The following is a 56249-nucleotide window of genomic DNA, read 5'->3' as shown; positions in this document are numbered from 1 at the left end:
TTCGCCGTGGCAGGGCACCGCAACACGCACGGCGAACCCTTCCGCTACATCAACCAGCTGGAGCCCGGCGACCCGATCGTCGTCGAGACCCAGGACGCGTACTACACGTACGAGATGGCGAGCATCCTGCCCCAGACCGCGCCGTCGAACGTGTCGGTCATCGAGCCGGTGCCGAGGCAGTCCGGCTTCAAGGAGCCGGGCCGGTACATCACGCTGACCACCTGCACGCCCGAGTTCACTAGTACGTACCGCATGATCGTGTGGGGCAAGATGGTCGAGGAACGCCCGCGCAGCAAGGGAAAGCCGGACGCGCTCGTAGGCTGAGACCCCACGAACCCACACCTCAGGACGGGACGACGCAGTGGCACGTGCGCGCAACCGGATCGCCGGAGTCATCAGTCTCTTCGGTGAACTCCTCATCACCGCGGGCCTGGTGCTCGGACTCTTCGTCGTCTACTCGCTGTGGTGGACCAACGTCCTCGCCGACCGCGCCGCCGACAAGGACGGCGACCAGGTCCGCGACCACTGGGCGGACAGCCCCGGGGCCCTGGACACCAAGGACGGCATCGGCTTCCTGCACGTCCCGGCCATGGGCGGCGACGAGATACTCGTCAAGAAGGGCACGGACACCGACACCCTCAACAACGGTGTCGCCGGCTACTACCTCGACCCGGTCAAGTCGGCCCTCCCGCAGGACAAGCAGGGCAACTTCACGCTGGCCGCGCACCGGGACGGGCACGGGGCGAAGTTCCACAACATCCACAAGTTGAAGAACGGCGACTCGATCGTCTTCGAGTCCAAGGACACCTGGTTCGTCTACAAGGTCTACAAGAGCCTGCCGGAGACGACGAAGTACAACGTGGACGTCCTCCAGCCGGTCCCGAAGGCGTCGGGGAAGACGAAGCCGGGCCGCTACATCACGCTGACGACCTGCACGCCGATGTACACGTCGGACTACCGGTACATCGTGTGGGGCGAGCTGGAGCGCACGGAGAAGGTGGACGCGGCGCGGACGCCGCCGGCGGAGCTGCGATAACGGCACCCCACCGGACCTCGTATGCGAGGAGCCCCGGCATCCTCCTGGATGCCGGGGCTCCTCGTGTCACGCGCGGGTGCGGCTAGTCGAAGAACCCGCCGCCGTTGCCGCCGTTTCCGCCCGTCGTGAAGACGGTGACCGTCTGACCGGTGGTGACGGGGCTTCCCTCAGGCGGGTTGGTGCCGATGACCATGGCGTCGTTCTTGTCCGAGCCCTGCTGCTGCACGCTCAGACCCAGGGCCTCGAGCTGCTGCTTCACTTCCTCGAACTTCTTGCCCGTGAGGCCCGTCGGGATCGCCGTCTGCGTCTGCTGCGGGCCCTTGGAGACCTTCAGCGTGATCTGGACGTCCTTGGGCTGGTCCGTGTTGCCGTTCGGGTTCATGCCGACGACCGTGTTCAGGGGCTGCTCCGAGTCCACGTCCTGGCGGGCGACGTTCTCGAAGCCGAGCAGCTTGAGGTCCTGGACGGCCTGGTCGTAGCTGCGGCCCGTGACGTCCGGAAGCTGTGACTTCTCCTTCTTCGCCACCGTGATCGTGACCTCGGAGTTCTGCTCCGCCTTGGAACCGCCCGTCGGGTTCTGCTTCAGGACCCGGCCGGCCTCCTCGTCGGACTCCTCGTAGTCGATCTTGACCTTGAAGCCCTTGTCCTTGAGCGCCGACTCAGCACTCTCCTGGGACTTCTCGGTGACGTCCGGAACCTCGACCTGCGGCGCGCCCTCGGAGATCACGACCGAGATCGTCGCGCCGACGTCCATCTTGGCCACGCCGTCGGACACGGGCGTCTGGCTGCAGATCTTGCCCTTGGGCTGGTCGCAGCGCTCGGCACCGGACTGGGCGACCTTCACCTGGGCGTTCTTCGCCAGGCCCTCGGCCTCCTGCAGCGTGTGGCCGACCAGCTGCGGCACGGACACCTGGTCCGTGCCCTTCTTGCCGTCGAAGATCGATTGGCCGATCAGGATCGCGCCCACCAGCACCAGGATGCCCGCCAGCACCAGCAGGATCGTCGAGGTGTTCGACTTCTTCTGGCGGCGGCGGTCCGGGCGGTCGTCGTAGCCGTAGCCGTCGTCCGGGTTCATCGGCGGAAGCATCGACGTCTGGCCGGCCGGGTCGGCCTGGCGCAGAGCCGTCGTCGGCTGGTCGTCCGGCGCGTAGCCGCCGTAACCGTTGCCGTAGCCGCCGCCGTATCCCGCCGCACCCATCGCCGCGGCCGCAGCGACCGGCTGCCCGTCGAGGCAGGCCTCGATGTCGGCACGCATCTCGTCCGCGGACTGGTAGCGGTAGTCGGGGTCCTTGACCAGCGCCTTCAGGACGATGGCGTCCATCGACGGCGTGATCTCGGGGTCGAAGTTGCTCGGCGGCTGCGGCTCCTCCCGCACGTGCTGGTACGCGACCGCGACCGGGGAGTCGCCCACGAAGGGCGGCCGGACGGTCAGCAGCTCGTACAGCAGACAGCCGGTCGAGTACAGGTCGGACCGGGCGTCGACCTGCTCGCCCTTGGCCTGCTCCGGGGAGAGGTACTGCGCCGTGCCGATGACCGCCGCGGTCTGCGTCATGGTCATGCCCGCGTCGCCCATGGCGCGCGCGATGCCGAAGTCCATGACCTTGACCTGACCGGTCCGCGTCAGCATGACGTTCGCCGGCTTGATGTCACGGTGCACGATGCCGGCGCGGTGCGAGTACTCCAGCGCCTGGAGGATGCCGACCGTCATCTCGAGCGTGCGCTCGGGCAGCAGCTTGCGCCCGGAGTGCAGCAGCTCACGCAGGGTCGAGCCGTCGACGTACTCCATCACGATGTACGGGATGGAGACCCCGTCGACGTAGTCCTCGCCGGTGTCGTAGACCGCGACGATCGCCGGGTGGTTGAGCGAGGCGGCCGACTGGGCCTCACGGCGGAACCGGGCCTGGAAGGACGGGTCGCGGGCGAGGTCGGCCCGCAGCGTCTTCACGGCGACGGTGCGGCCGAGCCGGGTGTCGTGGGCGAGGTAGACCTCCGCCATGCCACCACGGCCGAGCACCGAGCCCAGCTCGTACCGGCCGCCGAGGCGACGCGGCTCTTCCATAACTGATCCAGCCCTCTCCGTCTGTCCCGACCGCACCCGTGTGTGGTCCGGCGGTGTGCTGTTCGCGCATACGCTACCGGCCACGGGAAGGGGTTCCGCCCGCGACCGGCACCTGATACCTGACCGGTACCTGGCCGGTACTGGCCGGTGCCCGGCCGCCCGGTCAGCTCCTGCTCTTCAGTACCGCCTTCATCACAGCCTTGGCGATCGGGGCGGCGAGACCGCCACCGCTGATGTCCTCACGGTCCGTGCCCGCGGAGTCCTCGACGATCACGGCGACCGCGACCGGGGAGCCCTGGTCGGTCTTGGCGTAGGAGATGAACCACGCGTAGGGGCGCTTGGCGTTCTTCTCGCCGTGCTGGGCCGTACCCGTCTTGCCGCCGACCTTCACGCCCTCCATGTTCAGATCGGCCTTGGTGCCGGTGCCCTTCGAGACGACGTTCTCCATCATCTGCTGGAGCTTCTGCGCGGTCTCCTGCGAGACCGGGCGGCTCATCTCCTCCGGCTCGTTCCGCTTGATCACGTCGAGGTTCGGCGCCTCGAGCTTGTCGATCATGTACGGCTTCATCAGCTTGCCGTCATTGGCGATCGCGGCCGTGACCATGGCCATCTGGAGCGGGGTGGTCGCCGTGTTGAACTGGCCGATGGAGGACAGCGCGTTGCCGCCGCGGTCCATCTTCTTGTCGTAGACGGAGGCGGCCGAGCGGACCGGCGTGAACTGCTCCGCGTTGAAGCCGAACTTCTCCGCCATCTCGACCATCTTGTCGCGGCCGACATCGTCGCCGAGCTTGGCGAAGACGGAGTTGCAGGAGATCTCCAGCGCCTTGTTCAGGCTGGCGTTCTCGCACCCACTGGCGTGGTTGACCATGTTCCGCGTGGAGAGCGGGATCTTGTACGGCTCGGGGGTGTCCGTCGGCGCTTCGACGTCGGTGACCTTGCCGTTCTCCAGCGCCGCCGCCGCCGTGACGACCTTGAACACGGAGCCGGGCGGGTAGATCTCACGGATCGCCCGGTTGAGCTTCGGCTTGTTCTTGTCCTTCTCCAGCGCGACCCACGCCTTCTCGTCCTTCGACGAGTAGCCGGCGAAGGAGGAGGGGTCGTACGAGGGCGTGGACGCCATCGCCAGGATCTTGCCGGTCTTCGGCTCGATGGCCACGACCGCGCCGGTCTTGTCACCGAGACCCTCGAAAGCGGCCTTCTGGGCGGCGCCGCTCAGCGTCGTGACGACGTTGCCGCCCTTCTTCTTGTCGCCCGTGAACATCGACAGGGTGCGGTCGAAGAAGAGCCGGTCGTCGTTGCCGGTGAGGATGCCGTCCTCGATCTTCTCGATCTGGTTGGCGTCGTACGCCTGCGAGGCATAACCGGTGACCGGGGCCCACATGGGGCCGTCGGTGTAGGTGCGCTTGAAGCGGTAGTACGGGTCCTGGGAGTCGACCGAGCCGGTGATCGGCTTGCCGTCCACGATGATGTTGCCGCGCTCGTTCGCGTACCGCTCGATCGTGACGCGCCTGTTCTTCGGGTGGGCGTTCAGCTCGTCGGCGCGGACGTACTGGATCCAGTTGTCCCGGAGCAGCAGAGCGAGGACCAGCAGGCCGCAGAAGATCGCGACCCGGCGCAGGGGCTTGTTCACGGACGGACCACCTGGGTCATCTCGGCGTCGGGGGACGGGGCAGGGGCGGGCGCCGGGCGGCGCGCGGTGTCACTGATCCGGATCAGGATGCCGATCAGAGCCCAGTTGGCGATCACGGAGGAACCGCCGTACGCGAGGAACGGCATGGTCATACCGGTCAGCGGGATCAGGCCCATCACACCGCCGGCGACGACGAAGATCTGCAGCGCGAACGCGCCCGACAGGCCCATCGCGAGCAGCTTGCCGAACGGGTCGCGCGCGGCGAGGGCGGTGCGGACACCGCGCTCGATGATCAGGCCGTACAGGAGAAGGAAGACCATGACGCCGGCCAGGCCGAGCTCCTCGCCGACGGTGGCGAAGATGAAGTCGGAGTTGGCGGCGAAGCCGATCAGGTCGGAGTTGCCCTGGCCCAGGCCGGTGCCGAGGATGCCGCCGGAGCCGAAGGACATCAGCACCTGGGTCATCTGGTCGCAGGCGGCGGCCATGTTGGACCCCTCGGGAGCCGTCTTCAGGCACTCGAACGGGTCGAGCCAGGCGGCCACACGGGACTGGACGTGGGTGGCGGTGGAACCGACCACGACAGCACCGGCGGTGGACATCAGCAGACCCATGACGACCCAGCTGGTTCGCTCCGTCGCCACGTACAGCATGATCACGAACATGCCGAAGAACAGCAGCGACGTACCGAGGTCGTTCTCGAAGACCAGGATGAGAAGGCTGACGGCCCAGATCGTCAGGATCGGGCCGAGGTCACGGCCACGCGGCAGATAGAGGCCCATGAAGCGGCGGCTGGCCAGCGCCAGCGCGTCGCGTTTCACCATCAGATAGCCGGAGAAGAAGACCGCGAGGACCAGCTTGGCGAACTCACCGGGCTGAATGGAGAAACCGGCGACGCTGATCCAGATCTTGGCGCCGAAGACGTCGGCGCCGAGGCCCGGCACCAGCGGCAGCAGCAGCAGGACGAGCGCCGCCACCATCGAGATGTACGTGTAGCGCTGGAGGACCCGATGGTCCTTCAGGATCAGCAGCACGCCCACGAACATCGCGACGGCGATCGCCGAGTACAGCATCTGGCTGGGCGCGTCCGGGGTGAACGTCTTGTACCGGTTGATGATGCGCGGCGACTGGTCCAGGCGCCAGATCAGCACCAGGCCCATGCCGTTCAGCAGGGTCGCAAGCGGCAGCAGCAGCGGGTCCGCGTACGGGGCGAACTTGCGCACCACGAGGTGCGCGACGCCGGCGAGCAGGCCGAGGCCGAGGCCGTAGCCCGCCATCCCCGCGGGCACCTTGCCGTTGATCGCCAGACCGACGTTGAGGTACGCGAAGACGGGGATGGCGACGGCGAACGCGAGCAACGCCAGCTCGGTGTTCCGGCGGCTCGGCGCCTCGATCGCGCCGATCGTGGTCGTGTTGGTGACAACGCTCATGGTGGTGAAAGGCCCCCTACGGGTGCTTACTGCTTGCCGCAGTTCGAGGCCAGCTTCTGCTCGTCCTCCGTGAGGGTGGGGCCCGGGGAGGGAGCGGCTGTGGTGGGCTTGGAGTCGGGGGTGGAACCGTCGGCGGGCGGCTTGCTCGCCTGGTCCGCGGCCTTGTCGGCGGCCTCACGGCGCTGCTCGGCCTTCTTGCAGGCCGTGGCCTGCGCGGAAAGCTCCGCGATCTTCGTCTGCGCCTTGCCGAGGCTGCCGCCGGCGATCGTGTCCTCGACCTGCTTGCGCTGGTACGGCGGCAGGTACTTGAGTTCGATCTCGGGGTGGTCCTTCTCGACCTCCGAGAGCGAGACCCAGGCCAGGTCCTGACTGATGCCCCGGTACAGCGCCACGTGCTCGTCGTTGGAGCCGACGTAGTACTGCGTCTGCGTCCAGCGGTAGCCGCCGTACGCACCGCCGCCGAGCACCGCGAGCGCCAGGATCAGGAAGAAGCTGCGCTTCAGCCACTTCCGGCCGGTGCGCGGCTTGTCGTACTTGTCGAAGTCTCCATCGCTGTACGCGCCGAAGGAACCCTGCGGCGGCATCCCGCCGTAGCCGTGGTCGTCGCCGCTGCCGGGCGGACCGAAGCCGCCCGCCGGGGGCTGCTGGTGCGGCGCGGTGCGGCCCAGCCCGGAGGCCCGGCCGGCCGGCGTCTGCATCGCCCCGCCGTCGGAGGGCTGCACCTGGTTCTCGGCGACCGCGCCGACGATCACCGGGGTGTCGCTCAGCTGTCCCGCGAGGGTGTCGCCGCCGTCGACGTCGAGGACGTCGGCGACGATCACCGTGATGTTGTCGGGGCCGCCGCCGCGCAGCGCGAGCTGGATCAGCTCCTGCACGGTCTCCTGCGGGCCCTGGTAGCTGGCGAGGGTGTCCTCCATCGTCTGGTGCGAGACGACTCCGGACAGCCCGTCGGAACAGATCAGATAGCGGTCGCCCGCCCGGACCTCACGGATCGACAGATCAGGCTCGACATGGTCACCGCTGCCCAGCGCGCGCATCAGCAGCGAACGCTGCGGATGGGTCGTGGCCTCTTCCTCGGTGATCCGGCCCTCGTCGACGAGCCGCTGCACCCAGGTGTGGTCCTGCGTGATCTGCGTCAGCACACCGTCGCGCAGCAGGTACGCCCGCGAGTCGCCGACGTGCACCAGGCCGAGGCGCTGGCCCGTCCACAGCAGGGCGGTGAGCGTGGTGCCCATGCCCTCCAGCTGGGGGTCCTCCTCGACCATCATCCGCAGCTGGTCGTTCGCGCGCTGCACCGCGGCACCGAGCGAGGTGAGGATGTCCGAGCTGGGGACGTCGTCGTCGAGCGTGACCAGGGTGGAGATCACCTCGGAGGAGGCGACCTCACCGGCGGCCTGGCCGCCCATGCCGTCGGCGATGGCGAGCAGCCGGGGACCGGCGTAGCCGGAGTCCTCGTTGCCCTCGCGGATCATGCCCTTGTGCGACCCGGCGGCGAAGCGCAGTGACAGGCTCATGCGCACCTGCCCTGTCGACGCCGCCTCGGGGTACAGCCGGTCTCGAGCCACACTGCCCACCCTCCGGTCGGGAGCCCGTGCCGGGACGCGGCCGGGACCTGACGGTCCGCCGCGCGGCCCGTCGTGGGGACCGCCTCGGCCCGCTCGCTCCGCTCGCACTCATACATGACGTAGCACTACTTCCGCAGCTCGATGACGGTCTTGCCGATGCGGATCGGCGCGCCCAGCGGAATCGGCGTGGCAGTGGTGAGGCGGGTCCGGTCGAGATACGTGCCGTTGGTGGACCCGAGATCCTCGACGATCCACTGGCCGTCCCGGTCCGGGTAGATCCTGGCATGGCGGCTGGAGGCGTAGTCGTCGTCCAGCACGATCGTCGAGTCGTGGGCCCGGCCCAGCGTGATGGTCTGCCCCTGCAGGGCGACCGTCGTGCCGGTGAGGGTGCCCTCGGAGACGACCAGCTTGGTCGGGGCGCCGCGGCGCTGCCGCCCACCGCCCGCGTTCTGCTGTCCGCGCTGCTGAGGCGGCGCTGCGGCCGCCTGGCGTGCGTTCTGCTGCGGACGGGCGTCCTGGCGGCGCGAACCGCGCTGCGTGACACGCGTGCCGAACAGGTCGCTGCGGATGACCTGGACGGCCACGATCACGAACAGCCACAGAACGGCCAGGAAACCCAGCCGCATGACCGTCAGGGTCAGCTCTGACATTGCCCCCGCTTCACCCTTCGGCTTGCCGGTAAACGATGGTGGTGCTGCCCACGACGATCCGCGAGCCGTCGCGGAGCGTAGCGCGGGTGGTGTGCTGCCCGTCCACCACGATGCCGTTGGTGGATCCGAGATCCTGGATCGTCGAGGGCGTTCCGGTCCGGATCTCGCAGTGCCGGCGGGAGACGCCGGGATCGTCGATCCTCACGTCCGCGTCGGTGCTGCGGCCAAGGACCAGGGTCGGGCGTGAGATCTGATGGCGGGTGCCGTTGATCTCGATCCACCGGCGCACCTGGGCGCCGGAGGCAGGCATGGGGCCGGGGCCACCGGCCGTGGGACGGCCGGCGACGGGCGCCGGGCCGGGCCGCCCGGCACCGGCCACGCCCGGCGGCGGGGCCGCGGGCATCGGCGGAGCACCGGCCGGAGGGTAGCCGTAACCGCCCGGTGCGCGGCCCGGCTGGGGGCCGGCGGCCGGAGCCTGATGCGGCGAAGCGTGCTGTGACGAACTCGACGCGAGAGTGCGGCTGCGCACCCGGTACAGACCGGTGTCGAGGTCGTCGGCCTTCTCCAGGTGGACCTTGATGGGGCCCATGAAGGTGTAGCGCTGCTGCTTGGCGTAGTCCCTGACCAGGCCGGCGAGCTCGTCGCCGAGCTGGCCCGAGTACGGGCTGAGGCGCTCGTAGTCCGGCGCGCTCAGCTCCACGATGAAGTCGTTGGGGACGACGGTCCGCTCGCGGTTCCAGATCGTTGCGTTGTTGTCGCACTCGCGCTGGAGAGCACCCGCGATCTCGACGGGTTGGACCTCGGACTTGAAGACCTTGGCGAAGGTGCCGTTGACCAGACCTTCGAGCCGCTGTTCGAAACGCTTCAGGACTCCCATGGGGCACCTCCTCCGTCGTTGTCGTCCTGGTACTGCTTACTGATCGTATCCACGCGTCGGGAAATCGGCTGGTTCCCCTTCTCTGCCCTGTGGACGAGTGTCACCTCTCACAGACCTTCCCCATGGATCGTAGAGGCGGCCTGTGGACAGTGTCCCGCACCCGAGGAGCGAGCAGGAGGAGTGGGGCAGGACGGCGGGGGTGGTCCGTCCCGTTCCTCCCGTTACCCGGCTGGTTCTCGTTCACGCCGAGTGTCCCTCCCCTCTCTGTGTCTTCGTACACGCTCCTCGTGACTCCGCCCGGATCCCTCCGCACATCTCGCCCCACATCTCGTCGCACATCTCGCCGCACATCTCCCCGTACGTCGGTCCGTCCGGCTCTCCGTCTGTCCTTGTTCGCTCGGGGAGGGGGTCAAACAACGGATGTGAATCCACGGTCTGCGACGTGCTAATCTTCAGATGTCGCCAGGCGCTCGCACCGAAAGGTGAGGGAGCCCGGAGCACACCCAATGCGCGGGTGGCGGAATAGGCAGACGCGCTGGATTCAGGTTCCAGTGCCCGCAAGGGCGTGGGGGTTCAACTCCCCCCTCGCGCACCAGACGGAAGCCCCGTAGGTCATCGACCTACGGGGCTTCCGCGTTGTACGGCGGGTTGTCGTGTGAGGAGTTGCCGCGCCGTGCGACGTGTGAGGTGTGTCGTGTGGCCCGTGGGGTGTTGCCCGGCTCACACGTGAGACGTTCGTCGCGGTGGGGCGAGACGAAAGAGAGCCGCGGGCCGGGCCGGGCGCTGCCTAGGGTGCGAGCGTGGACGCGACTTCGAAGATCAGGGCCGGGATCGGCGCCGGATGGAAATGGTTCGCGGCGCCCGGCATGTGGTCGCGGCGCAGGACCGCCGGCGAGGTGGTGCTCGCCGTCGTCATGGCGCTGCTGGCCGCCGGCACCGAGGAACTGCTCGGCGGCGAAGGGTGGCGGCTCGCCCTGGTGGCGCCGGCCGCCGCCGTGCTGTCGCTGCTGCGCCGCCGACTGCCCTCGACCGTGCTCATCGTCACCGGCGGCCTCGCCCCCCTCGTCCCCGGCTTCCTGGTGCTGCTGATACTCGTCGGCTGGTCCGCCGGCCGGTACATCGCCGGCGCCGGGCGGGCGCTGATCGCGTTCACCGTCGCGTACGTACTGAACATCACGACGAGCGTGCTCGAGATCTGGGACCTGCAGCGGTCCCTCACCGTCGTGTTCATGTCGACGCTGTACTACCTGGCGACGACGCTGGCACCCGGCCTCGCCAACCGGTACTGGACCCAGCGCAGGACCCTCCTGCACGCCCTGCAGGAGCGCAACGCCCAACTGGTACGAGAACGCGTGATGGTGGCCTCGGCGGCCCGGCTGCGCGAGCGCCAGCGCATCGCCCAGGACATGCACGACAGCCTCGGGCACCAACTGGCGCTGATCTCCGTGCACACCGGAGCCCTGGAGGTCGACCGGGAGCTGACCGACCGGCAGCGCGAGGCGGTCGGGGTCCTGCGCAACGCGTCGGTGACCGCGATGCACGAGCTGCGCGAGGTCGTCGGCATCCTGCGCGACGGCGTCGAGGCACCGGTCGAGGTGCCCACCACACCCGCACGGGCCGGCGACGAATCGGGACGGGCGGCGCGGGGGACCGCCGGTATCGACGGACTCGTCGAGGCGGCGCGGGCCGCGGGGAACCGGGTGGAGCTCCGGCGGCGCGGGGAGTACCAGCCCCTGCCGCCGGCCGCCGACCACGCCGCGTACAGGATCGTCCAGGAGGCGCTCACCAACGCCTACAAGTACGCGCCGGGTGCGCCGATCGATGTCGAGGTGCGGTACGAACCCGACTCCCTCGTCGTCGAGATCGCCAACGAGGCGGTCGCGATCCCGCCCCAGGACGTGGTGAGCGGCGGGCAGGGGCTGACCGGGCTGTACGAGCGGGCCCGGCTCGTCGGCGGCATGGTCCACGCCGGCCCCGCCGACGGCGGCGGGTTCCGGGTGGCAGGCGTACTCCCGTACGGGGTGGTGGAAGCAGCGCCTTTGGTCGATGTGGCCGACGACTTCCGGCAGCAGTCGACGAGACCCCTGGTGGGCGACCTTGGTCCGGTCACGGTCGGACCGGCCGACTGGACGTTCACGGAACGGGAGCTGGCGATGGCGGTGCGCGGGGGCAGGAGCACGGGCGGCGGGATCGCGCTGGGATGCGGGATCGCCTTCGCGGCGCTGGTGCTGCTGTTGGTTGCGGGGGGCTTCGGCATCTACTTCCTGATGGGGTCGATGCGGGAGGGGATGATCGACCCCGTCGAGTACGAACGGGTCAAGGTCGGCTCCGCCGAGCAGGAGGTCCGCGACCAACTGCCCTCCGGCGACACGATCGCCACCACCGGGCTGCACGGCAAGGGGCCCAAGGAGCCCGAGGGTTCGAAGTGCCTGGTCCTCATGTCCTCGGAGGTCGGCAGCGACATGGAGACCGAGCCGGTTTTCCGGTTCTGCTTCAAGGACGGCAAGCTGATCGAGAAGAAGTCGTACGAGGTCAAGCGCTAGCGCTGGCCCGCCCGAATCGGTAGCCGTTGAGGAGTAGCAGTGGCAGGGCAGCGCATCAGGGTCGTGATCGCCGATGACGAGCCGCTGATCAGAGCCGGGATCCGGATGATCCTCACCTCGGACCAGGACATCGAGGTGGTGGCCGAGGCCGCGAATGGCCGGGAGGCGGTCGAGCAGGCGCGGGCGCACGCCGCCGACGTCGTGCTCCTCGACATCCAGATGCCGGTCCTCGACGGGCTCTCCGCGCTGCCCGAGCTGCGCCGGGCGGCGCCCGCGACGAAGGTGATCGTCCTCACCACCTTCGGCGAACGGGAGAACGTCCTGCGGGCCCTGGAACACGGGGGCGCGGGGTTCCTGCTCAAGGACACGGCGCCGGCCGAGCTGATCCGGGCGGTACGGGCCGCGGCGGCGGGAGACGCCTATCTCTCGCCGGCCGCCACCCGGCATGTGGTGGAGCAGCTGGCCTCGGGGCGGGAAGTCGCGCGCGCCGAGCGGGCGAGGGGGCGGGTGGCGGCGCTGAGCGAGAAGGAACGCGAGGTGCTCGCGCTGCTCGGGGAGGGGCTCTCCAACGCGGACGCGGGGCGACGCCTGCACATGAGCGAGGCCACCGTGAAGACGTACGTCAGTCGGATCCTGGCCAAGCTGGGGTGCGAGAACCGGGTGCAGGCGGCGCTGCTGGCGCGCGACGCCGGGCTCTAGCGGCCCGTCGCGGGGGTGTGGGGGCCGTCGGGGAAACCGGCGGTGCCGGCCGCGTTGTAGGGGAGCAGGTACTCGCCCTCTGGCTCCTCGCCGGAGTCGCCGTCATGGCCTTCGCGGGCGCGGCCGAAGCCCGCTGACGGCCCGCCGTCGAACCCTCAGCGCCCTCCGCGGCGGCGGCCGAGGCCTACGAGGAGATGGACGAGGCCGTCGGGGGCTGAGCATCCGGAAATCCCTTGTCCACAGGCCGTTGTCCACAGGGGAAGACGGGCCACCGAGCTCAGCTGTACCTTCATGCCCAGTTGATGTTGGACAGCGTCACACGAAGGCGGGGGAGGACGTCCCATGAGTGACATCGGGGCAGTGGTACCGGGACAGCGAGGCACGGACGGCGGACGGGTCCCGCACGTGCCCGGGTTCGCACAGCGGGCAGCCGCAGGGGCGACGGACACCCCCAAGCAACAGGGAAAATCCCTGCGCGAACGCGTCCCGCGCTCCACCCACAGCACGCTGGCACTCACCGCCGACCGGCCCGACGCCGTCCGCGCCGTCGAGGAGTCGAGCCGTGACCGCGTGCCGGAACTCGCCCCGATACGCGTCGGCAGAATGGCCGCCAGCCCCTTCGCGTTCCTGCGCGGCTCCGCCGGACTCATGGCCCACGACCTCGTCGGCTCACCCGTCACCGGCGTCGCCGCCCAGATATGCGGCGACGCGCACGCCGCCAACTTCGGCCTCTACGGCGACGCCCGCGGCCGCCTTGTCATCGACCTCAACGACTTCGACGAGACCGTCGTCGGCCCCTGGGAATGGGACCTCAAGCGACTCGCCACCTCCCTGGTGCTCGCAGGACGGGAAGCGGGAGCGAGCGAGGACACCTGTCGCGCCGCCGCCTTCGACACCGTAGGCGCCTACCGCCGCACGATGCGACTGCTCGCCAGACTCCCCGCCCTCGACGCCTGGAACGCCATCGCCGACGAAGAACTCGTCTCCCACACCGACGCCCGCGACCTGCTCGGCACCCTCGAACGCGTCTCGGAGAAAGCCAGGAACAACACCAGCGCCCGGTTCGCCGCCAAATCAACTGAGTCCGTCACCGACGCCGAGGGCATAGGCAGGCGCTTCGTGGACGCACCGCCGGTCCTGCGCCGCGTCCCCGACCAGGAAGCGGCGGCGGTCGCCGCCTCCCTCGGCGACTACCTGGCCACCGTGTCCGAGGACCGGCTGCCGCTCCTCGCCCGGTACGCCGTCCACGACGTCGCCTTCCGCGTCGTCGGAACCGGCAGCGTCGGCACCCGCTCGTACGTCGTGCTCCTCCTCGACCACCGCGGCGAGCCCCTCGTCCTCCAGGTGAAGGAGGCACGGCCCTCGGCCCTGCTCCCCCACCTTCCGGCCGTCGGCTTCACCGTCCCGGACCCGGGGCACGAGGGACGGCGCGTGGTCCTGGGACAGAAGCGGATGCAGGTCGTCAGCGACATCCTGCTCGGCTGGACCACGGTGCAGGGGCGCCCCTTCCAGGTGCGCCAGTTCCGCAACCGCAAGGGCAGCGTCGACCCGGCCGCCCTCACACCGGACCAGGTCGACGACTACGGCCGCATGACCGGCGCCCTGCTGGCACGCGCGCACGCCCACAGCGCCGACCCGCGCCTGATAGCCGGCTACTGCGGCAAGAACGAGGAGCTCGACGAGGCGATCGCGGCCTTCGCCGTCGCCTACGCCGACCGCACCACGGCGGACCACACCGACCTGGTCGCGGCGGTCAACAACGGCCGGATAGCGGCCGAGCTCGGAGTGTGACGGCCGAGGCCTGCCCGACACGGGGCGGCCACCGGCCACGGGGGGACGGGGTGGGGGAGGGAGGGGGGAGGGCCCCCGGGGATCGTAGGCTGGTGGGGTGACGGACCGGAGCGAGGACGTGGGCGTGGACCAGGACGTGGACCAGGGCGCGGGCGCGGGTGACGAGGCCGGTGCGGAGCGGCCCGAGGCGCGGCTGGAGAAGGCCGTGCGGGTGGCCGAGCAGGCGCTGATCGAGTTCGAGATCGCGGTGGAGACGTTCCGGGTCGAGGTGGACAACTTCTCCCGGCTGCACCACCAGAAGCTCGGCCCGATGTACGCCCGGCTCGATGAGCTGGACGCACAGATCGCCGAGGCGCGGGCGGCCAAGAGCGGGGATCCGGAGGATCTGCGGCGGGCGCAGGAGGCGCGGGCGGTCGTGATGCCGATGCCCGGCGTCGAGGAGCTCTTCCACGACTGGATCGACTCCGACGGGCTGTCCCCCGAGGCCGCCGCGATGCTGACCGAGCAGCCGGTGCAGCCCCCCAAGCGGGTCCGGCCCAGCGAGGAGGCCCGCAAGCTGTACCGCGAGCTGGCCCGGCAGGCCCACCCGGATCTGGCGCGCGACGAGGACGAGCGCAAGCGGCGCGACGCGTTCATCACGCGGGTGAACGCCGCGTACGCGCGGGGTGACGTCACGCTGCTGCGTGAGCTGTCCGCGGAGTGGGCCGCTGGTCCCGTGCCGGAGGAGGAGCGGCTGAGCGAGAGCGAGGAGCTGTACGCGCGCCTCGAGTGGCTGTCGCAGCGCAAGGAGCTGCTGACGCTGGTGGCGCGGGAGCTGGAGGAGAGCGCGATCGGCGCGATGCTGCGGATGGCGCCCGACGACCCGGATCATCTCCTTGAGGAGATCGCCGAGCAGCTTCTCGCGCAGGTCTCCGAGCGTGAGGCGGAGCTGGCCACGCTGGTGCAGTAGGTTTTTCTGAGACCTCGGTTCTGATGAGAGAAGGCCTGTCCCATGAATTTCGCCCCGCTGCCCTCGGTGGACGCGGCTTCCGTGCCGGCCGATGCCCTGGTGCTGGATGTCCGGGAGGACGACGAGTGGGCGGCCGGTCATGTCGTGGACGCGTTGCATGTGCCGATGAGTGATTTCGTGGCGCGTTTCGGTGAGGTGACCGAGGCGGTGGCCGAGGGGCGTCGCGCGTATGTGATGTGCCGGGTGGGTGGTCGTTCGGCGCAGGTCACGCAGTATCTGGTGCAGCAGGGCATCGACGCGGTGAACGTCGACGGCGGGATGCTCGCCTGGGACGGTGCCGGGCGGCCGGTCGTGGCGAACGACGGCAGCCCGGGCTTCGTCCTGTAGTCGGGCTGAGCCCGCGGGCTCAGCCGAGGGGGTGGGCGGCCAGCAGGTCGCCGAGGGCTTCCTCGTGGGCGGCGGCGGGGCCGAGGGCGAGTTCGAGCTGTTTGGCCCAGGCGTGGTAGCGGTGCAGGGGGTAGTCGGTGTCGGCGCCGAAGCCGCCGTGGAGGTGCTGGGCGGTCTGTACGACGCGGCGGACGCCTTCCGATGCCCAGATTTTGGCGACGGCGATGTCCGCGGCGGGGGGTAGTGGTCCGCCGGCTCCGGTGCTGATGCGCCAGGCGGCCTGCCAGAGGGTGACTTCCATGGCGCGCAGGTCGATGTAGCGGTCGGCGGCCTGGACGGCGACGGCCTGGAAGGTGGCCACGGGGTGGCCGAACTGTTCCCGTTTGCCGGTGTACTGGCTTGTCATGGTGAGGACGTTCTCGCCGAGGCCGAGGGCGAGGGCGCAGGTTCCGGTGGCGAGGACGCCGCGCAGCCATTCCCAGGCGCCGTCGGTGTCGATGACGTCGCGGTGGTCGAGGCGTACGGAGTCGAGGTGGAGTTCGGCGAGGAGTTCGCCGCTCGTGGAGTACTGCTCGGCCAGGGTGAGGCCGTGGTGGGTGCGGGGGAGCAGGGCGAGGACGGTGCGTCCGTCGGTGGTGTGGGCGGGGACGGCGATGCGGTCGGCGCCGTGGGCCCAGGGGACGGCGCTCTGGAGGCCGTCGAGGATCCAGTCGGTGCCATCGCGGTGGGCGGTGACGGCGAGTTCGGCGGGGTCGTGGCCGGTGCGCCCGTTGGAGGCGGCGGTGAGGACGAGTTCGCCGCGGCCGACGCGGGGGAGGAGGTCGGCTGCCGTGTCGTCGGTGGCGTAGCGCTGGATGGTCATGGCGACCGCGCTGGTCTCCAGGAGTGGTACGCGGGCGAGGACGCGGGCGGATTCGCGCAGGACGAGGCAGAGGGCGATGGTGTCGAGGCCGGCGCCGCCGTGTTCGGGGGCGAGGACGAGGCTGAGCAGGTCGGCCGTGGCGAGGCGGGACCAGAGGGGTCGGTCGAAGTCGTCGGCGACGGCGTGGGGGGTGAGCGCGGGGCTCGGTACGCCGTCGGGTGTGACGCCGGAGAAGACCGCTTTGGCTGCCTCGACGGCCGCCTGCTGTTCCTCGGTGAAGGTGAAGTCCACGGCCATGCCCTCCCGTTGCCGATCTGACGGATCGTCAAGATAGAACAGGTTCTAGGGGAAGGGAATGGCCGCGGGGCTGTCAGCGGTCGAAGTCGAGCTCCACTTCCGGGGTGGCCGGGTGGGACTGGCAGGCCAGGACGTATCCGGCCTCGGTCTCTTCCGGTTCCAGGGCGAAGTTCCGGTTCATCCGTACCTCGCCGTCGACCAGGAAGGCGCGGCAGGTGCCGCACACGCCGCCCTTGCAGGCGTAGGGGGCGTCGGCGCGGGCGCGGAGGACGGTGTCGAGGAGCGTCTCGCCTTCCTGGACGGGCCAGTTGCCGGAGCGGCCGTGCAGGGTCGCGGTCAGGGTGGCGTGGACGGGGGCGCCGGCGCGGGGTGCCGGGGCGGGCGCGGAGCCGTCGTCGACGTGGAAGATCTCTTGGTGGATCCGGGTGCGTTCGACGCCGAGTCCGCGCAGGGCGCGTTCGGCGCTCTGCACGAGGCCGAAGGGGCCGCACAGGAACCAGCCGTCGATGTCGGCGACCGGCAGGAGCGCGGGGAGCAGGCCGGCGAGCCGTTCCTGGTCGAGGCGTCCGGACGGGAGGCCCGCCTGCTGCTCCTCGCGGGAGAGCACGGTGATGAGCTGGAAGCGGTCGGGGTAGCGGTCCTTGAGGTCGGCGACGTCGTCGAGGAACATCGTGGAGGACGCGGTGCGGTCGCTCCGTACGAGGCAGAACCGGGCGTCGGGTTCCTGGGCGAGGAGGGTCGCCGCCATCGACAGGACCGGTGTGATGCCGCTGCCGCCGACGACGGCGGCGAAGTGTCCGGGGCGGGGGGTGAGGGTGAAGCGGCCCATCGGTTCCATGACGTCGACGGTGTCGCCGACGGCCAGTTCCTTGAGGGCGTACGTGGAGAACTCGCCGCCGTCGACCAGCCGGATGCCGACGCGCAGGACGGGGTCCTGGCCCGCGGGGGCGGCCGCGGCGCAGATCGAGTAGGTGCGGCGGATCTCGTCGCCGCTCTGTGCGGTGCGGCGCAGGGCGAGGTGCTGGCCCGGGGTGTGGCGGTAGGCCTCGCGCAGCTCGGGCGGGACGGCGAAGGTGACGGCCACCGAGTCGTCCGTGAGCTGCTCGACCTCGCTCACCCGGAGCGGGTGGAACCCGGCCCGTCCGGCGTTTGAGGACAGCATCTACAACTCCTTGAAGTGGTCGAACGGTTCGCGGCAGGCCGTGCAGCGGCGCAGCGCCTTGCATGCGGTGGAGGAGAACCGGCTGAGCAGTTCGGTGTCGGTGGAGCCGCAGTTCGGGCAGCGGATCGCCAGGGTGAGGGGGACGGGTCCACCGGCGGGGCCTTGGGGGCGGGGCGGGGCGATGCCGAACTCGGCGAGCTTGCGCCGCCCTTCGTCGCTGATGTCGTCCGTCGACCAAGCGGGTGCGAGGACGGTGACGACGGTGACCTCGGGCACGCCGTGCTCGTGCAGGGCGCGCTCGATGTCGCCGGCCATCGCCTCGATGGCCGGGCAGCCGGTGTACGTGGGGGTCAGTTCGACCTCGACGCGGCCCGGGGCGAGGACCTGGACGCCGCGCAGGACGCCGAGCTCTTCGAGGGTGAGGACGGGCAGCTCCGGGTCGGGGACGGCGCCGGCGATCCGGCTCAGTTCCCGCTCCAGGTCCGTCATGGTCACCATGTCGCCCCCGGGTGGCTGCGGTGCAGGTGCTGCATCTCGGCGAGCATGCGTCCGAAGGGTTCGGTGTGCAGGCCCTGTCGGCCGGCTCCGGCGGCCCAGGCGCCGGTGCGCGGCCCGCTCGGAACGGTGAGCGTGGCCTTTTCGAGGACGGCGGTGACGGATTCGAGCCAGGCGCTCTGCAGGGCTTCGTGGTCCACGTCGAGGCCGTCGACGGGCTGGAACAGCTCGCCGGTGTAGCGCCAGAGCGCGTCGCAGGCCCGCTGCATCCGGTCGTGGCTCTCGGGGGTGCCGTCGCCGAGGCGCAGGGTCCAGTGCTCGGCGTGGTCCTGGTGGTAGGCGACTTCCTTGACGGCCTTCGCGGCGAGTCCGGTCAGCGGTCCGTCTGCGGTGGCCAGCTGCCCGTAGAGGAGGTGCTGGTAGGTGGAGAAGTAGAGCTGGCGGGCGATGGTGTGGGCGAAGTCGCCGTTGGGCTGCTCGACGAGCTGGGTGTTGCGGAAGGCCCGTTCCTCGCGGAGGTAGGCGAGTTCGTCCTCGTCGCCGACGAGGGAGAGCAGGACGCGTGCCTGTCCGAGCAGGTCGAGCGCGATGTTGGCGAGGGCGACCTCCTCCTCCAGGACGGGGGCGTTGCCGGCCCACTCCCCCAGTCGGTGGGAGAGGACGAGGGCGTCGTCTCCGAGGGCGAGGGCGGCGGCCGCGGTCGCGGTGGTCTGCGCGGTCACAGGTGCTTCACTCCCTCGGGGATCTCGTAGAAGGTCGGGTGGCGGTAGGGCTTGTCCGCCGAGGGCTCGAAGAAGGGGTCCTTCTCGTCGGGCGAGGAGGCGGTGATCGCGGCGGAGGGGACCACCCAGATCGAGACGCCTTCGTTGCGACGGGTGTACAGGTCGCGGGCGTTGCGCAGGGCCATCTCGGCGTCCGGCGCGTGGAGGCTGCCCGCGTGGGTGTGGGACAGTCCGCGGCGCGAGCGCACGAACACCTCCCACAGGGGCCATCCGTCGGTGGTCATGCCTGTGCCTCCCCGTGCTTCTGCTGCTGTGCGTGCTTGTCGGCGTATGCCGCGGCGGCTTCCCTGACCCAGGCGCCGTCCTCGTGGGCCTGGCGCCGTCGGCTGAGCCGCTGCTCGTTGCAGGGGCCGTTGCCCTTGAGGACGTCCCAGAACTCGGTCCAGTCGATGGGCCCGAAGTCGTAGTGCCCGCGCTCCTCGTTCCACCGCAGGTCCGGGTCGGGGAGGGTGAGTCCGAGGGCTTCGGCCTGGGGGACGGCGATGTCGACGAAGCGCTGGCGCAGCTCGTCGTTGGAGTGCCGCTTGATCTTCCAGGCCATGGACTGGGCGGAGTGCGCCGACTCGTCGTCCGGGGGGCCGAACATCATCAGGGAGGGCCACCACCAGCGGTCCACCGCGTCCTGGGCCATGGCGTGCTGGGCCTCGGTGCCGCGGGAGAGGGCGAGCAGGGCTTCGTAGCCCTGGCGCTGGTGGAAGGACTCCTCCTTGCAGATGCGGACCATCGCGCGGGCGTACGGGCCGTAGGAGCAGCGGCAGAGCGGCACCTGGTTCGTGATGGCGGCGCCGTCCACGAGCCAGCCGATCGCGCCGACGTCGGCCCAGGTCAGCGTGGGGTAGTTGAAGATCGAGGAGTACTTCTGGCGGCCGGAGTGGAGCTTGTCGAGGAGCTCGTCGCGGCCGGTGCCGAGGGTCTCCGCGGCGCTGTACAGGTACAGGCCGTGGCCGGCCTCGTCCTGGACCTTGGCCATGAGGATCGCCTTGCGGCGCAGTGAGGGCGCGCGGGTGATCCAGTTGGCCTCGGGCTGCATGCCGATGATCTCGGAGTGGGCATGTTGCGCGATCTGGCGGACGAGGGACGCCCGATAGGCGTCGGGCATCCAGTCGCGTGGCTCGATGCGCTCGTCGGCGGCGACGGCGGCGTCGAACACCGCCTCGTAGGCGGCCTGGGTCGCCGCCGTGGCCGCGTCCGGCGTGGACTGTGCGTCCTGTGCGCCCGCGGTCACCGCTGTCGCTGACGTCCCTGTGGTCATCGGACCCCCTACCGACCGATCGTTCGGTTGAATGACTTCAATGGTCGGTCGACGGCCCGTATGGTGTCAACCCTGTGGATAACTGCGGTGGACCGATCGGGATCGGGGCGGGATGGACGCGTACGACGACGCGGGCGCGCGTGAGGGTCGCCCGGCCACTGGACCGGAGGCCCCCGCAGGCGCCGGGATCGCCTCGCTCTCGCTCCCGTACCAGGTGGTCGCGGCCGTCGCGCTCGCCGTCGTCGGGGTCTTCGCCTGCGTCCACCTGGCGATGGTGTTTCTGCACGTCGCGCCGTCGAACACGCTGACCAAGCAGCATGGAGCGGCCGTCGACGACTGGATCTATCCCGAGTTCGAGCAGAACTGGAAGCTCTTCGCGCCCAACCCGCTGCAGCAGAACGTCGCCGTCCAGGTCCGCGCGCAGGTCGCCGGCGGCGACGGCGGCCGGCGCACCACCGACTGGATCGATCTGACGGCGCAGGACGCCGAGGCCATCCGCGGCAGCCTCCTTCCCAGCCATACGGAACAGAACGAACTCCGCCGGGCGTGGGACTTCTATCTGAACTCCCACACCGAGGATCATCGGCCCGACGGCCTGCGCGGGCGGCTCTCCGAGAGCTACGTCCGCCGGATCGTCATGCTCCGCCTCGACGAGCGGCGCCTCGGCGGCACGGTGGAGCGGATCCAGCTCCGCTCCGAGGTCCGCGCCGTCCCGGCACCCTCGTGGAGCACCGAGAAGACCGACACGGAGCCCGTCCACCGGGAGTACCCGTGGTGGAAGGTGACCGCCGCCGACATGCCGGGCGGGGCTCAGGACGACCGTACGGAGGCGCGCCGGTGAACCAGCCATCCGCGAACCAGCCGCCCGCGAACCAGCCACCCGTGAATCAGCTGCCCGCTGATCCGGCCCCCGGCCAGGCCGCCCCGCGCGACCTCGCCGCCCCCGGCATCCCCGCGGGTCCCGGCCCCGGCCGTCCCCGCGAGCCCTTCGACCGGAGGCTCGCGCGGGCCGTGCAGCGGGTCACGGCATCCGCCCTCGGCCCGTACCAGAGCGCCATCATCCGGATCGGCTTCTCCCTCACCTGGCTGCTCTTCCTGCTCCGCGAGCTGCCCCACCGGCACGAGCTGTACGGCCCCGACAGCCCCTGGTCGTGGGAGATGGGCCGGCAGCTGATCGCCGACAACAGCGCCTTCACGGCGCTGATGTGGTCGGACGGGCATCTGTGGTTCGAGATCGTCTACGCGCTCGCCGTGGTCTCCGCCGCCCTGCTGCTGGTGGGCTGGCGCACCCGTGCCATGTCGGTGTTCTTCATGGTCGGGGTGCTGTCCCTGCAGAATCGCTCCGTCTTCGTGGGCGACGGCGGCGACAACGTCATCCACCTCGCCGCGATCTACCTCGTCCTGACCCGCTGCGGCCAGGTCTGGTCCCTGGACGCCCGCCGGACCGCCAGGGAGGCCAGGCGGGCGTCCGACGGCCTGCCGCCCCGCCGTGACGTCGTCGGACCGCTGCTGTGGGCCGTGGGCGGCGGCGGCCTGCTCGCCGCCACGTACTTCCTCGGCGTCAGCGGCTCGGTGTGGCTGCTGGTGCTGATGTGGGTGCTGTGGCTGGCGCACGCGCTGTGGTGGGTGGTGTGCCGCTACGCCCCGGGCGAGCCGCGCACGCTCCTCGACGTCCTCGCCAACCTCGCCCACAACGCCACACTCGTCGTGATCATGGCCGAGGTCTGTCTGATCTACGCCACGGCCGGCTGGTACAAGATCCAGGGTTCGCGCTGGCAGGACGGCACCGCGCTGTACTACCCGCTCCAGCTGGACTACTTCGCGCCGTGGCCCGCCCTGTCCGATCTCCTCGGCTCCAACGGCGTGATGGTGATGGTGCTGACGTACGGCACCGTGCTGATCCAGGTCGCGTTCCCCTTCGCCCTGTTCAACCGCAAGGTCAAGAACGTCCTGCTGGTGGCGATGATCCTGGAGCACGCCGGGATCGCGGTGCTCCTCGGACTGCCCCTGTTCTCGCTCGCGATGATCTCCGCGGACGCGGTGTTCCTGCCGACGGCGTTCCTGCTCTGGCTGGGTGCGCGGGCGGGGCGCGGCAGGGACCGGCTGCTGTCCCGGGTGCGTGCCGATGTGCCCGACCAGCGCCGTGCGGGTGAGGAACCCGCTCCCCGTACCCTCGTGGGGTGAGCACCGCTGAACAGTCCGAGCCGATCCAGTACGACGAGGGGTACGCCCCCGAGGTCGGTGTCGGGCCGCATCCGCTGCCCTGGCCGGACGGAGAGCGCTACGACTCCGAGCTGTTGGCCGGCGGGGACCGGCGCAATGTCGTCGACCGGTACCGGTACTGGACGCGGGAGGCGATCGTCGCCGACCTGGACACCCGCCGCCATGACTTCCATGTCGCGGTGGAGAACTGGGGCCACGACTTCAACATCGGGTCGGTGGTGCGGACGGCCAACGCCTTCCTGGCGAAGGAGATCCACATCGTGGGCCGGCGGCGGTGGAACCGGCGCGGGGCGATGGTCACCGACCGCTACCAGCATGTGCGCCACCACCCGGACACCGAGTCCCTGACCGCGTGGGCCGCGGCCGAGGACCTGCCCATCATCGGGATCGACAATCTGCCGGGCGCGGTGCCGCTCGAGCGGACCGTGCTGCCCCGGCGGTGTGTGCTGCTCTTCGGCCAGGAGGGGCCGGGCCTCACCGAGGAGGCCCGGACGCACGCCGAGAGGGTGTGCTCGATCGCCCAGTTCGGTTCGACCCGGTCGATCAACGCGGGAGCCGCGGCCGCGATCGCGATGCACGCGTGGGTGCAGCGCTACGCGGAGATCGCGGAGGCCCCGTAGGGCCTCCGCGGACCGTGGCTCAGGCCTGGCGGCGGACCTCCACCACGCGGAAGCGGTTGGCGACGAACGCGCCGTCGCACAGCGCCGCGTTCGCGGCCGGGTTGCCGCCGGAGCCGTGGAAGTCGGAGAACGCCGCCGTCTGGTTGACGTAGACCCCGCCCGTCAGGTTCAGCGAGAGCTGGGCCGACTCCTCCAGGCAGACCTCCTCGACGGCGCGCTCGGTGTCGGCCGAGGTGGTGTACGCCCCGACCGTCATCGCGCCCTTCTCACGGACCGTGCGCCGCAGCAGCTCCAGGGCGTCGGCGGTCGAGTCGACCGAGACGGCGAAGGACACCGGGCCGAAGCACTCGGAGAAGTACGCGGCGTCCGCGTCGGGCTTGGAACCGTCCAGCTTGACGATGACCGGCGTACGGACGACGGCGTCCGGGAAGTCGGGGTTCGCCACCTCGCGGGAGGGGAGCGCCACCTCGCCCAGGCCGGCCGCGGCCTCCAGACGCGCCTTCACGTCCGGGTTGACCAGCGCGCCGAGCAGGGCGTTCGCGCGGGCGTCGTCACCCAGCAGCCCGCCCACCGCCGCCGCGAGATCGGCGACCACCTCGTCGTACGACTTGGTGCCCGCGTCGGTGGTGATGCCGTCGCGGGGGATCAGCAGGTTCTGCGGGGTCGTGCACATCTGGCCGCTGTAGAGGGACAGGGAGAAGGCCAGGTTGGAGAGCATCCCCTTGTAGTCGTCCGTGGAGTCGACGACGACCGTGTTGACGCCCGCCTTCTCCGTGTAGACCTGCGCCTGGCGGGCGTTGGCCTCCAGCCAGTCGCCGAAGGCGGTCGAACCGGTGTAGTCGATGATCCGGATCTCGGGACGGACAGCCAGGGTCTTGGCGATGCCCTCACCGGGCCGCTCGACGGCCAGCGCGACCAGGTTCGGGTCGAAGCCGGACTCGGCGAGGACCTCGCGGGCGACGCGGACCGTGAGCGCCAGCGGAAGGACGGCCCGCGGGTGCGGCTTGACCAGGACGGCGTTGCCGGTGGCCAGGGAGGCGAACAGACCGGGGTAGCCGTTCCAGGTCGGGAAGGTGTTGCAGCCGATCATCAGGGCGATGCCGCGGGCGACCGGGGTGAACTGCTTGGTCAGCTCCAGCGGGTCGCGCTTGCCCTGCGGCTTGGACCACGGGGCGGAGCCGCCGGGGGTGCGGGTCTGCTCCGCGTACGCGTACGCCACCGCTTCGAGGCCGCGGTCCTGCGCGTGCGGGCCGCCGGCCTGGAACGCCATCATGAAGGCCTGGCCGCTGGTGTGCATCACCGCGTGCGCGAACTCGTGGGTGCGGGCGGAGATCCGGGCGAGGATCTCCAGACAGACCAGGGCGCGGACCTCGGGGCCGGCCTCGCGCCAGGCGCCCATGCCGGCGCGCATCGCGGGCAGCAGGACGTCGATGTCGGCGTGCGGGTACTCCACGCCGAGCGCGGGGCCGTACGGCGAGATCTCGCCACCGGTCCAGCCGTCCGTGCCGGGCTGGTCCAGCTCGAAGCGGTTGTCGAGCAGTGCCTTGTACGCGTCGAGACCGGCGGCGGCGTCCAGCGAGCCGTTCTCGCCGTAGGCCTTCGGGTGCTCGGGGTGGGGCGACCAGTAGGCACGGGTGCGGATGGTGTCGAGAGCCTGGTCGAGTGTGGACCGGTGCTTCTCGGCCAGGGCGTCGGTGGTCAGCTGAGCGGTGGCCATTGCAGGACCAACTCCTCGTCGAGCTGGGCAGAGAGTGACTGACAGAGTTAGAGTAACCGAACGATCGGTCGGGACAAGGGGGTCTGTCGAAGCTGTGGACAACCCATCGGGGAGGATCAGTCGTATGACCGCCAATGTGAGCGACTCCGTGCCGGCCGCAGGGTCGGATTCCGCGCCGGAGAACGGCACCGACGCCATCGACCGGAGCCGGACCGTCGCCGTCGTCGGCACGGGGACCATGGGCCAGGGAATCGCGCAGGTCGCCCTGGTCGCGGGCCATCCCGTACGGCTCTACGACAGCGCCCCCGGCCGGGCCGAGGAGGCCGTGACCGCCCTCGCCGCCCGCCTGGGCCGCCTCGTCGAGAAGGGGCGGATGGACCGGGCCGAGCGCGACGGCGCCGTGGCCCGGCTGCACGCCGCGGCCGACCTGGCCGACCTGGCCGACGCCGCGCTCGTCGTCGAGGCGATCGTCGAGCTCCTCCCGGTCAAGCAGCAGCTCTTCGCCGAGCTGGAGAAGATCGTCGGCGACGACACCCTCCTCGCCACCAACACCTCCTCCCTCTCCGTCACCGCGATCGCGGGAGGGCTGCGGCTGCCCGGCCGGTTCGTCGGGCTGCACTTCTTCAACCCGGCCCCGCTGCTCCCGCTCGTGGAGGTCGTCAGCGGCTTCGCCACCGACGCCTCCGCCGCCACGCGCGCGTACGAGACCGCGAAGAGCTGGGGCAAGACGCCGGTGCGCTGCGCCGACACCCCCGGCTTCATCGTCAACCGGATAGCCAGGCCCTTCTACGCGGAGGCCCTGCGGGTGTACGAGGAGGGCGCGGCCGACCCCGCGACCATCGACGCCGCCCTGCGCGAGTGCGGCGGCTTCCGCATGGGCCCCTTCGAGCTCACCGACCTCATCGGCCAGGACGTGAACGAGGCCGTCACCCGGTCCGTGTGGGACTCCTTCTACCAGGACCCCAAGTTCACCCCGTCCCTCGCCCAGCGGCGCCTGGTCGAGTCGGCGCGGCTCGGCCGCAAGTCGGGACACGGCTGGTTCCCGTACGGGGAGGGCGCGGCGGCCCCCGCGCCGCACACCGCGCCGCCCGCCGAGCCGCCGGCCTCGGTCACGGTCCAGGGCGACCTGTACCAGGCGCGCGACCTGGTGGAGCGGATCCAGGAAGCCGCGATCCCGGTCGACTTCGGGGGCGACGCCGTGCCCGGCTACCCGGGCTGGATCGAGCTGCCGAGCGGCACCCGGCTCTTCCTCGCCGACGGGACCTCGGCCGACGACGCCGAGATGCCGGTCATCCACTTCGACCTGGCGCTGAACTTCTACACCTGCGAGCGGATCGTGCTCGCGCCCGCCGCGACGGTGGACGACCGGTCCCTCCAGGAGGCGATCGGCCTCTTCCAGGCGGCCGGCAAGAAGGTCAGCGTCATCCGCGACATCCCCGGCATGATCGTCGCCCGTACGGTCGCGATGCTCGCCGACTTCGCCTTCGACGCCGCCGCGCGCGCGGTGGCCGACGCCGACGACATCGACACCGCGATGCGGCTCGGCGTGAACTACCCCCGCGGGCCCCTCGCCTGGGGCGAGGAGCTGGGCGCCGGCTGGGTCTTCGAGACGCTCTCGAACCTCCACGAGGAGTACCCGACGGGCCGCTACGCACCCTCGCAGGCGCTGCGCCGCCGGGTCGCCGCCGAGCAGGCCGCGACCGGGGAGGAGGCGACGGCATGACCACCGCGAAGCGCGACACGTACACCCCCGAGACGCTGCTCTCCGTCGCCGTACGGGTCTTCAACGACCGCGGCTACGACGGCACGTCCATGGAGCACCTCTCCAAGGCCGCCGGGATCTCCAAGTCCTCGATCTACCACCACGTCGCGGGCAAGGAGGAGCTGCTGCGGCGGGCGGTGAGCCGGGCCATCGACGGGCTCTTCGGGATCCTCGACGAGCCGGGCGCGGGGCGCGGGCGGGCCATCGAGCGGGTCGAGTACGTCACCCGGCGCACCGTCGAGGTGCTGATGGCGGAGCTGCCGTACGTGACCCTGCTGCTGCGGGTCCGGGGCAACACCGACACCGAGCGGTGGGCGATGGAGCGGCGCCGGGAGTTCGACCACAAGGTGGCCGAGCTGCTGAAGGCGGCCGTGGCCGACGGGGACCTGCGGGCCGATGTGGACATCAAGCTGGCCACCCGGCTGCTCTTCGGCATGATCAACTCGCTGGTGGAGTGGTACCGGCCGCTCCCGGGGGCCGACGCGGTGCGCGAGCAGCTCGCCGACACGGTCGTGCACCTCGCGTTCGACGGGCTGCGTACGGCCCGCTGAGGCCGCCGCAGGCGGCTGCCCGGCGCCCCGCGGCCCTGGCCCCGCCTGGGCCCCCGGACCCGCTCAGTGGTCCGGGTCGAGGTCCGTCTCCTCGAAAACCAGAAGCGTGCGGGTGGAGAGCACCTCGGGGATCGACTGGAGCTTGGTGAGCACGAGCTCCCGCAGGGTCCGGTTGTCGGGGGTGTGGACCAGCAGCAGGACGTCGAAATCCCCGCTGACGAGGGCGATGTGCGCGGCTCCTGGCAGGGCCTGGAGCTGCTCGCGCACGGTGCGCCAGGAGTTCTGGACGATCTTGAGCGTGATGTAGGCCGAGGCGCCCTGGCCGGCGCGCTCGTGGTTGACCCGGGCGCTGAAGCCGCGGATCACCCCGTCGTCGATGAGCCGGTTGATCCGCGCGTAGGCGTTGGCCCGTGACACATGCACCCGCTCGGCCACGGAGCGTATCGAGGCGCGACCGTCCGTCTGGAGGATGCGCAGGATGTCGCGGTCGATGGCGTCCAGCGGGCGCGCCGGGGGCGCCTGGGGTCCCTGGGACGCCCCGCCGGGCGCCGTGACCGGGCCCTGGACGAGCGCCCGCTCCCAGTCCTCGGCCATTTGTTCATCCGCCATGTCCCCCCGCCTCTCTCCCATGGACGACATGCTCCTATCCCAGGCTGTGGAGAACCGATTGTCCACAGGCTGAGGGTGCCTGTAGCCAAAATGCCTCCACGACCGAACAATCGGTAGGTGAGGCGCGCCACACCCGCGCCACCCGCCTTCGGGTCTTATGCCCGCTCCCATGAGGAGGTGGACTCGTTGCAACAGCGCAGTTCGACAGTCCAAGAGCCCCCCGGTGCCGACGCTGCCTACCGGCCCACGCCGCCCCCGGCGTGGAAGCCGCGCACCGACGCCGCACCGCTGCTGCCCGACGCCGAGCCGTTCCGTGTCCTCGGCACGGACGCGGTGGCCGACGCCGACCCCGAGCTGCTGCGGCGGCTCTACGCGGAACTGGTGCGCGGCCGGCGGTACAACGCGCAGGCCACGGCCCTCACCAAGCAGGGGCGGCTGGCCGTCTACCCGTCGACGACCGGCCAGGAGGCCTGCGAGGTCGCGGCCGCGCTGGCCCTGGAGGAGCGGGACTGGCTGTTCCCCTCGTACCGCGACACCCTCGCGGCGGTCGCGCGCGGCCTGGACCCGGTCCAGGCGCTGACGCTGCTGCGCGGCGACTGGCACACCGGCTACGACCCGCGTGAGCACCGCATAGCGCCGCTGTCCACGCCGCTCGCCACCCAGCTCCCGCACGCGGTGGGCCTGGCCCACGCCGCCCGGCTCAAGGGCGACGACGTGGTCGCGCTCGCCATGGTCGGCGACGGCGGCACCAGCGAGGGCGACTTCCACGAGGCACTGAACTTCGCGGCCGTCTGGCAGGCCCCCGTGGTCTTCCTGGTCCAGAACAACGGCTTCGCGATCTCCGTTCCGCTCGCCAAGCAGACCGCGGCACCTTCCCTGGCCCACAAGGCCGTCGGGTACGGAATGCCGGGCCGGCTCGTCGACGGCAACGACGCCGTCGCCGTCCACCAGGTGCTGACCGAGGCCGTGGCACGCGCCCGTCGCGGCGGCGGACCGACGCTGATCGAGGCGGTGACCTACCGCATCGAGGCCCACACCAACGCCGACGACGCCACCCGCTACCGCGGCGACAGCGAGGTCGAGGCGTGGAAGGCACACGACCCGATCCTGCTCCTGGAGCGGGAACTGACGGAGCGCGGGATGCTCGACGAGGACGGCAGGCGGGCGGCGGCCGACGCCGCCGAGACGATGGCGGCGGCGCTGCGCGAGCGGATGAACGCCGAGCCGGTCCTCGACCCGATGGATCTGTTCGCGCACGTCTACGCCGAGCAGACCACACAGCTGCGTGAGCAGGCGGCGCAGCTGCGGGCCGAGCTCGACGCCGAGAGCGAGGCGTGATGACGACCCAGGTTGCGGCCAAGCCCGCGAAGCAGGCGAAGCCGGCCACGATGGCGCAGGCGCTGCAGCGGGCCATGCGCGACGCGATGGCCGAGGACCCGACCGTCCACGTCATGGGCGAGGACGTCGGCACGCTCGGCGGTGTCTTCCGGGTCACGGACGGCCTCGCCAAGGAGTTCGGCGAGGACCGCTGTACGGACACCCCGCTGGCCGAGGCCGGCATCCTGGGCACGGCCGTCGGCATGGCGATGTACGGGCTGCGGCCGGTCGTGGAGATGCAGTTCGACGCCTTCGCCTACCCGGCGTTCGAGCAGCTGATCAGCCATGTGTCGCGGATGCGGAACCGCACGCGCGGCGCGATGCCGATGCCGCTGGTGATCCGGGTGCCGTACGGCGGCGGGATCGGCGGCGTCGAGCACCACAGCGACTCCTCCGAGGCGTACTACATGGCGACCCCCGGTCTCCACGTCGTCACCCCGGCCACGGTCGAGGACGCGTACGGGCTGCTGCGGGCGGCGATCGCCTCCGACGACCCGGTCGTCTTCCTGGAGCCCAAGCGGCTGTACTGGTCGAAGTCCGACTGGTCGCCCGAGGCGCCGACGGCGGTGGAGCCGATCGGCAAGGCCGTGGTGCGGCGCCGTGGCAGCAGCGCCACGCTGATCACGTACGGACCGTCCGTGCCGGTCTGCCTGGAGGCCGCCGAGGCCGCCCAGGCGGAGGGCTGGGACCTTGAGGTGGTCGACCTGCGCTCGCTGGTGCCGTTCGACGACGAGACGGTCTGCGCGTCGGTGCGGCGCACCGGGCGGGCGATCGTCGTCCACGAGTCGGCCGGGTTCGGCGGACCGGGCGGGGAGATCGCCGCACGGGTGACCGAGCGCTGCTTCCACCACCTGGAGGCACCCGTGCTGCGGGTCGCCGGGTTCGACATCCCGTACCCGCCGCCGATGCTGGAGCGGCACCATCTGCCGGGCGTGGACCGGGTGCTCGACGCGGTGGCGCGGCTGCAGTGGGAGGCGGGGAGCTGATGGCCCAGGTGCTCGAGTTCAAGCTGCCGGACCTCGGCGAGGGGCTGACCGAGGCGGAGATCGTGCGCTGGCTGGTGAACGTCGGCGACGTCGTCGCCATCGACCAGCCGGTCGTCGAGGTCGAGACCGCCAAGGCGATGGTCGAGGTCCCGTGCCCCTACGGCGGCGTGGTGACCGCCCGCTTCGGCGAGGAGGGCACCGAACTGCCCGTCGGCGCACCGCTGCTGACAGTCGCGGTGGGGGGAGCGGACCCGTCCGCGGCGGTCCCCGCCGCCTCCGCCGCCGCGAACCCCGAGTCGGCCGAGTCGTCGGAATACTCGGGCAACGTGCTCGTCGGATACGGGACGGCCGGTCCGGCGGCGCGCCGCCGCCGGGTACGTCACGACAACCCCGCCGCGGCGGCGGGCCGTACGCCGGCCCCCGCGGCGCCTCCGGTGAAGGCCGTGGCCGCTCCGGTGGCGGCGGCGCCCGTGAAGCCGGCGGCTTCAGAGGGCCCCGTGCCGGTCATCTCGCCGCTCGTGCGGAAGCTCGCCCGGGACAAGGGGCTCGATCTGCGCGAGGTGCGCGGGTCCGGCCCCGAGGGACTGATTCTGCGCGCCGACGTGGAATCGGCCCTGGCCGCCGCCGAGTCGGCCGCCGCGCGCCCGGTTCCGGCCGCCGTGCCGGCGCCCGCGGCCGTCGCCGTCGGCGCCGAGCGGATTCCGCTGCGCGGGGTCCGTGGTGCCGTGGCCGACAAGCTGTCGCGCAGCCGTACGGAGATCCCGGACGCGACCTGCTGGGTCGACGCCGACGCGACCGAACTCATGGCGGCGCGGGCCGCGATGAACGCGGCCGGTGGTCCGAAGATCTCGCTGCTCGCGCTGCTCGCCCGGATCTGCACCCATGCGCTCGCCCGCTTCCCGGAGCTCAACTCCACCGTGGACACGGCGGCCCGGGAGATCGTCCGACTGCCGTCCGTGCACCTCGGGTTCGCGGCGCAGACCCCGCGCGGTCTGGTTGTCCCGGTGGTCCGCGACGCGGGCACGCGGACGGCGGAGTCCCTGACGGAGGAGTTCGCGCGGCTGACGGACTCCGCCCGGCAGGGGACGCTGACGCCGGCGGACCTGACCGGCGGGACGTTCACGCTGAACAACTACGGGGTGTTCGGGGTCGACGGCTCCACGCCGATCATCAACCACCCGGAGGCGGCGATGCTCGGGGTGGGCCGGATCATCCCCAAGCCGTGGGTGCACAACGGCGAACTGGCCGTCCGCCAGGTCGTCCAGCTGTCGCTCACGTTCGACCACCGGGTCTGCGACGGAGGCACGGCGGGCGGTTTCCTGCGCTACGTCGCGGACTGCGTCGAACACCCGGCGGTCCTGCTCCGCACCCTCTGACGGTCCCGGGCCCAGGCCCCGGGCCCAGGCCCCGGCCCGCGCCCAGGCCCCGGCCCGCGCCCAGGCCCCGGGCCCAGGCCCGTGACCCCGTCCCGCGGGCCGTCCCCCACGCCGCCTGTCTCCGTACGTGAGACAGGCGGCGATCTTTGGGGTCGTACCGGGTGGGCGCGGATCATACTGCTGGGATGACGACCGTGTATGACGCCATCGTGCTCGCCGGGGGCGCCGCGAAGCGGCTCGGCGGGGCCGACAAGCCCGCGGTCCGGGTCGGGGGCCGGGCCTTGCTCGACCGGGTCCTGGCCGGGTGCCGGGGAGCCGGCCGCACCGTGGTCGTCGGCGGACGGCGGGCCACCGCACGCCCCGTGGTGTGGGCCAGGGAAGAGCCGCCCGGTGGGGGCCCGCTGGCCGCGCTCGACGCCGGGCTGCGCGCGGTGGACGCCGACACGGTGCTCGTCCTCTCCGCCGACCTGCCGTTCCTCGACGAGCGGACCGGCCGGCAGCTTCTCGACGCCCTGTCCGCGGCGTCCGACGCCGAGGCCGCGCTGCTCGTCGACCCCGACGGCCGGGACCAGCCGCTCGTCGCCGCCTACCGCACCGAGGCGCTCCGGCGTGAAGTGGCTCTCATAGCCACCGCGCACGGCACCCTCGCCGGCCTCCCGCTGCGTCTGCTCACGCGGGAGCTCCGCATCGTCCGGGTCGCCGCGGACCCCCTCGCCTCCTTCGACTGCGACACCTGGGAGGACATTGCCGCGGCCCGGGCCCGTATCAGGGAGCATGGGAACGTGCTGGACGAATGGATCACCGCAGTCAAGGACGAGCTGGGCATCGAGCTGGACGTCGACACCGGCGTGCTGCTCGATCTGGCCCGGGACGCCGCCCACGGGGTCGCCCGCCCCGCCGCCCCGCTGACCACCTTCCTGGTCGGGTACGCGGCGGCGCAGGCGGCCGGTGCCGAGGGTGGCCCCAAGGCGGTCGCCGAGGCCGCCCGCAAGGCCGCCGCGCTCGCCAACCGCTGGGCCGCCGAAGCGGAGCAGGGCGAAGCCGGATGACCCCGCAGGAGCGCGCGGCCGAGCACGGGACGGGGACCGGGACCGGGCCGGACACCGAGCCCAAGGCTGCCCCCGCCCCCACGCCGGACACCGAGCCCGAGGTCGCCCACGCCCCCACGCCGACCCCCGCACCGGAGAGCGCCCCCGAGAGCGACGGCGTCGACGAGGCACTCGCCCTTGTCGCCCCGCCGCGCGCCGCCGAACCCCGGCCCGGCGAGCCGCGCCCTGGCGACCCACGATCCGGCGGCACCCACCCCGCCGGCGCGTCCCACCCTGCCGAAGCCCACCCCGCCGAGCCCCATCGCGCCACCGCCTGGCCCGCCGCCCGCGGGATCGCCGCCCGCGCCGGATCCACGGCCGGGGCCGCGCGCGGACCCCGTCGTACGCCCCTCGCGCAGGCACTCGGCCAGGTCCTCGCCGAGCCGCTCCGCGCGCTCACCGATCTGCCGTCCTTCGACACCTCCGCCATGGACGGCTGGGCGGTCGCCGGACCCGGCCCCTGGGAGATCCGCGGCGAGGGAGCGGTGCTCGCCGGACACGCCGCCGCCCCGGCCCTGGAGGACGGCACCGCGGTACGGATCGCCACCGGCGCCCGCGTTCCGCGCGAGACCACCGCGGTCATCCGCAGCGAGCACTCCCGCACCAACGCCGGCGGGCACCTGCACGCCCGGCGCGAGGTCGTGCCCGGCCAGGACATCCGTCCCCGGGGACAGGAGTGCCGCTCCGGCGACCGGCTGCTGCCTGCCGGTACGACGGTGACCCCCGCCGTCCTCGGCCTCGCCGCGGCGGCCGGGTACGACGAGCTGCCGACGCTGCCCCGCCCCCGCGTGGAGGTCCTCGTCCTCGGCGACGAGCTTCTGACGGCCGGACTCCCCCACGACGGTCTGATCCGCGACGCCCTCGGCCCCATGCTCGGCCCCTGGCTGAACGCCCTCGGCGCCGACGTGCTCGCCACCCGACGGATCGGCGACGACGCCGAGGCTCTGCACACCGCCGTCACCGGCTCCGTGGCCGATCTGGTGATCACCACGGGAGGCACGGCCGCGGGACCCGTCGACCACGTTCACCCCGTCCTCGCCAAGGCCGGGGCCGCGCTCCTGGTCGACGGTGTGAAGGTCCGCCCGGGCCACCCCATGCTGCTCGCACGGCTCGACGGCGACCGGCACCTGGTCGGCCTGCCCGGCAACCCGCTCGCGGCGGTCTCCGGACTGCTCACCCTGGCCGAGCCCCTGCTCCGTGCCCTGGCGGGGGCCCCGGTCCCGCCGCCGTACCACGTGCCCGTACGGGACGAGGTCCACGGCCATCCGCACGACACCCGGCTCGTCCCGGTCGTCCACCGGGGCGACGAGGTCGTGCCGCTGCACTACAACGGCCCGGCGATGCTCCGGGGTATCGCCGTCGCGGATGGCATGGCCGTGGTGCCGCCGGGAGGCGCGCGACCCGGCGACGCGCTGGAGATCCTCGACCTTCCCTGGTCCGGGTTCCCCGCTCACGGAGCGACGGACCAAGGAGCGTGTTTCACGTGAAACTTCCCAGTCGGGACGTCATGGCCCGGCAGGCCGACGAGAAGACGTCGCCCTCGCGGGTGCGGATGCCACGGCGGGTCGTCGAGAAGCCCCTGCGGCAGGTGGGTAAACGGCTGTTGATGGCGCTGGGCGTGCTGGCCCTCACGACCGTCATCGTCTACCTGGACCGCGACGGCTACCACGACAACGCCGACGAGACCCTCGACTTCCTCGACTGCGCCTACTACGCGACGGTGACCCTCTCCACCACGGGGTACGGCGACATCGTCCCGTACAGCGACTCGGCGCGGCTCGTCAACATCCTGCTGGTCACGCCGTTGCGCGTGCTGTTCCTGATCATCCTGGTCGGCACCACTCTCGAGGTCCTCACCGAAAGGACCCGGGAGGAGTGGCGGCTGAACCGCTGGAGGTCCACCTTGCGCGACCACACCGTCATCGTCGGCTTCGGCACCAAGGGCCGCTCCGCGATCCAGACGCTCTGTGCGACCGGGCTCCGCAAGGACCAGATCGTCATCGTCGACCCGTCCACGAAGGTCATCGAGACGGCGAACGCGGACGGGTTCGTCGGCGTGATCGGCGATGCCACCCGTAGCGATGTGCTCCTCCGCGCCGAGGTGCAGAAAGCCCGTCAGATCGTGATCGCCACCCAGCGGGACGACACGGCCGTGCTGGTCGCGCTGACCGCCCGGCAGCTCAACAGGGGCGCGAAGATCGTCGCCGCCGTGCGCGAGGAGGAGAACGCGCCGCTGCTGCGCCAGTCCGGTGCGGACGCCGTGATCACCAGCGCCAGCGCGGCCGGACGGCTGCTCGGGCTCTCGGTGCTCAGCCCCAGCGCCGGCACGGTGATGGAGGACCTGATCCAGCAGGGTTCGGGCCTCGACCTGGTGGAGCGGCCGGTCATAAAGGCCGAGGTGGGCAAGAACGTGCGGGAGACCGACGACCTGGTGGTCAGCGTGTTGCGTGGGCACCGGCTGCTCGGATACGACGATCCGGCGGCCAGCCCCCTGCAGTTGACGGACCGTGTGATCACGATCGTGCGGGCGGCGCCCATCACCCCGCTGACGACACCGCCCGAGTAGCCTCGCCGCCATGCATGCGATCACGATTCCGGAACCCGGTGGTCCCGAAGCCCTCGTCTGGGCCGAGGTGCCCGATCCCGTGCCCGCTGAGGGCGAGGTCCTCGTCGAGGTGGTGGCGAGCGCCGTCAACCGTGCCGATCTGCTCCAGCGACAGGGCTTCTACAACCCGCCGCCGGGCTCGTCCCCGTACCCCGGTCTCGAATGCTCGGGCCGGATCGCCGCGCTCGGCCCGGGGGTGTCCGGCTGGTCCGTCGGCGACGAGGTGTGCGCGCTGCTCGTGGGCGGCGGGTACGCGGAGAAGGTCGCCGTACCGGTCGGCCAGCTGCTGCCGGTTCCGGACGGAGTGGACCTGGTCACGGCTGCGGCGCTGCCCGAGGTGACCAGCACCGTCTGGTCGAACGTCTTCATGGTCGCCCATCTGCGGCCCGGCGAGACGCTGCTGGTGCAGGGCGGTGCGAGCGGCATCGGCACGATGGCGATCCAGCTGGCCAAGGCGGTCGGCGCGCGGGTCGCGGTCACCGCCGGCGGCCCCGAGAAGCTGGCGCGCTGCGCCGAGCTGGGCGCGGACATCCTGATCGACTACCGCGAGCAGGACTTCGTCGAGGAGCTGCGCAAGGCCACGGACGGGGCCGGTGCCGACGTCATCCTCGACATCGTCGGAGCGAAGTATCTGGACCGCAATGTGAAGGCCCTCGCGGTCAACGGACGCCTGGCGATTATCGGCATGCAGGGCGGGGTGAAGGGCGAGCTGAACATCGGCGCGCTGATGGCCAAGCGCGCCGCGATCACCGCGACCACGCTGCGCGCCCGCCCCGGCCACGAGAAGGCGGCCATCGTCGCCGCGGTGCGCGAGCATGTCTGGCCGCTGATCGGCGCGGGCACGGTACGCCCGGTCGTCGACCGTACGGTGCCGATGCGCGACGCCGCGGAGGCCCATCGGGCGCTGGACTCGGGGTCGCACGTGGGCAAGGTGCTGCTGCTGGCCCCGCAGGGCTGACCGCGTAGCCCGGAGGGCGCCCGGCCCAGGGAAGCACGCCCCACGGAAGGGCCCGTCACCACGCGGAAGGCCCCGTCACACGGAAGGGCCCCGTCCCCCCAAGGCTCCATCACTCCGAAGGGCCCGGCACACGTTCGTGTGCCGGGCCCTTCGGGTGCGGAGAGGACGACCTACAGATACGGCCCCGAGCGGACCGCGTGCCCGTGTCCCTGGTCGTCGTCATCGTCGTGCGGCGCACCGGGCGGCAGGGCCCGGCGCATCTGCTCCAACTGGGCACGGGCCGCCATCTGCTGGGCGAACAGCGCCGTCTGGATGCCGTGGAAGAGGCCCTCGAGCCAGCCCACCAACTGGGCCTGCGCGATGCGCAGTTCCGCCTCGGAGGGAATCGCCTCGTCGGTGAACGGCAGGGAGAGACGCTCCAGTTCCTCGACCAGTTCGGGCGCGAGCCCGTCCTCCAGCTCCTTCACGGAGCTGGCGTGGATGTCCTTGAGCCTGACCCGGCTGGCCTCGTCGAGAGGTGCCGCGCGTACTTCCTCCAGGAGCTGCTTGATCATGCTGCCGATGCGCATGACCTTCGCAGGCTGCTCGACCATTTCCGTCACCGGGACCTCGCGGGATTCGTCGTCACCCTGAGTGCCGCCGAGCGCCATCCCGTCCTGTCCCACGATGAGGACCTGGGGGCTCTCCTGCGACCGTTCATTCCTCGGCATCTCCATGCCGCCATTCTCTCGCACACGTGCCTCACCACACGGTGTGCCCCTGTACGAGGGTGATCCACCCTCGTACAGGGGCACGAGAAGGCAACGAAGCCGTCAGATCGCGGCGCGACGGGCCAGGGCCCCGCGCGAGCGGGTCACCAGGGCGGCCAGGAGCGCGGCGCCGATCGGAACGACCACCAGCAGCCCCACCAGCGTCTCCCAGGGGACGACGATCGGCACGTACGGCGGCGTGGGCGCGACGCCCCAGCCCTGGTCCAGGCTCTCCTGGTAGAAGCGCAGGCGTTCGCGCTCCTCGGTGAGCCGCAGGCCCACCGCCGGCAGGACACCGGCCGCGGAGCCGAGGATCACGCCCATCGCGGCGACCACCCCGCACTGGAAGCCGCTGAGCGTGCGGCGGACCCGCGGGGGCGCCCCGACGGCGGAGAGCGTCTTGAGGTCGGCCTCGGCGTCGGCCTGCGCCAGGCCGGTCGCGATACCGGCGGCGCCGATGGTGACCAGGCCGGCGAAGACGGCCAGCGCGAGGAGCACGATGCTGCTCTTGCCGACGAAGCCCTCCTCCAGGCGCAGCTCGACATCGCTGCCGATCTTGGAGATCTCGCCGTCGAGCTTCTGGCGCTGCTCGCTGCTCGGCATCGTGTCGGTGGAGAACAGCGAGCCCAGCGGCACGGTGGTCAGGCCGGCGGTCTTCGCGGCGGCCGGGCTGAGCATCGCCTGGATGCCGTACGCGTTCTCCTCCTCGGGCACCAGGTGGGCGGGGAGGGACTTGATCTCGCCCGGTACCGGCTTGCCCTCCTGCTCGGCCTGGCTCGCCTTCGCGGTGTCGGAGATCAGCTTCACGCCGACCTTCCCGCTCCGGTCGATGTAGGCCTTGGAGAAGGAAACGATTTTGCCGTCGGCGAGAGCCTTCTCGGCGCCCGGATCCTTGATTCCGAGGACCTTCAGGACCTTGGCGTCACCGATCAGCAACCCGCCGTCGACATAGATGCCGCCCTCGTCGCCCTGCTTGCAGCGCCAGTCCTCGGCGAGCTTGCGCCGCTGCTCCTTGGAGAACTTCGCCGATGGGTCCTCGCCGTTGACGGAGGGGGCCCACAGCGGGCACTCGTTGGCCTTGGGGGTGACGATCTCGAACCTGCCGCAGCCCGGGGTCTCCTCGTAGGGCGAGCAGCCGGCCTTCCCGACCTGTACGCGTGCGACATCCGCGCGAACGTCGATGGGCAGGTGGCGCTGGACCGCGTCACGGACGGCGGGGACGTCCCGGCCGCCCTCCTCGACGACGAAGGCGGCGACCGCGCCGTACGGCAGGCTCGCCCGGTACTCGGCCCGGTCCCCCGCTTCGCTGCTCGCCGTGTACGTGGAGACGGCGACGGTCCCGGCGACCGCGGCGAGCACGGCGGCGACGGCGGGTGCCGTACGACCCCGGTTGCGGACGGCGTCCCGCAGGGCGAGGCGCGGCGACAGCGGGAGCCAGCGGCCGGTCCGGCCGAAGAGACCCACCAGGGCGGGGGTCATGGCGACCACGCCCAGCTCGGCGATGGCGCTGCCGCCCGCGACGATGACGAACTGGTCGCTGATCACCGATCCGTAGAGCGCGATCGCCGCGCCCAGGAGCAGGGCGGCCAGGCCGATCAGCGGCAGCACCCGGCTGCTGCGGCGGACACCGCGACGGCCGGTGAGCGAGGCCAGGACGGTCTGCCGGGAGGCGGTGACGGCCGGGACGATCGCGGCCAGCAGGCCGGTCAGCACGGCGAGCAGCGCGATGCCGAGCAGTTCCACGGGGCGTACGTCGAAGCTGCCGAACCGCTGCCCGAACGAGTCCTCGAGGACGGGCTGGAGGAGGAAGGTCAGGATCAGAGCGAGGACGGTGCCGGTGACGGCCGCGGCGACGCCGATGACGAGGCCGCCGCCCAGGACGATGGCCCGGATGTGGCGCCGGTCGCCGCCGTTGGCGCCGACGAGCCCCAGCTGGCGGCGCGAGCGGCGGGCGCCGACGGCGAACGCGGGCCCGGCCAGGAGGCAGATCTCCAGCATCGCGAGGCCGACGACCGTGCCGAGGGCGGCGAGTTCGGCGGCCTGGGCGCCCGCGCTGGTCTCGTAGTTGCCCCAGCCCTCCTTCTGGTAGAGCGGGACGTCGGAGTCGGCCGGCGGGTTCAGGAGCACGGCGCGCGAGGTGACGGCCACACCCTTGGTGTTGATCTGCTGGACGGCGTTCCACGTGAAACCACCGGGGGCCTCCACCAGGTGGACGGTGGAGACTCCTCCCCTGCTCATGCCGGCCTTCTCGGCCACCTTGGCGTACGGGGCGAGGAAGGCGCCGGGCAGGGCGTTGACCTGATCGGCCTTCAGATCGTTGGGGAGCTCGTACGAGCCGACGATCCGGTAGCTCTTGTCGTAGCCGCGCGCCGTGAGGGTCGAACCGATCGACAGGCCGCTGCTCTCCAGGAAGTGCGTGGTCGCGGCGAGTTCGTCCGCCTTCTCGGGGAAGCGCCCCTCCAGGAGGGTCATGATGCCCTTGGCCATCGGGTCGGCGGCCTTGAGCTCGCGTATGTCCGTCTGGAGCAGTCCGTGGACGGTGGTGAGCTTGGCGTTTCCGGTGCTGTCCGTGAGGACGGTGGCGCCGGCGGGGATGGCCTTGGTGACGTCCGTGGCACCGCTCGGCCAGATCTTGTCTCCGAAGTCCTCGGCCGGCGTGTGCATCTCGCCGTCCGGGGCCTGCAGGATCGGCACTCCGGCCACGCCGGCGTCGGTGAACCGGGCGTCGGCGGCGCCGAGCATCCGGTCGAGCTTCTCCTCGGTGGAGAGTTCGGAGCTGCGCAGGGTCAGGTCGGCGGCGCTGACACCCAGGATGGGCAGGGCGATCATGGCGAGGACCAGGAAGCTGCGGCCCTTGAAGCGCCAGGCGTCACGGCGGGCTATGCGGATCGCGGCGCGCCAGGAATGGAACCAGTTGTTCACCGCTCGGCCGCCTGGCCGGACAGGAGCGAGTCGGCCTCGCTGCGTACGGTCTGGTCGACGACGGCGCCGTCCCGCAGGAAGACGACGCGGTCGGCCCAGGCGGCGAACCGCGGCTCGTGGGTGACCAGGACGCCCGCGGCACCGGCGTCGCAGCGCGAGCGCAGCAGGGCGAGGACGGACTCGCCGGTCTCGGAGTCCAGGGCGCCGGTGGGCTCGTCGGCCAGGACGAGGCGACGGTCGCCGACGAGGGCGCGGGCGATGGCCACACGCTGCTGCTGGCCGCCGGACATCTCGTCGGGGAAGCGGTCGGCGAGGTGGCCGAGCTCCATCTCCTCCAGCGCGGCGAGGGCCTCGCCGCGCGCCTTGCGGGCGGAGGTGCCGTCCAGCTCGCGGGGCAGGGCGACGTTCTCGGCGGCCGTGAGGGCGGGGATCAGGTTGTAGTCCTGGAAGACGTACCCGATGCTGCGGCGGCGCAGGGCCGCCAGTGCCTTGCGGCCGGCGGTGGTGATGTCGGTGTTCTCGACGATCACCCGGCCGGAGGTGGGGGTGTCGAGGCCGCCGGCGATGGTGAGCAGGGTCGACTTGCCGGAGCCGGACGGGCCCATGACGGCGACGAGTTCACCGGGGAAGACATCGAGGTCGATGCCGCGCAGGGCATGTACCTCGGTCTCGCCGGAGCCGTGGACACGGGTCAGGTTCTGCAGTTGCAGCACGGGCTGCTGTGTGGACATGGAGGGGTCCCCCCTTGGGCGTACGCCGAAGGACGGCCGCGTGCTGTGCGGTCACGGGCGGTCACATGCGGTGGTGTACGGAGCGGTTGACGAGGTGGTGCGGGACGTGGGGCCGCGGGGTCAGCGCAGCGGTGCCGGACGGGTGTCCTGGGAGGACGTGTCGGCGGAGTGGTGTGCGGTGGTGGATCCGGGTGCGGTACCCGTCGTGGTGGAGGAACCGGCGGCGGCCGTCGAGAGCCGGATCAGCCGGGCCTCGCAGTGGTCCAGCCAGCGGGCCTCGGCCTCGGTCTGGAAGATCAGCTGTTCCAGGACGAGGAGCCAGGCCACGTCGTCGCGTTCCCGGGAGTCGCCGCTTTCGACGGCGGCGAGCGCCTGGGCCTTGAGCCGGGTGTAGTCCTGCATCGCCTTCACGGTGTGCCGGCGCTGGGACTGGATGACGGCGCGGATGTCGACCCCGGGCGCCCCGACGGCCATGGCGAGCTTGATGGCGAGCTCGTCGCGGGCCGGGCTGGTGCGGTCCACGGGCTTCTCGAACCACTTCCTGAGCTCTTCGCGACCGCTGTCGGTGATCGCGTAGAGCGCGTGGCCGGCCTCGTCCTCGCCGCCCTGGGCGACCATGCCGTCCCGTTCGAGCCGGTTGAGGGTCGTGTAGACCTGGCCGACGTTGAGGGGCCAGGTGGAGCCTGTGCGTGACTCGAACTCCGACCGGAGCTGCGAGCCGTAGCGAGGGCCGCGTTCGAGGAGGGCGAGGAGCCCGTGGCGGATCGACATACTCAGTATGTATACCGGGTATGCCCGAGCCGACAAGCGACCTGAGACGGAAGCTCCGGGTCCGTCTCAAGGGGGACGCGGCGGGGTCCACGGGGGACGGGCGGCTCAGCGGCGGCGCATCCGGACGCCGAGGAAACCGATTCCGAGCCCCATCAGCGCGAGCCCCGCGCCCAGGGTGAGCACGGGAATCTGCCGGTCAGCGGTGGTGGCGGTGGCCCGGGGGCTGAGTCGGGGAGCTGCCGCGGGCGCGGACGCCGGTGCGGGCGTCGTGGTGGCGGGGTCCGTCCCGGGTACCGCTTCGAGCGCCTCGTCCTCCTCGGCTGAGGGCTCGTCGGCTGTTGCAGTCTTGGTACGTGAGGGGCTGTCGGGATCGGCCGAGTCCCTCGCCCTCGGGGGCGAGGCCGGCCGGCCGGGCCGCTCGCGGCCCTCCCCGGCGGGACGACCCGCGAGGGAGCCGGACGGGGCGGGCTCGGCGGGTTCGGTGGGCCCGGGCCGCCCCGGGGTCGACGCGGGGCCCGAGGTGGCCGCCGCGGGAGGGCCGGAGGCCCCGGGTGCCAGGGTCGTGGCTGGAGGCGACGAGTGAGACGGAGGGGGCGGAGGGGACGGCGGGGACGGCCGCGAGGGTCTCCACGGTCGCGCGGGCGAGGTCGCGGGCTTCGAGGTGCCCGGCTTCGAGGTGCCCGGCTTCGACGCGGACGGCTTCGAGGGGACGGCCGTCGTCGCGGAGGCCTTCGGGTCGGCCGTCGGCCCTCTTTCGGCCCCGTACGCGACCGGTACGGCACCCACCACCAGCCAGCACGCGACCACCGGGCCGAGGGCCCGCGTCCGCGTACCGCGGAGTACTGGAGTCACCGGATGACCCCCCTCCCGTGCCGAGCCGCCGAGCTGTCGACTCCACGTAAACACGCGGGGACATCTCCGGCATCCCGGACAGGAGGAGGGGGTGAGAGAGCGCGTTCGGGGGCGCTCGGAGGGCGTTTACTGCGGCGGATTGCCCGTCGACACCTCGAGCGTGAACTCGGCGTCGTCCTTGGACGCGTCCTCACCGGCCGGCGGGTACTGGCTGAGGACCGTGCCCTCGCCGTACGTGGCCTCGTCCACCGGCGTCTGCGTCTTGATCTGCCAGCCCGCGGCCTGGATGCAGTCCTTCACCGACTGGATGTTCTTGTACGTGAAGTTCGGGATCTCGAACTTCGACGGGTCGTCGCTCGACTCCGTCGGCTCCGTGCACTTCTTCGTCTCGATGGTCTTGGTGAGGTCCGGACCCTTGTGCCCCGGGGCCGCCGACTGGCTCTGGCTCGGGTCGTTGTTCGCGTTGTTCGCCGGGTCGTCGTCCTTGTTGAGCGAGACCGCGGTGATCACACCGCCGATCGCGACCAGCGCGACGACGATCGCGCCCACGAGCACCGGCATGTTCCGCTTCGAGCCGCCGGACCCGCCGCTCGTCGTCACCGACGACTGCTGCGGCATCGTGTACGGCCCGGGAGCGGGCGTCTGGTACGCCGGGGCCGGGGTCGGAGCCTGCTGCGGGTAGCCGTAGGCGGGGGCCGGCGTCGGCGGACCGTACGGGCCCGGCTGCGGCGTCGGCGGCTGGTACGGCTGCTGGACGCCGTGCGTCGACGGCGGCGGGGTCTGGCCGACCGGCGGGAAGACCGCCGAGCCCACGCCCGAGCCGCTGCTGACCGGACCGCCCGCCACGATCACCGGCGCGCCCGTCTGCCCCGCCGAAAGCACACGCAGGCACTCGTCCTGCATCGCCGCCGCGCTCGGAAAGCGCTCGTTCGGGTTCTTCTTAAGCGCGCGGGCGACGAGCGCGTCCATCGCCGGAGTCACCGAGCGGTTGATGGAGGACGGGGCGACCGGCTCCTCCTGGACGTGCGCGTACGCGATGGCCAGCGGCGAGTCCGCGTCGAACGGAAGACGGCCCGTCAGCAGCTGGAAGAGCATGATGCCGACCGAATAAAGGTCGGAGCGGGCGTCCACGCCGCGGCCGAGGGCCTGCTCGGGGGAGAGGTACTGCGGCGTGCCGACGACCATGCCGGTCTGCGTCATCGAGGTGACGCCGGACTGCATGGCCCGCGCGATGCCGAAGTCCATGACCTTGACGATGCCGCGCTTGGTCATCATCACGTTGCCGGGCTTGATGTCCCGGTGGACCAGGCCCATTTCGTGGCTGGTCTCGAGCGCGGCCAGCACGTCGGCCGTCACCTTCAGCGCCTTGTCGGCCGGCATCGCGCCGAACTGCCGTACGTCGGAGGCGAGGACCGAGCCGAGCGGCTGCCCCTCCACGTACTCCATGACGATGTACGGCATGACGGCGCCGTCGAGGGTGTCCTCGCCGGTGTCGAAGACCGAGACGATGTTGGTGTGCGACAGCTTGGCGACCGCCTGCGCCTCGCGCCGGAACCGCTCGCGGAACGACTGTTCCCGGCCGAGTTCCGAGTGCAGCGTCTTGATGGCGACCTGCCGGTCGAGCGCGCTGTCGTACGCCAGGTAGACGGAGGCCATGCCGCCCTCGCCGAGCAGGTCGCGAAGCTGGTAGCGGCCGTTCGCGACCGAACCGCCCGCATAGCGGCCCTGTGCGCCGTCCTGGCTCATTCGTGCTCCCCCTACGCGCGCGTGGCGGCGCTGTTACCGGAATTTCCTGGCCAAGTCTGCCCCAGGGCAGTGACACGTCAAGCCGGGTGCCCGTTCCGTGACCCTCCGCGCAAGAAGCGTCTCGCAAGCGTTACAGGAACTGCCTGGAATTTGCACAGGCGTACGTGGACCGGGTTGGATGGCCGGTCCATCTCGAACCGTGATGTCGGACGAAGCCTGTAGCGTGACGGCGGTACGGCACTGCACGGTAGACATACGACGGCGAGGACTGATGGCACCCGAATCCGAAGCAGGCGGCGGCGGCCTGTCGGGCGCCGCCGCGGAGTCCTGGGGCATCGGCGGAGTGGTCGGTGACGGACGTTACCGGCTGACACACCGTCTCGGGCGAGGCGGCATGGCCGAGGTGTTCGCCGCCGAGGACGTCCGCCTGGGCCGCACGGTCGCCGTGAAGCTGCTCCGCTCCGACCTCGCCGAGGACCCGGTCTCCAAGGCCCGCTTCACCCGCGAGGCGCAGTCGGTCGCCGGACTCAACCACCACGCGATCGTGGCGGTGTACGACTCCGGCGAGGACGTCGTGGGCGGCCACTCCGTGCCGTACATCGTGATGGAGCTGGTCGAGGGCCGCACCATCCGCGACCTGCTGATCAGCGCCGAGGCGCCGGGTCCGGAGCAGGCCCTGATCATCGTCTCGGGCGTGCTCGAGGCGCTCGCGTACTCGCACCAGCACGGCATCGTGCACCGGGACATCAAGCCGGCGAACGTCATCATCACGCACACCGGCGCGGTGAAGGTCATGGACTTCGGCATCGCGCGCGCCCTGCACGGCGCGCAGTCGACGATGACTCAGACCGGCATGGTCATGGGCACGCCGCAGTACCTCTCCCCCGAACAGGCTCTCGGCAAGGCCGTCGACCACCGGTCCGACCTGTACGCGACCGGTTGTCTGCTGTACGAACTGCTCGCGCTGAGGCCTCCGTTCACCGGCGAGACACCGTTGTCGGTGGTCTACCAGCACGTCCAGGACGCGCCGATCCCGCCGTCCGACGTCGCCCAGGGTGCGCCGCCGGAGCTCGACGGTCTGGTCATGCGCTCGCTCGCGAAGGACCCGGACGACCGGTTCCAGAGCGCCGAGGAGATGCGTGGGCTGATTCAGTACGGCCTGCAGATGCTCCAGCAGCAGGGCGGCCACAGCGGCACGTGGAACACGGGCCCGGTGGAGGTGCACGAGGGCGGTCACACGCCGGTCGGCGGCATGGCCGCGACGACGGCGCTGGGGCACCCCATGCACCACGAGACCGCGCAAGGCCCGATCCTTCCGCCGATGAACCCGGACGACGGCGGATACGACGGTGGCCACGGCGGTCACGGCGGCTACGGGCAGGACGGCTACGGGCCCCAGGGCGGCGGCAAGAGCGGCCGGGGCAAGGCGCTGCTGTTCGTGGCCCTCGCGCTGATCGCGATCGTCGCGGGTGTGGCGTACGCGATCGACAAGGCCGGTGAGAAGAGCGGCGGTACGAACAAGCCGCCGGCCGTCACCGACTCGCCGTCCACGTCCCAGGAACCGTCGACGCCTTCGCAGGAGACGCCGACGCAGGAGACCGAGGAGCCGGACACCTCCACGGGCGGCGACCAGCAGCCCTGGACGCCGTCCTACAAGCCCTCGTACAAGCCGTCGACGCCGTCCACGCCGACGGGCGAACCGTCGACGGAGCCCACGGACACGACCGACGGGGGCACGGGCACCGAGGGCACGACGGAGGGCACCACCGAGGGGACCACGGAGGGCACCACCGAGGGGACCACCGAGGGCACCACGGACGGCAGCACCAACTCGGGTACGACGCAGGGCAATACGAACACGGGCACGTCGCAGGGCAACACCAACACGGGGACGTCGCAGGGCACGACACTCGGTACGACCGCGGGCACCTGACCCGTTTGGTGAGACTCACCCCGTGAACGCGTCGCGTACCGCCTCGTATTCACGGGTCCACCACACCGCCAGGGCCGACGCCGCAGGGAACTGCGGGTCGGCCCTTCGGTCGTGGAGCTGGTAGCGCCAGCGCAGTATCCAGAAGTCGTTGAGCCGCTCCCACCACACGCGGTGCACCGCCGACGCCAGTTCGGCCCCGTCCGCGCCGGCCGCCCGCCGGTAGGCCCGCGCGTACGCCCGTACCTTCTCCAGGGCCAGCTCACCCGCCGGCCGTACGAAGAAGATGGCGGCCGCCCTGACCGCCTCCTCCGCCCGTGGCTGGACGCCGAGGCGGTCCCAGTCGACGATCGCGGCCGGTTCCGCGCCCCGGTAGAGCAGGTTCAGCGGGTGGAAGTCGCCGTGCACCCAGCCGGCCGCGGCGGCGGGCGGGGGACGGCGGTGGGCGTGCTCGGCGAGGAGGACCCGGCGTTCGAGCAGCCGGTGCTCGGCGAGCGCGTCGAAGCCGGTCCGGGGGCGGTCGGCGCGGGCGAGGCGGAGCAGTTCGTCGATGAGCCGGAACGTGTCCTCGGGGCGGGCGCTCTCGTGCTCCGCGCCGGGCGGCGGGGACTCCATCACCTGCTCCAGACAGGTGTGGACATGGCCGAGGAGCGCGCCCAGGCGCCTCGAACCGCCGGTGGAGAGCTGGGCGCCGTCGCGGTGGCGGCCGTCGACCCAGGGGTGCAGGGCGTAGCAGCGGCCGCCGATGACGGCGACGGTGCGGCCGGCGGAGTCGGCGAGCGGCGGGGCGACGGGCAGGCCGAGGGCGTGCAGGCGCTGGGTGGCGCGGTGCTGGCGGCTGATGGTGTCCCGGTCGGCGGTCGGGGCGTCGAGGTGCTGCTTGAGGAAGTAGGCGCCGCGGGTGGTGGCGAGGCGGTAGCCGCGGTTGAGGAGGCCCTGGGTGACGGGTTCGCAGGAGAGCGGCTCACCGGCGTCCCGGTAGCGGCGCAGCAGGGCGCCGACGGGCGGGGCAAGTGTTTCAGATGAGCGCGGCACTCACCAGATGTTAGATCACGCTACGTGGTGGAGCTGTCGCTCCGTGGTGTAGTCCAGTTGGTGCACGGTCACGAACTGGGGCTCGACGCGCATGTAGATCGGGTCGAAGGGCTCTCCGTCCACGATCTGCGGCGTGGGGCCGAAGGCCGCCAGCTGCTCCTCGGTCGGCTCGACGACCTCCGCGGTGCCGGTGAACTGCACGGACCAGAGGTTCTGGGCGCCCGAGTTGAAGTTGTCCGCGCCGTAGGCGACCACGCTGCCCGCGCAGGCCCGGTGGTATCCGAGGCCCCGGTGCATCCGGAGCAGGACGCCGCCGTCGTCCACGAGGTGCCGGGCGGGTGCGACGAACGGCATCGCGCGCATGCTTGTCGCCACCCGGCCGTATGACACGCGGTTCAGCAGCTCGATGGCGCGGATCTCCTCGGAGGACATGGCTTCCACTCTCCGCCACCGGCGCCGCCCCGGAACAGGGACCCCTGCCCCGGTTGCGAGGGGACGTAGGTCCCGGATCGCGGGCGGTCGAGGCGTCAGTGCCGCTCGGCCTGCATCCGGGCCACGTACGCCGCGGCCTGCGAGCGCCGCTCCATGCCCAGCTTCGACAGCAGGCTGGAGACGTAGTTCTTGATGGTCTTCTCCGCCAGGTGGAGCCGTTCGCCGATGGCCCGGTTGGTCAGGCCCTCGCCGATCAGGTCCAGGATCCTGCGCTCCTGCTCCGTCAGGTGGGCGAGCTTGTCGTCACCCTTCGGGTTGTTTCCGTCGCGGAGCCGTTCCAGCACGCGTGCGGTCGCGACCGGGTCGAGCAGGGACTTGCCGGCCGCCACGTCCCGTACGGCCGAAAGCAGCTCGTTGCCACGGATGGCCTTGAGGACATATCCCGAGGCCCCGGCCATGATCGCGTCGAAGAGCGCCTCGTCGTCGGCGTACGAGGTGAGCATCAGGCACTTGATGTCCTCGTTCTGCGAACGGACCTCGCGGCAGACCTCGACGCCGCTGCCGTCCGGCAGCCGGACGTCGAGCACGGCCACGTCGGGGCGCGTCGCCGGGATCCTGACCAGCGCGTCCGCCGCAGTACCGGCCTCGCCGACCACCTCGATGTCGTCCTCCACGGAGAGGAGCTCGTGGACGCCGCGCCGGACGACTTCGTGGTCGTCCAACAGAAATACCCGGATTTTTCCATCTTCGCGCACGGGGTCAGTCTCACATATTGGCTCTTCCCGTGCCCGGGGGTGGCGGGATACCGTGCCCGTGTTCCGGCGGCCTCATGGCCGTTGCACCGCGCTGACCAGCTGTGTTCCCGCATTTCTCGATTTACTTGGAAATCCAAGCAAAATCGCAGGTCAAATGGGGTTTCGCAGGAATGCGGCGCACTGGGTAACGTGCCTATGACAGGGCGCTCGCCGGGGCACCTGTCACGCCCGACCCCGGCCGAGTCGCACCCACCCCGTGCGCGGGCACGGATAAGGCGAGCCGCACTGGCCTTGCCCGGCAACCCCGGGGGCCGGACCGACGGAGGAGCACGCACGTGACCGTGGAAAGCACTGCCGCGCGCAAGACGACGCGACGCAGCAGCGGCACCAAGCGCACCGCTAGCGCGAGCGTCAAGAAGGGCCAGGGCGCCGAGCCCGAGCTCGTTCAGCTGCTGACGCCCGAAGGGGAGCGCGTCCAGCACCCCGAGTACGACATCGACCTGAGCGCCGACGAGCTGCGCGGCCTCTACCGGGACATGGTCCTCACCCGCCGCTTCGACGCCGAGGCCACCTCGCTGCAGCGTCAGGGCGAGCTGGGTCTGTGGGCGTCGCTGCTCGGCCAGGAGGCCGCGCAGATCGGCTCCGGCCGCGCGCTGCGCGACGACGACTACGTCTTCCCGACCTACCGTGAGCACGGTGTCGCCTGGTGCCGGGGTGTCGACCCGACCAACCTGCTCGGCATGTTCCGTGGTGTGAACCACGGCGGCTGGGATCCCAACAGCAACAATTTCCACCTGTACACGATCGTCATCGGCTCGCAGACCCTGCACGCCACCGGCTACGCCATGGGCGTCGCCAAGGACGGCGCGGACTCCGCCGTGATCGCGTACTTCGGCGACGGCGCGTCCAGCCAGGGCGACGTGGCCGAGTCCTTCACCTTCTCCGCGGTCTACAACGCCCCGGTCGTCTTCTTCTGCCAGAACAACCAGTGGGCCATCTCCGAGCCCACCGAGAAGCAGACCCGGGTGCCGCTCTACCAGCGTGCGCAGGGCTTCGGCTTTCCCGGCGTCCGGGTCGACGGCAACGACGTTCTCGCGTGCCTGGCCGTGACCCGGTCCGCGCTCGAGCGCGCCCGCCGCGGCGAGGGCCCGACGCTGGTCGAGGCGTTCACCTACCGGATGGGCGCCCACACCACCTCCGACGACCCGACCAAGTACCGCGCCGACGAGGAGCGCGAGGCCTGGGAGGCGAAGGACCCGATCCTGCGGCTCAAGGTCTACCTGGAGCGCGAGGGGCACGCCGACGCGGCCTTCTTCGACGCCCTGGAGGAGGAGAGCGAGACGCTCGGCAAGCGCGTCCGCGAGGCCGTCCGTGCCATGCCCGACCCGGACCACATGGCGATCTTCGAGAATGTCTACGCCGACGGGCACGCGCTCGTCGACGAGGAGCGCGCGCAGTTCGCCGCCTACCAGGCGTCCTTCGCCGAGGAGGGCAACTAACCATGGCCGTACAGAAGCTTCCCCTGGCCAAGGCGCTCAACGAGTCGCTCCGCAAGGCCCTGGAGACCGACCCCAAGGTCCTCATCATGGGTGAGGACGTCGGCAAGCTCGGCGGTGTCTTCCGCGTCACCGACGGCCTGCAGAAGGACTTCGGCGAGGACCGGGTCATCGACACCCCGCTCGCCGAGTCCGGCATCGTCGGCACCGCGATCGGTCTGGCCCTGCGCGGCTACCGGCCCGTCGTGGAGATCCAGTTCGACGGCTTCGTCTTCCCCGCGTACGACCAGATCGTCACCCAGCTCGCGAAGATGCACGCCCGCGCGCTCGGCAAGATCAAGCTCCCGGTCGTCGTCCGTATCCCCTACGGCGGCGGCATCGGCGCGGTCGAGCACCACTCCGAGTCCCCCGAGGCGCTCTTCGCGCACGTCGCGGGCCTCAAGGTGGTCTCGCCCTCCAACTCCTCCGACGCGTACTGGATGCTCCAGCAGGCCATCCAGAGCGACGACCCGGTCATCTTCTTCGAGCCCAAGCGCCGCTACTGGGACAAGGGCGAGGTCGACACCGAGGCGATCCCGGGCGAGCTGCACAAGGCGCGGGTGGCCCGCGAGGGCAGCGACCTCACGCTCGCCGCGTACGGCCCGATGGTGAAGGTCTGCCTGGAGGCCGCCGCGGCCGCCCAGGAGGAGGGCAAGTCGGTGGAGGTCCTGGACCTGCGCTCGATGTCCCCGATCGACTTCGACGCCATCCAGACCTCAGTCGAGAAGACCCGCCGCCTGGTCGTGGTCCACGAGGCCCCGGTCTTCTACGGCTCCGGCGCGGAGATCGCCGCCCGGATCACCGAGCGCTGCTTCTACCACCTGGAGGCCCCCGTCCTGCGGGTCGGCGGCTACCACGCGCCGTATCCGCCGGCGCGCCTGGAGGAGGAGTACCTGCCGGGCCTGGACCGCGTGCTCGACGCCGTCGACCGCTCGCTGGCGTACTGAGGAGAGCACCGTGACGATCCGCGAATTCAAGATGCCCGATGTGGGCGAGGGCCTCACCGAGGCCGAGATCCTCAAGTGGTACGTCCAGCCCGGTGACACGGTCACCGACGGACAGGTCGTCTGCGAGGTCGAGACGGCGAAGGCGGCCGTCGAGCTGCCGATCCCGTTCGACGGCACGGTCCACGAGCTGTGCTTCCCCGAGGGCACGACGGTCGACGTCGGCCAGGTGATCATCTCGGTGAACGTGGGTGGCGCCGCTCCGGCGGAGACCCCCGCTCCGGCGGCTCCCGCTCCGGCGGCCGCCCCGGCACCCGTGGCCGAGGAGCCCGAGCCGCAGGGCCGCCAGCCGGTCCTCGTCGGCTACGGCGTGGCCGCGACCTCCACCAAGCGCCGTCCGCGCAAGGGGGCCACGGCGGGCACCGCCGCGGTGCCCGAGCAGGCCGCCGCCGCGATCCAGGGCGAGCTCAACGGGCACGGCGGTGTCGCCACAGCCGCCCGGCCGCTGGCGAAGCCGCCGGTGCGCAAGCTCGCCAAGGACCTCGGCGTCGACCTCACGACGGTCACCCCGACCGGCCCGGACGGGATCATCACCCGCGAGGACGTCCACGCGGCCGCCGCGCCGGCGGTCGAGGCCCCGGCCCCCGTGGTCGAGGCTCCCGCGCCCGTGGCCGCCCCCGCCGCCGTCCCGGCCCCCGCCGTGTCGGCGGACGCCCGGGAGACCCGTATCCCCATCAAGGGAGTACGGAAGGCCACCGCGGCGGCGATGGTCGGCTCGGCCTTCACCGCGCCGCACGTCACCGAGTTCGTCACCTTCGACATCACGCGCACGATGAAGCTGGTCGAGGAGCTCAAGTCCGACAAGGACATGGCGGGCCTGCGGGTCAACCCGCTCCTCCTCATCGCCAAGGCCGTCCTGGTCGCCGTCAAGCGCAACCCGGACATCAACGCGGCCTGGGACGAGGCGAACCAGGAGATCGTGCTCAAGCACTACGTCAACCTGGGCATCGCCGCGGCCACCCCGCGCGGTCTGATCGTGCCGAACATCAAGGACGCGCACGCCCAGACCCTGCCGGAGCTGTCGACGTCCCTGAGCGAGCTGGTCGCGACCGCCCGCGAGGGCAAGACGACCCCGGCGGCGATGCAGGGCGGCACCTTCACCATCACCAACGTCGGCGTCTTCGGCGTCGACACCGGTACGCCCATCATCAACCCGGGCGAGTCCGCGATCCTCGCGGTCGGTGCGATCAAGCTCCAGCCGTGGGTCCACAAGGGCAAGGTGAAGCCGCGTCAGGTCACCACGCTGGCCCTGTCGTTCGACCACCGACTGGTCGACGGCGAGCTCGGCTCCAAGTTCCTGGCGGACGTCGCCGCGATCCTGGAGCAGCCGAAGCGCCTCATCACCTGGGCGTAACGGACCAAGGGCGACCAAGCGCGTCGTTTCACGTGAAACGCCCGACCGGGCTCCCCCGGTCGGGCGTTTCCGCTTCCTCCCGCCGGCCTATCGGAACGCGGCGACGTAACGGTGCGCCCAGTCGGCGAAGGTACGGGGCGCGCGGCCGAGGACCTGCTCGACATGGGGGCTGACGCGCTGCTCGGCGGGGTTGGGCTCGCCGAGGATGGTCAGCGTCGTCTCCACCACGGCCTCGGGCATGAACCTCAGCATCTGCGCCCGGGCCTCGTCGCGGGTCTGCTCCACGAACCGGACGGGTTCCCCGAGAGCGTCGGCGATCGCCCCGGCCCGTTCCCGGGGCGTGCTGAGGACGGGACCGGTCAGCTCGTAGACCCGCCCGTCGTGGCCGTCCTCCCGCAGCGCCGCGGCACCGACCTCGGCGATGTCGTCCGGGTCGACGACCGGCAGACCGGTGTCGGCGAACGGCGCGGCGATCTCCCTGCGGGTACGGACCGACTCGACCCAGGCGAAGGCGTTGGAGGCGAAGCCGCCGGGCCGCAGGATCGTCCAGGCGAGGCCCGACTCCCGGACGGCGTCCTCGATGGCGCGTGCCGTGTCCCCGTGCGAGGCCGACTCCGGACGGGTCGCGACACCCTGGGAGGACAGGAGCACGACCCGCCGGATGCCGCCGGCCTTCGCGGCGTCGAGGACGTCGTGCGGGTTCAGCAGATGCGCGCTGGGGCCGCCGCTCTGCAGGAACAGCGCGTCGGCGCCGTCGAGGACGGGCCGCAGGCTCTCCGCGTCGATCAGATCCGACCGCATGTGCCGGACACCCGGAGGCACATCCGTGTCCGAGATCCCCCGGGACGTCGCGGTCACCTGCTCACCGGCCGCCGCGAGCACCTGTACGAGCGATCGGCCGACGTTTCCCGTCGCCCCCGTCACTACCAGCATGGACAACTCCCCTGTCATTGCGTTCGGTTGACGTCGGGGACGCTAACAGCCTCGGTATAGTAGGTACCTAGAGGAAAGTGACTATCGCGCGGGACCTCGAGGGGACGAACATGGCAGAGACCACCGCATGGGCGGCATCCGCCGCGACCGATCCGGAACTCGCCTGCCCGGTCGCCCCGGTGGTGGACATCGTCTTCAGCCGCTGGACCACACCGATCCTGTGGACCCTCAACGCCCGTGGTCGGCAACGGTTCGTGGAGCTGGAGCGGGCCATCGCCAGGATCACGCCGAAGGTGCTGACCCAGCGGCTGCGCCAGCTGGAGCGCGACGGCCTGGTCGTCCGTACGTACCACCCGGAGGTGCCGCCCCGGGTCGAGTACGAGATCAGCGAACTCGGCCGCAGTCTCGCCCCGCTCTTCGCCCACCTCGCCGAGTGGGCCGCCGAGAACCTGGAGAAGGTCGACGAGGCGCGCCAGGTCTACGACGCCGATCCGGCCCACTAGGGCCTGTCCGGCGGATCAGGGCCGGACAGGCCCTAGCCCACCGGAGCTGCCTCGCAGGGCCCCGCCCCGTCCGTATCGCGGACGGGGCCTCCTGATGCACCCCTCTTGTATCTAAGCTGTGCGCATGGCATCCGCACCCCCAGCAGCCGACCGCGTCTACATGCACGTCAAGCAGGCCGTCCTCGACCGCCGGTACGAGGGAGGCACGCTGCTGACCGAGGGAGAACTCGCCCAGGCCGTGGGCGTCTCCCGCACCCCGGTACGGGAAGCGCTGCTCAAGCTGGAGATGGAGGGGCTGCTCAAGCTCTACCCCAAGAAGGGCGCCCTGGTCCTCGCCGTCTCCGCCCAGGAGATCGCCGATGTCGTCGAGACCCGGCTGCTCGTCGAGGAGTTCGCCGTCCGCCGCGCCGTGCCCGCGCCCGCCGCGCTCATCGAGCGGCTCGAAGAGCTCCTGGAGGAGCAGAAGCGGCGGGCCGAGGCGGGCGACCTCGCCGAGGTCGCCGTCACCGACCGCTGCTTCCACGCCGAGATCGTCAAGCACGCCGGCAACCAGATCCTCGCCCGCCTCTACGACCAGCTGCGCGACCGTCAGCTGCGGATGGGCGTGGCCGTGATGCAGTCCCAGCCCGACCGCATCTCCAAGAACATCACCGAGCACGCCGAGATCCTGGAGCGGATCCGCGAAGGCGACGCCGAGGGCGCGGCGCACTGCGTCCGACAGCACCTGAGCTGGGTCAAGGTCCTGGTCCGGGGTGAGGCACGGTGAGCGGACGGGGCTTCGGATCGGCCGTCACCCTGCCCGGTGACCCTCCCGGCGGCAGGCGCGCCGCCCTCGTCTGGGGCGTCGGCGTCGCCGTCTACTTCGTCGCCGTCATCTTCCGTACGTCGCTGGGCGTCGCCGGACTCGACGCCGCCGACCGCTTCGACGTCAACGCCTCCGCGCTGTCCACCTTCTCCATCCTCCAGCTGCTGGTCTACGCCGGGATGCAGATACCCGTCGGCCTCATGGTGGACCGGCTCGGCACCAAGAAGGTGCTGACCCTCGGCGTCGTGCTCTTCACCGTCGGGCAGTTGGGCTTCGCGCTCTCCCCCTCGTACGGCATGGCACTCGCCGCCCGCGCGCTGCTCGGCTGCGGCGACGCGATGACCTTCATCAGCGTGCTGCGGCTCGGCACCCGCTGGTTCCCCGCCCGGCGCGGCCCGCTGATCGCCCAGCTCGCCGGCCTGGTCGGCATGGCCGGCAACCTCGTCTCCACGATCGTCATCGCCCGGCTCCTGCACGGCGTCGGGTGGACCGCCGCCTTCGCGGGCAGCGCCGTCGCCGGCGTGATCGTCCTCGTCCTGCTGCTGCTCTTCCTCAAGGACCACCCCGAGGGCCACGAGCCCCCGGCTGCCGCGCACGCCGGCCCCGCGTTCGTCCGCCGCCAGATCGCCGAGTCCTGGCGGGAGCCCGGCACCCGGCTCGGCATGTGGGTGCACTTCACCACCCAGTTCCCCGCCATGGTGTTCCTGCTGCTGTGGGGCCTGCCGTTCCTGGTCGAGGACCAGGGCCTGTCCCGGGGAGTCGCCGGCGAGCTGCTGACGCTCGTGGTGCTCTCCAACATGGTGGTGGGGCTCGCGTACGGGCAGATCATCGCCCGCCACCACGCGGCAAGGGCCCCACTGGCGCTCGGCACGGTCGCGGCGACCGCTCTGCTGTGGGCCGCCACCCTCGCGTACCCCGGCGACCGGGCCCCGATGTGGCTGCTGATCACCCTCTGCGCGGTCCTCGGCGCCTGCGGGCCCGCCTCGATGATCGGCTTCGACTTCGCCCGCCCCGCCAACCCGCCGGAACGTCAGGGAACGGCCTCGGGAATCGTCAACATGGGCGGTTTCATCGCCTCGATGACGACCCTGCTCGCGGTCGGCGTCCTCCTCGACGCGACCGGGGACAACTACCGGATCGCCTTCTCCTCCGTCTTCGTCCTGGAGGCGCTCGGCGTCGTACAGATCCTGCGCCTGAAGGCCCGTACGGCCCGCAGGGAGAAGGAACGCCTCGTCGCCAGCCGCGTCGAGGCCGTGCACGTACCGGCCTAGCGCGGGGCTCCGCGTCGAGGCCGTGCACGCACCCGCCCTGGCGCGGGACTACCGGGGCGTCACCGTGAAGTTGTCCAGGATCGCCTGGGCCAGGTCGACGTCGCCCTCGGTCTTGATCCGGTCGGCCACGTCGGCCGGCCGGACCCGCCCGCAGGCCAGCCGGACGTACGTCTCCCAGTCCAGCGCCAGCGTCGCCAGGGGACCCAGCGAGGGCGCCCCGTCGACCGTCCCGCGGCCGTCCGCGTCCACCCGGACCGTCCGCAGGAACTCGACCGGCCCGTGCACGTCGAAGACGACCGCCGAGCTCGTCGGCGCGCCCGCGTCCTTGGCCACCACCTTCGGCAGCGCCTCCAGGAGGACGTCACGGGTCACGTGGGCGCCGGGGGAGTCCAGGTTGCCCGGCCGGCCGAGCGTGGTGCGCAGGTCCTGCTCGTGCACCCAGACGTCGAAGGCGCGCATCCGGTAGGCCAGTTCCAAGGTCTGCTCGGCGCCGAGCGGGGCGCGGATCAGATGGTCGGGCTGCCGGTTCTCGTTGCGCAGCTGGCGCGCGCGGCGGATCAGGATGTACTCCAGCTCCGAGGTCATC

51 protein-coding genes and 1 tRNA gene (2 of these 52 only partly in view) are annotated in these 56249 nt (G+C 71.4%); 28 read left to right on the top strand and 24 right to left on the bottom strand.

The genetic code is table 11. The annotated features are described in order from the left end of the window. Both ABZ939_RS05245 and ABZ939_RS05240 read left to right on the top strand, forming a co-directional pair. Positions 1–324, top strand: partial view of a class E sortase gene (locus ABZ939_RS05245; RefSeq protein ID WP_361849513.1) — the 3' portion only. It extends 777 nt beyond the left edge of the window; 324 of the gene's 1101 nt are visible here — the last part of the coding sequence; its start codon lies off the left edge, out of view; it ends in the stop codon at positions 322–324. A gap of 37 nt (positions 325–361) precedes the next feature. Further along, the gene (locus tag ABZ939_RS05240; RefSeq protein WP_361849511.1) at positions 362–1036 is read left to right on the top strand and encodes a class E sortase; all 675 of its coding nucleotides are present in this window, start codon (positions 362–364) and stop codon (positions 1034–1036) included. 82 nt (positions 1037–1118) lie between these two features. Here the strand turns inward: ABZ939_RS05240 and pknB are convergent, their stop codons facing one another. The 6 genes from pknB to ABZ939_RS05210 all read right to left on the bottom strand — a co-directional run bounded on the left by pknB (position 1119) and on the right by ABZ939_RS05210 (position 9244). Continuing rightward, positions 1119–3095 (bottom strand): Stk1 family PASTA domain-containing Ser/Thr kinase, encoded by a 1977-nt coding sequence (pknB, locus tag ABZ939_RS05235; RefSeq protein ID WP_361849510.1) that lies wholly within the window; start codon positions 3093–3095, stop codon positions 1119–1121. Positions 3096–3258: 163 nt separating this feature from the next. Beyond that, entirely contained in the window at positions 3259–4725 is a 1467-nt protein-coding gene (locus tag ABZ939_RS05230; protein WP_361849508.1) for a penicillin-binding transpeptidase domain-containing protein, read from the bottom strand. Continuing rightward, positions 4722–6152, bottom strand: a complete 1431-nt coding sequence (locus ABZ939_RS05225; RefSeq protein WP_361849506.1) for an FtsW/RodA/SpoVE family cell cycle protein — start codon at positions 6150–6152, stop codon at positions 4722–4724. Before ABZ939_RS05225 ends, ABZ939_RS05230 begins: the two co-directional genes overlap by 4 nt. 26 nt (positions 6153–6178) lie before the next feature. Next, on the bottom strand, positions 6179–7666 hold the full coding sequence (locus ABZ939_RS05220) for a Stp1/IreP family PP2C-type Ser/Thr phosphatase (RefSeq protein ID WP_361849504.1): 1488 nt from the start codon (positions 7664–7666) through the stop codon (positions 6179–6181). Positions 7667–7842: 176 nt separating this feature from the next. Beyond that, positions 7843–8367, bottom strand: coding sequence for an FHA domain-containing protein (locus tag ABZ939_RS05215; RefSeq protein WP_361849502.1), 525 nt, complete (start codon positions 8365–8367; stop codon positions 7843–7845). A 10-nt stretch (positions 8368–8377) separates the two neighbouring features. Further along, positions 8378–9244, bottom strand: a complete 867-nt coding sequence (locus tag ABZ939_RS05210) for a DUF3662 and FHA domain-containing protein (RefSeq protein WP_361849500.1) — start codon at positions 9242–9244, stop codon at positions 8378–8380. A gap of 508 nt (positions 9245–9752) precedes the next feature. Between ABZ939_RS05210 and ABZ939_RS05205 the strand changes: the two genes are divergently transcribed. The 6 genes from ABZ939_RS05205 (at position 9753) to ABZ939_RS05180 (ending at position 15613) form a co-directional block, all read left to right on the top strand. After that, positions 9753–9839 (top strand) — tRNA-Leu (locus ABZ939_RS05205). Positions 9840–10110: 271 nt separating this feature from the next. Beyond that, on the top strand, positions 10111–11787 hold the full coding sequence (locus tag ABZ939_RS05200) for a histidine kinase (protein ID WP_361849976.1): 1677 nt from the start codon (positions 10111–10113) through the stop codon (positions 11785–11787). 39 nt (positions 11788–11826) lie between these two features. Beyond that, a complete protein-coding gene (locus ABZ939_RS05195; RefSeq protein WP_361849498.1) occupies positions 11827–12486 on the top strand; it encodes a response regulator transcription factor in 660 nt (219 codons plus the stop codon). 342 nt (positions 12487–12828) lie between these two features. Continuing rightward, complete coding sequence (locus ABZ939_RS05190; protein ID WP_361849496.1) at positions 12829–14277, top strand: DUF2252 domain-containing protein; 1449 nt, start codon at positions 12829–12831, stop codon at positions 14275–14277. Positions 14278–14395: 118 nt separating this feature from the next. After that, the gene (locus ABZ939_RS05185; RefSeq protein ID WP_361849974.1) at positions 14396–15226 is read left to right on the top strand and encodes a hypothetical protein; all 831 of its coding nucleotides are present in this window, start codon (positions 14396–14398) and stop codon (positions 15224–15226) included. Between the two features lie 42 nt (positions 15227–15268). Next, positions 15269–15613: a rhodanese-like domain-containing protein gene (locus tag ABZ939_RS05180; RefSeq protein WP_361849494.1), complete on the top strand. Its 345-nt coding sequence runs from the start codon at positions 15269–15271 to the stop codon at positions 15611–15613. Between the two features lie 19 nt (positions 15614–15632). Here the strand turns inward: ABZ939_RS05180 and ABZ939_RS05175 are convergent, their stop codons facing one another. The 6 genes from ABZ939_RS05175 to paaA form a co-directional block, all read right to left on the bottom strand. Next, the gene (locus tag ABZ939_RS05175; RefSeq protein WP_361849972.1) at positions 15633–16766 is read right to left on the bottom strand and encodes an acyl-CoA dehydrogenase family protein; all 1134 of its coding nucleotides are present in this window, start codon (positions 16764–16766) and stop codon (positions 15633–15635) included. Positions 16767–16845: 79 nt separating this feature from the next. Then, entirely contained in the window at positions 16846–17934 is a 1089-nt protein-coding gene (locus tag ABZ939_RS05170) for a 2Fe-2S iron-sulfur cluster-binding protein (RefSeq protein WP_361849492.1), read from the bottom strand. After that, positions 17935–18432, bottom strand: a complete 498-nt coding sequence (gene paaD / locus ABZ939_RS05165; protein ID WP_361849490.1) for a 1,2-phenylacetyl-CoA epoxidase subunit PaaD — start codon at positions 18430–18432, stop codon at positions 17935–17937. Then, on the bottom strand, positions 18426–19151 hold the full coding sequence (paaC, locus tag ABZ939_RS05160; protein WP_361849488.1) for a 1,2-phenylacetyl-CoA epoxidase subunit PaaC: 726 nt from the start codon (positions 19149–19151) through the stop codon (positions 18426–18428). The genes paaD and paaC overlap by 7 nt, the downstream gene beginning before the upstream one ends. Next, positions 19148–19435, bottom strand: a complete 288-nt coding sequence (gene paaB / locus ABZ939_RS05155; protein WP_260228409.1) for a 1,2-phenylacetyl-CoA epoxidase subunit PaaB — start codon at positions 19433–19435, stop codon at positions 19148–19150. Before paaB ends, paaC begins: the two co-directional genes overlap by 4 nt. Then, positions 19432–20463: a 1,2-phenylacetyl-CoA epoxidase subunit PaaA gene (gene paaA, locus ABZ939_RS05150; RefSeq protein ID WP_361849486.1), complete on the bottom strand. Its 1032-nt coding sequence runs from the start codon at positions 20461–20463 to the stop codon at positions 19432–19434. Before paaA ends, paaB begins: the two co-directional genes overlap by 4 nt. Positions 20464–20575: 112 nt before the next feature. On the opposite strand from paaA, the gene ABZ939_RS05145 reads away from it, so the two are divergent. From ABZ939_RS05145 to ABZ939_RS05135, 3 genes are all read left to right on the top strand, one after another. Then, on the top strand, positions 20576–21304 hold the full coding sequence (locus ABZ939_RS05145; RefSeq protein ID WP_361849484.1) for a DUF5819 family protein: 729 nt from the start codon (positions 20576–20578) through the stop codon (positions 21302–21304). 107 nt (positions 21305–21411) lie between these two features. Further along, complete coding sequence (locus ABZ939_RS05140) at positions 21412–22647, top strand: HTTM domain-containing protein (RefSeq protein ID WP_361849970.1); 1236 nt, start codon at positions 21412–21414, stop codon at positions 22645–22647. Then, positions 22644–23306 carry a TrmH family RNA methyltransferase gene (locus ABZ939_RS05135; protein ID WP_361849482.1) on the top strand — a complete coding sequence of 221 codons (663 nt, stop codon included), beginning with the start codon at positions 22644–22646 and terminating at the stop codon, positions 23304–23306. Before ABZ939_RS05140 ends, ABZ939_RS05135 begins: the two co-directional genes overlap by 4 nt. 19 nt (positions 23307–23325) lie before the next feature. Here the strand turns inward: ABZ939_RS05135 and paaN are convergent, their stop codons facing one another. After that, positions 23326–25023: a phenylacetic acid degradation protein PaaN gene (paaN, locus tag ABZ939_RS05130; RefSeq protein ID WP_361849480.1), complete on the bottom strand. Its 1698-nt coding sequence runs from the start codon at positions 25021–25023 to the stop codon at positions 23326–23328. 124 nt (positions 25024–25147) lie between these two features. On the opposite strand from paaN, the gene ABZ939_RS05125 reads away from it, so the two are divergent. Together ABZ939_RS05125 and ABZ939_RS05120 are read left to right on the top strand one after the other, a co-directional pair. Next, positions 25148–26746 carry a 3-hydroxyacyl-CoA dehydrogenase gene (locus ABZ939_RS05125; protein WP_361849478.1) on the top strand — a complete coding sequence of 533 codons (1599 nt, stop codon included), beginning with the start codon at positions 25148–25150 and terminating at the stop codon, positions 26744–26746. Next, a complete protein-coding gene (locus ABZ939_RS05120; RefSeq protein WP_361849476.1) occupies positions 26743–27336 on the top strand; it encodes a TetR/AcrR family transcriptional regulator in 594 nt (197 codons plus the stop codon). Before ABZ939_RS05125 ends, ABZ939_RS05120 begins: the two co-directional genes overlap by 4 nt. 63 nt (positions 27337–27399) lie before the next feature. Here the strand turns inward: ABZ939_RS05120 and ABZ939_RS05115 are convergent, their stop codons facing one another. After that, positions 27400–27945: an Lrp/AsnC family transcriptional regulator gene (locus tag ABZ939_RS05115; RefSeq protein WP_361849474.1), complete on the bottom strand. Its 546-nt coding sequence runs from the start codon at positions 27943–27945 to the stop codon at positions 27400–27402. Between the two features lie 177 nt (positions 27946–28122). On the opposite strand from ABZ939_RS05115, the gene pdhA (ABZ939_RS05110) reads away from it, so the two are divergent. The 7 genes from pdhA (ABZ939_RS05110) (at position 28123) to ABZ939_RS05080 (ending at position 36335) form a co-directional block, all read left to right on the top strand. Beyond that, the gene (gene pdhA, locus ABZ939_RS05110) at positions 28123–29283 is read left to right on the top strand and encodes a pyruvate dehydrogenase (acetyl-transferring) E1 component subunit alpha (protein WP_361849472.1); all 1161 of its coding nucleotides are present in this window, start codon (positions 28123–28125) and stop codon (positions 29281–29283) included. Continuing rightward, the gene (locus ABZ939_RS05105) at positions 29283–30308 is read left to right on the top strand and encodes an alpha-ketoacid dehydrogenase subunit beta (RefSeq protein ID WP_361849470.1); all 1026 of its coding nucleotides are present in this window, start codon (positions 29283–29285) and stop codon (positions 30306–30308) included. Before pdhA (ABZ939_RS05110) ends, ABZ939_RS05105 begins: the two co-directional genes overlap by 1 nt. After that, entirely contained in the window at positions 30308–31684 is a 1377-nt protein-coding gene (locus tag ABZ939_RS05100; RefSeq protein WP_361849468.1) for a dihydrolipoamide acetyltransferase family protein, read from the top strand. Before ABZ939_RS05105 ends, ABZ939_RS05100 begins: the two co-directional genes overlap by 1 nt. Before the next feature lie 185 nt (positions 31685–31869). After that, complete coding sequence (locus tag ABZ939_RS05095) at positions 31870–32733, top strand: NTP transferase domain-containing protein (RefSeq protein ID WP_361849466.1); 864 nt, start codon at positions 31870–31872, stop codon at positions 32731–32733. After that, a complete protein-coding gene (locus tag ABZ939_RS05090; protein WP_361849464.1) occupies positions 32730–34259 on the top strand; it encodes a molybdopterin-binding protein in 1530 nt (509 codons plus the stop codon). Before ABZ939_RS05095 ends, ABZ939_RS05090 begins: the two co-directional genes overlap by 4 nt. A gap of 20 nt (positions 34260–34279) precedes the next feature. Further along, positions 34280–35338, top strand: coding sequence for a potassium channel family protein (locus tag ABZ939_RS05085; protein WP_361849968.1), 1059 nt, complete (start codon positions 34280–34282; stop codon positions 35336–35338). A 10-nt stretch (positions 35339–35348) separates the two neighbouring features. Further along, positions 35349–36335 (top strand): NAD(P)H-quinone oxidoreductase, encoded by a 987-nt coding sequence (locus ABZ939_RS05080; protein WP_361849462.1) that lies wholly within the window; start codon positions 35349–35351, stop codon positions 36333–36335. Between the two features lie 170 nt (positions 36336–36505). On the opposite strand, the gene ABZ939_RS05075 is transcribed toward ABZ939_RS05080, so the two are convergent. The 4 genes from ABZ939_RS05075 to ABZ939_RS05060 form a co-directional block, all read right to left on the bottom strand. After that, positions 36506–37051, bottom strand: coding sequence for a bacterial proteasome activator family protein (locus ABZ939_RS05075; RefSeq protein ID WP_361849460.1), 546 nt, complete (start codon positions 37049–37051; stop codon positions 36506–36508). Between the two features lie 96 nt (positions 37052–37147). Then, positions 37148–40006 carry an ABC transporter permease gene (locus ABZ939_RS05070; RefSeq protein ID WP_361849458.1) on the bottom strand — a complete coding sequence of 953 codons (2859 nt, stop codon included), beginning with the start codon at positions 40004–40006 and terminating at the stop codon, positions 37148–37150. Beyond that, complete coding sequence (locus tag ABZ939_RS05065; protein WP_361849456.1) at positions 40003–40737, bottom strand: ABC transporter ATP-binding protein; 735 nt, start codon at positions 40735–40737, stop codon at positions 40003–40005. The genes ABZ939_RS05070 and ABZ939_RS05065 overlap by 4 nt, the downstream gene beginning before the upstream one ends. A 120-nt stretch (positions 40738–40857) precedes the next feature. Beyond that, the gene (locus tag ABZ939_RS05060; protein ID WP_361849454.1) at positions 40858–41508 is read right to left on the bottom strand and encodes a PadR family transcriptional regulator; all 651 of its coding nucleotides are present in this window, start codon (positions 41506–41508) and stop codon (positions 40858–40860) included. A gap of 661 nt (positions 41509–42169) precedes the next feature. Here ABZ939_RS05060 and ABZ939_RS05055 point away from each other — a divergent pair. Further along, positions 42170–42367, top strand: a complete 198-nt coding sequence (locus ABZ939_RS05055; protein WP_361849452.1) for a hypothetical protein — start codon at positions 42170–42172, stop codon at positions 42365–42367. A gap of 119 nt (positions 42368–42486) precedes the next feature. On the opposite strand, the gene ABZ939_RS05050 is transcribed toward ABZ939_RS05055, so the two are convergent. Continuing rightward, on the bottom strand, positions 42487–44106 hold the full coding sequence (locus ABZ939_RS05050) for a protein kinase (protein WP_361849449.1): 1620 nt from the start codon (positions 44104–44106) through the stop codon (positions 42487–42489). 271 nt (positions 44107–44377) lie between these two features. Between ABZ939_RS05050 and ABZ939_RS05045 the strand changes: the two genes are divergently transcribed. Beyond that, complete coding sequence (locus ABZ939_RS05045; RefSeq protein WP_361849447.1) at positions 44378–46039, top strand: protein kinase; 1662 nt, start codon at positions 44378–44380, stop codon at positions 46037–46039. Positions 46040–46054: 15 nt separating this feature from the next. Here ABZ939_RS05045 and ABZ939_RS05040 read toward each other — a convergent pair whose 3' ends face one another. The 3 genes from ABZ939_RS05040 to ABZ939_RS05030 form a co-directional block, all read right to left on the bottom strand. Beyond that, positions 46055–47071 (bottom strand): phosphotransferase, encoded by a 1017-nt coding sequence (locus ABZ939_RS05040; protein ID WP_361849445.1) that lies wholly within the window; start codon positions 47069–47071, stop codon positions 46055–46057. A gap of 15 nt (positions 47072–47086) precedes the next feature. Next, positions 47087–47503, bottom strand: a complete 417-nt coding sequence (locus ABZ939_RS05035) for a pyridoxamine 5'-phosphate oxidase family protein (RefSeq protein ID WP_361849443.1) — start codon at positions 47501–47503, stop codon at positions 47087–47089. Positions 47504–47598: 95 nt separating this feature from the next. Beyond that, positions 47599–48258, bottom strand: a complete 660-nt coding sequence (locus tag ABZ939_RS05030; RefSeq protein ID WP_361849441.1) for a response regulator transcription factor — start codon at positions 48256–48258, stop codon at positions 47599–47601. A gap of 335 nt (positions 48259–48593) precedes the next feature. Between ABZ939_RS05030 and pdhA (ABZ939_RS05025) the strand changes: the two genes are divergently transcribed. From pdhA (ABZ939_RS05025) to ABZ939_RS05015, 3 genes are read left to right on the top strand one after another with little or no spacing between them, the layout of a single operon-like run. Beyond that, the gene (pdhA, locus tag ABZ939_RS05025; RefSeq protein WP_361849439.1) at positions 48594–49757 is read left to right on the top strand and encodes a pyruvate dehydrogenase (acetyl-transferring) E1 component subunit alpha; all 1164 of its coding nucleotides are present in this window, start codon (positions 48594–48596) and stop codon (positions 49755–49757) included. 2 nt (positions 49758–49759) lie between these two features. Further along, complete coding sequence (locus tag ABZ939_RS05020) at positions 49760–50740, top strand: alpha-ketoacid dehydrogenase subunit beta (RefSeq protein ID WP_361849438.1); 981 nt, start codon at positions 49760–49762, stop codon at positions 50738–50740. 31 nt (positions 50741–50771) lie between these two features. Then, positions 50772–52151: a dihydrolipoamide acetyltransferase family protein gene (locus ABZ939_RS05015; protein WP_361849966.1), complete on the top strand. Its 1380-nt coding sequence runs from the start codon at positions 50772–50774 to the stop codon at positions 52149–52151. 87 nt (positions 52152–52238) lie between these two features. On the opposite strand, the gene ABZ939_RS05010 is transcribed toward ABZ939_RS05015, so the two are convergent. Further along, entirely contained in the window at positions 52239–53084 is an 846-nt protein-coding gene (locus ABZ939_RS05010) for an NAD(P)H-binding protein (protein ID WP_361849436.1), read from the bottom strand. A 110-nt stretch (positions 53085–53194) separates the two neighbouring features. Between ABZ939_RS05010 and ABZ939_RS05005 the strand changes: the two genes are divergently transcribed. The 3 genes from ABZ939_RS05005 (at position 53195) to ABZ939_RS04995 (ending at position 55663) form a co-directional block, all read left to right on the top strand. Beyond that, entirely contained in the window at positions 53195–53587 is a 393-nt protein-coding gene (locus tag ABZ939_RS05005) for a helix-turn-helix domain-containing protein (protein ID WP_361849434.1), read from the top strand. A gap of 124 nt (positions 53588–53711) precedes the next feature. Then, positions 53712–54353: a GntR family transcriptional regulator gene (locus ABZ939_RS05000; protein ID WP_361849432.1), complete on the top strand. Its 642-nt coding sequence runs from the start codon at positions 53712–53714 to the stop codon at positions 54351–54353. Next, positions 54350–55663, top strand: a complete 1314-nt coding sequence (locus tag ABZ939_RS04995; RefSeq protein WP_361849430.1) for an MFS transporter — start codon at positions 54350–54352, stop codon at positions 55661–55663. The genes ABZ939_RS05000 and ABZ939_RS04995 overlap by 4 nt, the downstream gene beginning before the upstream one ends. A 48-nt stretch (positions 55664–55711) precedes the next feature. Here the strand turns inward: ABZ939_RS04995 and ABZ939_RS04990 are convergent, their stop codons facing one another. After that, positions 55712–56249, bottom strand: the 3' portion of a protein-coding gene (locus ABZ939_RS04990; protein ID WP_361849428.1) for a maleylpyruvate isomerase family mycothiol-dependent enzyme. Its footprint extends 290 nt past the window's final position; only the last 538 of its 828 coding nucleotides appear in the window; the start codon falls outside the window, past its right edge; its stop codon occupies positions 55712–55714.

Origin of the sequence: Streptomyces sp. NPDC046712 (assembly GCF_040645695.1) — a bacterium.
GTDB lineage: Bacteria > Actinomycetota > Actinomycetes > Streptomycetales > Streptomycetaceae > Streptomyces.
The sequence above is the reverse complement of the archived record's forward strand: the minus strand, read 5'-3'. Positions and strand labels throughout refer to the sequence as shown.

Excerpts from the sequence above, each read along its gene's own strand:
- ABZ939_RS05100 (WP_361849468.1), top strand. The coding sequence starts at position 30,308 with ATGGCCCAGGTGCTCGAGTTCAAGCTGCCGGACCTCGGCGAGGGGCTG.
- ABZ939_RS05215 (WP_361849502.1), bottom strand. The coding sequence starts at position 8,367 with ATGTCAGAGCTGACCCTGACGGTCATGCGGCTGGGTTTCCTGGCCGTT.
- ABZ939_RS05085 (WP_361849968.1), top strand. The coding sequence starts at position 34,280 with ATGGCCCGGCAGGCCGACGAGAAGACGTCGCCCTCGCGGGTGCGGATG.
- pknB (WP_361849510.1), bottom strand. The coding sequence starts at position 3,095 with ATGGAAGAGCCGCGTCGCCTCGGCGGCCGGTACGAGCTGGGCTCGGTG.
- ABZ939_RS05225 (WP_361849506.1), bottom strand. The coding sequence starts at position 6,152 with ATGAGCGTTGTCACCAACACGACCACGATCGGCGCGATCGAGGCGCCG.
- ABZ939_RS05220 (WP_361849504.1), bottom strand. The coding sequence starts at position 7,666 with ATGAGCCTGTCACTGCGCTTCGCCGCCGGGTCGCACAAGGGCATGATC.
- ABZ939_RS05125 (WP_361849478.1), top strand. The coding sequence starts at position 25,148 with ATGACCGCCAATGTGAGCGACTCCGTGCCGGCCGCAGGGTCGGATTCC.
- ABZ939_RS05210 (WP_361849500.1), bottom strand. The coding sequence starts at position 9,244 with ATGGGAGTCCTGAAGCGTTTCGAACAGCGGCTCGAAGGTCTGGTCAAC.
- ABZ939_RS05010 (WP_361849436.1), bottom strand. The coding sequence starts at position 53,084 with ATGCTGGTAGTGACGGGGGCGACGGGAAACGTCGGCCGATCGCTCGTA.
- ABZ939_RS05115 (WP_361849474.1), bottom strand. The coding sequence starts at position 27,945 with ATGGCGGATGAACAAATGGCCGAGGACTGGGAGCGGGCGCTCGTCCAG.
- ABZ939_RS05090 (WP_361849464.1), top strand. The coding sequence starts at position 32,730 with ATGACCCCGCAGGAGCGCGCGGCCGAGCACGGGACGGGGACCGGGACC.
- ABZ939_RS05000 (WP_361849432.1), top strand. The coding sequence starts at position 53,712 with ATGGCATCCGCACCCCCAGCAGCCGACCGCGTCTACATGCACGTCAAG.
- ABZ939_RS05170 (WP_361849492.1), bottom strand. The coding sequence starts at position 17,934 with ATGCTGTCCTCAAACGCCGGACGGGCCGGGTTCCACCCGCTCCGGGTG.
- ABZ939_RS05060 (WP_361849454.1), bottom strand. The coding sequence starts at position 41,508 with ATGTCGATCCGCCACGGGCTCCTCGCCCTCCTCGAACGCGGCCCTCGC.
- ABZ939_RS05145 (WP_361849484.1), top strand. The coding sequence starts at position 20,576 with ATGGACGCGTACGACGACGCGGGCGCGCGTGAGGGTCGCCCGGCCACT.
- paaA (WP_361849486.1), bottom strand. The coding sequence starts at position 20,463 with ATGACCACAGGGACGTCAGCGACAGCGGTGACCGCGGGCGCACAGGAC.
- ABZ939_RS05075 (WP_361849460.1), bottom strand. The coding sequence starts at position 37,051 with ATGGAGATGCCGAGGAATGAACGGTCGCAGGAGAGCCCCCAGGTCCTC.
- ABZ939_RS05065 (WP_361849456.1), bottom strand. The coding sequence starts at position 40,737 with ATGTCCACACAGCAGCCCGTGCTGCAACTGCAGAACCTGACCCGTGTC.
- paaN (WP_361849480.1), bottom strand. The coding sequence starts at position 25,023 with ATGGCCACCGCTCAGCTGACCACCGACGCCCTGGCCGAGAAGCACCGG.
- ABZ939_RS05080 (WP_361849462.1), top strand. The coding sequence starts at position 35,349 with ATGCATGCGATCACGATTCCGGAACCCGGTGGTCCCGAAGCCCTCGTC.
- ABZ939_RS05035 (WP_361849443.1), bottom strand. The coding sequence starts at position 47,503 with ATGTCCTCCGAGGAGATCCGCGCCATCGAGCTGCTGAACCGCGTGTCA.
- ABZ939_RS05120 (WP_361849476.1), top strand. The coding sequence starts at position 26,743 with ATGACCACCGCGAAGCGCGACACGTACACCCCCGAGACGCTGCTCTCC.
- paaD (WP_361849490.1), bottom strand. The coding sequence starts at position 18,432 with ATGGTGACCATGACGGACCTGGAGCGGGAACTGAGCCGGATCGCCGGC.
- ABZ939_RS05050 (WP_361849449.1), bottom strand. The coding sequence starts at position 44,106 with ATGAGCCAGGACGGCGCACAGGGCCGCTATGCGGGCGGTTCGGTCGCG.
- ABZ939_RS05200 (WP_361849976.1), top strand. The coding sequence starts at position 10,111 with ATGTGGTCGCGGCGCAGGACCGCCGGCGAGGTGGTGCTCGCCGTCGTC.
- ABZ939_RS05020 (WP_361849438.1), top strand. The coding sequence starts at position 49,760 with ATGGCCGTACAGAAGCTTCCCCTGGCCAAGGCGCTCAACGAGTCGCTC.
- ABZ939_RS05190 (WP_361849496.1), top strand. The coding sequence starts at position 12,829 with ATGAGTGACATCGGGGCAGTGGTACCGGGACAGCGAGGCACGGACGGC.
- paaB (WP_260228409.1), bottom strand. The coding sequence starts at position 19,435 with ATGACCACCGACGGATGGCCCCTGTGGGAGGTGTTCGTGCGCTCGCGC.
- ABZ939_RS05105 (WP_361849470.1), top strand. The coding sequence starts at position 29,283 with ATGACGACCCAGGTTGCGGCCAAGCCCGCGAAGCAGGCGAAGCCGGCC.
- ABZ939_RS05015 (WP_361849966.1), top strand. The coding sequence starts at position 50,772 with ATGCCCGATGTGGGCGAGGGCCTCACCGAGGCCGAGATCCTCAAGTGG.
- ABZ939_RS05180 (WP_361849494.1), top strand. The coding sequence starts at position 15,269 with ATGAATTTCGCCCCGCTGCCCTCGGTGGACGCGGCTTCCGTGCCGGCC.
- ABZ939_RS05045 (WP_361849447.1), top strand. The coding sequence starts at position 44,378 with ATGGCACCCGAATCCGAAGCAGGCGGCGGCGGCCTGTCGGGCGCCGCC.
- ABZ939_RS05095 (WP_361849466.1), top strand. The coding sequence starts at position 31,870 with ATGACGACCGTGTATGACGCCATCGTGCTCGCCGGGGGCGCCGCGAAG.
- ABZ939_RS05005 (WP_361849434.1), top strand. The coding sequence starts at position 53,195 with ATGGCAGAGACCACCGCATGGGCGGCATCCGCCGCGACCGATCCGGAA.